The sequence below is a fragment of the Collibacillus ludicampi genome (assembly GCF_023705585.1).
Lineage (GTDB): Bacteria > Bacillota > Bacilli > Tumebacillales > BOQE01 > Collibacillus > Collibacillus ludicampi.
Genome location: NZ_BOQE01000001.1, coordinates 921,545 through 979,215 on the forward strand (window position 1 = coordinate 921,545; position 57,671 = coordinate 979,215).

The 57,671-nt window shown below is 47.6% G+C and carries 53 protein-coding genes, 2 pseudogenes and 1 riboswitch (2 of these 56 running past the window's edge); of the genes and pseudogenes, 10 read left to right on the top strand and 45 right to left on the bottom strand.

Going from position 1 to position 57,671, the window contains the following annotated elements; genetic code table 11:
• The 8 genes from DNHGIG_RS04695 to DNHGIG_RS04730 all read right to left on the bottom strand — a co-directional run.
• Window positions 1–5, bottom strand: the start of a protein-coding gene (locus DNHGIG_RS04695; protein WP_282198577.1) for an inositol monophosphatase family protein. It extends 832 nt beyond the left edge of the window; only the first 5 of its 837 coding nucleotides appear in the window; it begins with the start codon at window positions 3–5; its stop codon lies beyond the left edge, outside the window.
• Between the two features lie 13 nt (window positions 6–18).
• On the bottom strand, window positions 19–1,146 hold the full coding sequence (locus DNHGIG_RS04700) for an ABC transporter ATP-binding protein (RefSeq protein ID WP_282198578.1): 1,128 nt from the start codon (window positions 1,144–1,146) through the stop codon (window positions 19–21).
• On the bottom strand, window positions 1,143–2,048 hold the full coding sequence (locus DNHGIG_RS04705; RefSeq protein ID WP_282198579.1) for a carbohydrate ABC transporter permease: 906 nt from the start codon (window positions 2,046–2,048) through the stop codon (window positions 1,143–1,145). The genes DNHGIG_RS04700 and DNHGIG_RS04705 overlap by 4 nt, the downstream gene beginning before the upstream one ends.
• 16 nt (window positions 2,049–2,064) lie before the next feature.
• Entirely contained in the window at window positions 2,065–2,961 is an 897-nt protein-coding gene (locus DNHGIG_RS04710) for a carbohydrate ABC transporter permease (protein ID WP_282198580.1), read from the bottom strand.
• A gap of 59 nt (window positions 2,962–3,020) precedes the next feature.
• Entirely contained in the window at window positions 3,021–4,406 is a 1,386-nt protein-coding gene (locus DNHGIG_RS04715) for a sugar ABC transporter substrate-binding protein (protein ID WP_282198581.1), read from the bottom strand.
• Between the two features lie 281 nt (window positions 4,407–4,687).
• Window positions 4,688–5,122, bottom strand: a complete 435-nt coding sequence (locus tag DNHGIG_RS04720) for a DMT family transporter (RefSeq protein ID WP_282198582.1) — start codon at window positions 5,120–5,122, stop codon at window positions 4,688–4,690.
• 2 nt (window positions 5,123–5,124) lie between these two features.
• Window positions 5,125–6,138, bottom strand: coding sequence for a LacI family DNA-binding transcriptional regulator (locus tag DNHGIG_RS04725; protein ID WP_282198583.1), 1,014 nt, complete (start codon window positions 6,136–6,138; stop codon window positions 5,125–5,127).
• 265 nt (window positions 6,139–6,403) lie between these two features.
• Window positions 6,404–7,102: a YidC/Oxa1 family membrane protein insertase gene (locus DNHGIG_RS04730; RefSeq protein WP_282198584.1), complete on the bottom strand. Its 699-nt coding sequence runs from the start codon at window positions 7,100–7,102 to the stop codon at window positions 6,404–6,406.
• A gap of 686 nt (window positions 7,103–7,788) precedes the next feature.
• Between DNHGIG_RS04730 and DNHGIG_RS04735 the strand changes: the two genes are divergently transcribed.
• Window positions 7,789–8,271 (top strand): hypothetical protein, encoded by a 483-nt coding sequence (locus tag DNHGIG_RS04735; protein WP_282198585.1) that lies wholly within the window; start codon window positions 7,789–7,791, stop codon window positions 8,269–8,271.
• 316 nt (window positions 8,272–8,587) lie between these two features.
• Here DNHGIG_RS04735 and DNHGIG_RS04740 read toward each other — a convergent pair whose 3' ends face one another.
• From DNHGIG_RS04740 to DNHGIG_RS04760, 5 genes are all read right to left on the bottom strand, one after another.
• Window positions 8,588–8,938 (bottom strand): YolD-like family protein, encoded by a 351-nt coding sequence (locus tag DNHGIG_RS04740; RefSeq protein ID WP_282198586.1) that lies wholly within the window; start codon window positions 8,936–8,938, stop codon window positions 8,588–8,590.
• A 102-nt stretch (window positions 8,939–9,040) separates the two neighbouring features.
• On the bottom strand, window positions 9,041–9,493 hold the full coding sequence (locus DNHGIG_RS04745; RefSeq protein ID WP_282201355.1) for a DinB/UmuC family translesion DNA polymerase: 453 nt from the start codon (window positions 9,491–9,493) through the stop codon (window positions 9,041–9,043).
• 1 nt (window position 9,494) lies between these two features.
• Window positions 9,495–9,782, bottom strand: coding sequence for a DUF3055 domain-containing protein (locus tag DNHGIG_RS04750; RefSeq protein WP_282198587.1), 288 nt, complete (start codon window positions 9,780–9,782; stop codon window positions 9,495–9,497).
• A gap of 72 nt (window positions 9,783–9,854) precedes the next feature.
• Window positions 9,855–10,127: a hypothetical protein gene (locus tag DNHGIG_RS04755; RefSeq protein WP_282198588.1), complete on the bottom strand. Its 273-nt coding sequence runs from the start codon at window positions 10,125–10,127 to the stop codon at window positions 9,855–9,857.
• Window positions 10,128–10,134: 7 nt separating this feature from the next.
• Window positions 10,135–10,268: riboswitch (cyclic di-AMP (ydaO/yuaA leader) on the bottom strand.
• 174 nt (window positions 10,269–10,442) lie between these two features.
• Complete coding sequence (locus DNHGIG_RS04760) at window positions 10,443–11,195, bottom strand: iron-containing redox enzyme family protein (protein ID WP_282198589.1); 753 nt, start codon at window positions 11,193–11,195, stop codon at window positions 10,443–10,445.
• A 318-nt stretch (window positions 11,196–11,513) separates the two neighbouring features.
• Here DNHGIG_RS04760 and DNHGIG_RS04765 point away from each other — a divergent pair, with 318 nt between their 5' ends.
• Window positions 11,514–12,029, top strand: coding sequence for an MgtC/SapB family protein (locus tag DNHGIG_RS04765; RefSeq protein ID WP_282198590.1), 516 nt, complete (start codon window positions 11,514–11,516; stop codon window positions 12,027–12,029).
• A gap of 163 nt (window positions 12,030–12,192) precedes the next feature.
• Here the strand turns inward: DNHGIG_RS04765 and DNHGIG_RS04770 are convergent, their stop codons facing one another.
• The 4 genes from DNHGIG_RS04770 to DNHGIG_RS04785 form a co-directional block, all read right to left on the bottom strand.
• Window positions 12,193–13,821, bottom strand: coding sequence for a glycosyltransferase 87 family protein (locus tag DNHGIG_RS04770; protein WP_282198591.1), 1,629 nt, complete (start codon window positions 13,819–13,821; stop codon window positions 12,193–12,195).
• 410 nt (window positions 13,822–14,231) lie between these two features.
• Entirely contained in the window at window positions 14,232–15,200 is a 969-nt protein-coding gene (argF, locus tag DNHGIG_RS04775; protein WP_282198592.1) for an ornithine carbamoyltransferase, read from the bottom strand.
• A 32-nt stretch (window positions 15,201–15,232) separates the two neighbouring features.
• Complete coding sequence (carB, locus tag DNHGIG_RS04780) at window positions 15,233–18,421, bottom strand: carbamoyl-phosphate synthase (glutamine-hydrolyzing) large subunit (RefSeq protein ID WP_282198593.1); 3,189 nt, start codon at window positions 18,419–18,421, stop codon at window positions 15,233–15,235.
• Window positions 18,405–19,496, bottom strand: a complete 1,092-nt coding sequence (locus tag DNHGIG_RS04785) for a carbamoyl phosphate synthase small subunit (protein ID WP_282198594.1) — start codon at window positions 19,494–19,496, stop codon at window positions 18,405–18,407. Before DNHGIG_RS04785 ends, carB begins: the two co-directional genes overlap by 17 nt.
• 376 nt (window positions 19,497–19,872) lie before the next feature.
• Between DNHGIG_RS04785 and DNHGIG_RS04790 the strand changes: the two genes are divergently transcribed.
• Window positions 19,873–20,079 carry a YezD family protein gene (locus tag DNHGIG_RS04790; RefSeq protein ID WP_282198595.1) on the top strand — a complete coding sequence of 69 codons (207 nt, stop codon included), beginning with the start codon at window positions 19,873–19,875 and terminating at the stop codon, window positions 20,077–20,079.
• A 140-nt stretch (window positions 20,080–20,219) separates the two neighbouring features.
• Window positions 20,220–20,561: pseudogene (locus DNHGIG_RS04795) on the top strand (sulfate transporter subunit); the annotation flags it as partial.
• Window positions 20,562–20,648: 87 nt separating this feature from the next.
• Here the strand turns inward: DNHGIG_RS04795 and larB are convergent.
• From larB to DNHGIG_RS04850, 11 genes are all read right to left on the bottom strand, one after another.
• A complete protein-coding gene (gene larB, locus DNHGIG_RS04800) occupies window positions 20,649–21,422 on the bottom strand; it encodes a nickel pincer cofactor biosynthesis protein LarB (protein ID WP_282198596.1) in 774 nt (257 codons plus the stop codon).
• 83 nt (window positions 21,423–21,505) lie between these two features.
• The gene (locus DNHGIG_RS04805) at window positions 21,506–22,507 is read right to left on the bottom strand and encodes a HoxN/HupN/NixA family nickel/cobalt transporter (protein WP_282201356.1); all 1,002 of its coding nucleotides are present in this window, start codon (window positions 22,505–22,507) and stop codon (window positions 21,506–21,508) included.
• Between the two features lie 47 nt (window positions 22,508–22,554).
• On the bottom strand, window positions 22,555–24,357 hold the full coding sequence (locus tag DNHGIG_RS04810; protein ID WP_282198597.1) for a sigma-54 interaction domain-containing protein: 1,803 nt from the start codon (window positions 24,355–24,357) through the stop codon (window positions 22,555–22,557).
• 125 nt (window positions 24,358–24,482) lie between these two features.
• Window positions 24,483–25,313, bottom strand: a complete 831-nt coding sequence (larE, locus tag DNHGIG_RS04815) for an ATP-dependent sacrificial sulfur transferase LarE (protein ID WP_282198598.1) — start codon at window positions 25,311–25,313, stop codon at window positions 24,483–24,485.
• A 99-nt stretch (window positions 25,314–25,412) separates the two neighbouring features.
• Window positions 25,413–26,435, bottom strand: a complete 1,023-nt coding sequence (gene dmpG / locus DNHGIG_RS04820; protein WP_282198599.1) for a 4-hydroxy-2-oxovalerate aldolase — start codon at window positions 26,433–26,435, stop codon at window positions 25,413–25,415.
• Window positions 26,432–27,316, bottom strand: a complete 885-nt coding sequence (locus DNHGIG_RS04825) for an acetaldehyde dehydrogenase (acetylating) (RefSeq protein ID WP_282198600.1) — start codon at window positions 27,314–27,316, stop codon at window positions 26,432–26,434. The genes dmpG and DNHGIG_RS04825 overlap by 4 nt, the downstream gene beginning before the upstream one ends.
• 27 nt (window positions 27,317–27,343) lie before the next feature.
• Window positions 27,344–28,162, bottom strand: coding sequence for a 2-keto-4-pentenoate hydratase (locus DNHGIG_RS04830; protein WP_369414669.1), 819 nt, complete (start codon window positions 28,160–28,162; stop codon window positions 27,344–27,346).
• Between the two features lie 19 nt (window positions 28,163–28,181).
• Complete coding sequence (locus tag DNHGIG_RS04835) at window positions 28,182–29,090, bottom strand: molybdopterin-binding protein (RefSeq protein ID WP_282198601.1); 909 nt, start codon at window positions 29,088–29,090, stop codon at window positions 28,182–28,184.
• 29 nt (window positions 29,091–29,119) lie between these two features.
• On the bottom strand, window positions 29,120–29,965 hold the full coding sequence (locus tag DNHGIG_RS04840; RefSeq protein WP_282198602.1) for a beta/alpha barrel domain-containing protein: 846 nt from the start codon (window positions 29,963–29,965) through the stop codon (window positions 29,120–29,122).
• Between the two features lie 15 nt (window positions 29,966–29,980).
• Window positions 29,981–31,423: a hypothetical protein gene (locus tag DNHGIG_RS04845; RefSeq protein ID WP_282198603.1), complete on the bottom strand. Its 1,443-nt coding sequence runs from the start codon at window positions 31,421–31,423 to the stop codon at window positions 29,981–29,983.
• On the bottom strand, window positions 31,423–32,076 hold the full coding sequence (locus DNHGIG_RS04850; protein WP_282198604.1) for a 4Fe-4S binding protein: 654 nt from the start codon (window positions 32,074–32,076) through the stop codon (window positions 31,423–31,425). The genes DNHGIG_RS04845 and DNHGIG_RS04850 overlap by 1 nt, the downstream gene beginning before the upstream one ends.
• A 335-nt stretch (window positions 32,077–32,411) precedes the next feature.
• Here DNHGIG_RS04850 and larC2 point away from each other — a divergent pair, with 335 nt between their 5' ends.
• On the top strand, window positions 32,412–33,632 hold the full coding sequence (larC2, locus tag DNHGIG_RS04855) for a nickel pincer cofactor biosynthesis protein LarC2 (RefSeq protein WP_282198605.1): 1,221 nt from the start codon (window positions 32,412–32,414) through the stop codon (window positions 33,630–33,632).
• A gap of 247 nt (window positions 33,633–33,879) precedes the next feature.
• On the opposite strand, the pseudogene DNHGIG_RS04860 reads toward larC2, so the two are convergent.
• Window positions 33,880–34,925, bottom strand: a pseudogene (locus DNHGIG_RS04860) (zinc-dependent alcohol dehydrogenase family protein).
• A gap of 273 nt (window positions 34,926–35,198) precedes the next feature.
• Here DNHGIG_RS04860 and DNHGIG_RS04865 point away from each other — a divergent pair.
• Window positions 35,199–35,879 carry a Crp/Fnr family transcriptional regulator gene (locus DNHGIG_RS04865; protein ID WP_282198607.1) on the top strand — a complete coding sequence of 227 codons (681 nt, stop codon included), beginning with the start codon at window positions 35,199–35,201 and terminating at the stop codon, window positions 35,877–35,879.
• Here DNHGIG_RS04865 and DNHGIG_RS04870 read toward each other — a convergent pair.
• From DNHGIG_RS04870 to DNHGIG_RS04905, 8 genes are all read right to left on the bottom strand, one after another.
• Window positions 35,869–37,269, bottom strand: a complete 1,401-nt coding sequence (locus DNHGIG_RS04870; protein WP_282198608.1) for a UbiD family decarboxylase — start codon at window positions 37,267–37,269, stop codon at window positions 35,869–35,871. The two genes, DNHGIG_RS04865 and DNHGIG_RS04870, sit on opposite strands and share 11 nt — an antisense overlap.
• A gap of 16 nt (window positions 37,270–37,285) precedes the next feature.
• A complete protein-coding gene (locus tag DNHGIG_RS04875; protein WP_282198609.1) occupies window positions 37,286–38,692 on the bottom strand; it encodes a sodium:solute symporter family protein in 1,407 nt (468 codons plus the stop codon).
• 246 nt (window positions 38,693–38,938) lie between these two features.
• Window positions 38,939–39,805, bottom strand: a complete 867-nt coding sequence (locus DNHGIG_RS04880) for a R2-like ligand-binding oxidase (RefSeq protein WP_282198610.1) — start codon at window positions 39,803–39,805, stop codon at window positions 38,939–38,941.
• 53 nt (window positions 39,806–39,858) lie between these two features.
• On the bottom strand, window positions 39,859–41,037 hold the full coding sequence (locus tag DNHGIG_RS04885) for an iron-containing alcohol dehydrogenase (protein WP_282198611.1): 1,179 nt from the start codon (window positions 41,035–41,037) through the stop codon (window positions 39,859–39,861).
• A 21-nt stretch (window positions 41,038–41,058) separates the two neighbouring features.
• Complete coding sequence (locus tag DNHGIG_RS04890) at window positions 41,059–42,531, bottom strand: aldehyde dehydrogenase family protein (RefSeq protein WP_282198612.1); 1,473 nt, start codon at window positions 42,529–42,531, stop codon at window positions 41,059–41,061.
• 50 nt (window positions 42,532–42,581) lie between these two features.
• Complete coding sequence (locus DNHGIG_RS04895; RefSeq protein WP_282198613.1) at window positions 42,582–43,910, bottom strand: MFS transporter; 1,329 nt, start codon at window positions 43,908–43,910, stop codon at window positions 42,582–42,584.
• A 266-nt stretch (window positions 43,911–44,176) separates the two neighbouring features.
• Window positions 44,177–45,742, bottom strand: a complete 1,566-nt coding sequence (locus tag DNHGIG_RS04900; RefSeq protein ID WP_282198614.1) for an L-lactate permease — start codon at window positions 45,740–45,742, stop codon at window positions 44,177–44,179.
• Between the two features lie 285 nt (window positions 45,743–46,027).
• Window positions 46,028–46,165, bottom strand: a complete 138-nt coding sequence (locus DNHGIG_RS04905) for a hypothetical protein (RefSeq protein WP_282198615.1) — start codon at window positions 46,163–46,165, stop codon at window positions 46,028–46,030.
• A gap of 235 nt (window positions 46,166–46,400) precedes the next feature.
• Here DNHGIG_RS04905 and DNHGIG_RS04910 point away from each other — a divergent pair, with 235 nt between their 5' ends.
• Window positions 46,401–46,874 (top strand): N-acetyltransferase, encoded by a 474-nt coding sequence (locus DNHGIG_RS04910; RefSeq protein WP_282198616.1) that lies wholly within the window; start codon window positions 46,401–46,403, stop codon window positions 46,872–46,874.
• 150 nt (window positions 46,875–47,024) lie between these two features.
• On the opposite strand, the gene DNHGIG_RS04915 is transcribed toward DNHGIG_RS04910, so the two are convergent.
• From DNHGIG_RS04915 to DNHGIG_RS04945, 7 genes are all read right to left on the bottom strand, one after another.
• Window positions 47,025–48,671 (bottom strand): thiamine pyrophosphate-binding protein, encoded by a 1,647-nt coding sequence (locus DNHGIG_RS04915; protein ID WP_282198617.1) that lies wholly within the window; start codon window positions 48,669–48,671, stop codon window positions 47,025–47,027.
• Window positions 48,672–48,814: 143 nt separating this feature from the next.
• Complete coding sequence (locus DNHGIG_RS04920; RefSeq protein WP_282198618.1) at window positions 48,815–48,964, bottom strand: YrzI family small protein; 150 nt, start codon at window positions 48,962–48,964, stop codon at window positions 48,815–48,817.
• A 370-nt stretch (window positions 48,965–49,334) separates the two neighbouring features.
• Window positions 49,335–50,516 (bottom strand): aspartate aminotransferase family protein, encoded by a 1,182-nt coding sequence (locus DNHGIG_RS04925; RefSeq protein ID WP_282198619.1) that lies wholly within the window; start codon window positions 50,514–50,516, stop codon window positions 49,335–49,337.
• Window positions 50,509–51,378 carry an acetylglutamate kinase gene (gene argB, locus DNHGIG_RS04930; protein WP_282198620.1) on the bottom strand — a complete coding sequence of 290 codons (870 nt, stop codon included), beginning with the start codon at window positions 51,376–51,378 and terminating at the stop codon, window positions 50,509–50,511. Before argB ends, DNHGIG_RS04925 begins: the two co-directional genes overlap by 8 nt.
• A gap of 17 nt (window positions 51,379–51,395) precedes the next feature.
• Entirely contained in the window at window positions 51,396–52,619 is a 1,224-nt protein-coding gene (gene argJ / locus DNHGIG_RS04935; protein ID WP_282198621.1) for a bifunctional glutamate N-acetyltransferase/amino-acid acetyltransferase ArgJ, read from the bottom strand.
• Window positions 52,620–52,641: 22 nt separating this feature from the next.
• Window positions 52,642–53,676, bottom strand: a complete 1,035-nt coding sequence (gene argC / locus DNHGIG_RS04940) for an N-acetyl-gamma-glutamyl-phosphate reductase (protein WP_282198622.1) — start codon at window positions 53,674–53,676, stop codon at window positions 52,642–52,644.
• A gap of 186 nt (window positions 53,677–53,862) precedes the next feature.
• The gene (locus DNHGIG_RS04945) at window positions 53,863–55,557 is read right to left on the bottom strand and encodes a multicopper oxidase family protein (protein ID WP_282198623.1); all 1,695 of its coding nucleotides are present in this window, start codon (window positions 55,555–55,557) and stop codon (window positions 53,863–53,865) included.
• Here DNHGIG_RS04945 and DNHGIG_RS20945 point away from each other — a divergent pair.
• Window positions 55,523–55,756, top strand: coding sequence for an aldo/keto reductase (locus tag DNHGIG_RS20945; RefSeq protein ID WP_369414670.1), 234 nt, complete (start codon window positions 55,523–55,525; stop codon window positions 55,754–55,756). The two genes, DNHGIG_RS04945 and DNHGIG_RS20945, sit on opposite strands and share 35 nt — an antisense overlap.
• A 10-nt stretch (window positions 55,757–55,766) precedes the next feature.
• Here the strand turns inward: DNHGIG_RS20945 and DNHGIG_RS04950 are convergent, their stop codons facing one another.
• Window positions 55,767–56,114, bottom strand: a complete 348-nt coding sequence (locus tag DNHGIG_RS04950; protein ID WP_282198624.1) for a winged helix-turn-helix transcriptional regulator — start codon at window positions 56,112–56,114, stop codon at window positions 55,767–55,769.
• A gap of 186 nt (window positions 56,115–56,300) precedes the next feature.
• Between DNHGIG_RS04950 and DNHGIG_RS04955 the strand changes: the two genes are divergently transcribed.
• The gene (locus DNHGIG_RS04955; protein WP_282198625.1) at window positions 56,301–57,281 is read left to right on the top strand and encodes a zinc-binding dehydrogenase; all 981 of its coding nucleotides are present in this window, start codon (window positions 56,301–56,303) and stop codon (window positions 57,279–57,281) included.
• A 124-nt stretch (window positions 57,282–57,405) separates the two neighbouring features.
• Window positions 57,406–57,671: the beginning of an NAD(P)H-dependent oxidoreductase gene (locus DNHGIG_RS04960; protein ID WP_282198626.1), read on the top strand. 448 nt of this gene lie beyond the right edge of the window; only the first 266 of its 714 coding nucleotides appear in the window; it begins with the start codon at window positions 57,406–57,408; the stop codon falls past the right edge of the window.

The following is a 57,671-nucleotide window of genomic DNA, read 5'->3' on the forward strand; positions in this document are numbered from 1 at the left end:
TCCATCCTTTTTTCCTTCTTATGATCTGCGGGCAAGCTCCAAATCCTGTCCCTGGAATCTTTCTTTCCTTAAACTTTCACCCGTTACTCGATCAAATAAATGAATGGATTCGATGGCGGCGGATAATTGGACTTTGCTTCCGCGTTTCATCTTGCTGTTTGGCTCGGAAAAAAATCGAACCTGTGTACTGCCGACCTTCACATTCACCAATTGTGAATGGCCAATAGGTTCAACCAGACTCACAACGCCCTCGATGCGAATATCTCCATGGTGTCCTAACTTCAAATCATGAGGGCGAATCCCAACGCTCACATCCAGAGTATTACGGTCACTCTCATGAAGAAATTCGCCATCCCATTCAATCGTGGTGTCATTTAATTGAAGTTGATATTTCCCCATACTTTTGGACAGTCTTCCCTCAAGGAAGTTCATAGGGGGCGTTCCGATGAACTGTGCAACAAAATAGTTCTTAGGCTGGCTGTATAAATCCATAGGGGTGCTGTATTGGATCAACTGGCCTTCTTTCATCACCGCAATGCGATCCGCCATGGTCATCGCCTCTTCTTGATCGTGGGTAACCATTATCGTCGTAATCCCCAGCTCCTTCTGAATTCGGGAAATTTCCTCCCTCATCTCGATTTTTAATCGGGCGTCCAGATTCGAGAGCGGTTCATCAAGCAGAAGCACCGCGGGCTTTTTGACGATTGCCCGCGCTAAGGCGACACGTTGCTGCTGACCGCCGGATAATTCGCTCGGCTTTCGATCCAATAAGTGTCCCAGTTGTACCATTTCCGCCGCTTGTTTGGCCCGTTCCATCCGCTCTTCCTTTGCAACCCTCTGCTGTTTTAGCGGAAATGCGATATTATCCAAAACCGTCATATGCGGGTATAAAGCATAGCTTTGAAAAACCATCCCGATATTTCGGTCTTTCGGTTCTAAATCATTAACCGGCTGATTGTCAAAATAAATTTCACCGCTGTTCGGCTTGTAAATCCCTGCAATCATGAGCATCGTCGTAGACTTTCCGCATCCGCTGGGGCCAAGCAAGGCAACAAACTCACCATCTTCAATCGTCAGGTTTAGATTGTTAATCGTATTGGATTTTTTATCGAATGATTTGCAAATATTTTTTAGCTCGATTTTCATACTCGCTTTCCACCTCCAACACTTACCTGCATGAGCGATTTCTGTGAAAAAATAAAGAGGATCATAACCGGGAGCATATAAAAGAGTGACACGGCACTTAACAGACCATAATGAATGAGATTAGGATTACTAATTAAATTTTGCAGATAAGTGGCTAGAGTAACGTGCTCGTCGCTTAATATAAAGGAATATAAAAGCAAAAATTCGGACCAGCCGGATAAAAAGGAAAAAATACTTACGGCTGCGATCCCGGGTTTAATTAAAGGGATGACAATCGTATACCATACCTTAAACCTACTGCATCCGTCGATCAGTCCGGCCCATTCTACATCCCATTGCACATCGTCAAAAAAACCTTTGATAATCCAAGCTGTCATCGGTATCTGTAGGGCTGTTTTTACCAGCACAACCCCCCATAGCGAGTCAAACAAACCCAGGAAATTCAAAATATAGAACACAGCGATTAAGAGGGCTACACTTGGGAAGGCATGAAGCAGCAGAGTGATCTTCATCAGCCCTTTTCGGCCCGGAAAATCCAACCGTGAAAGGGCGTATCCTGCCATACCCCCAATGATCACTTCCAAGATCGTCAACGAACCGGAAAATACAAAAGAATTCCAGGTTGCTAACCAAATATTAGGGTATGTCGTCCCTGCCTGCTCTACATTGGACCATAAGAATTTCCAATTCTCAAACGTAAATTGGACAGGTATAAATCCATACTTCATCTGCTTTGCAAATGAACTCACCAATAGCCAGAGATACATGAGGATAATCGGCAGTGTGGTAATTCCAAGGACGCCATAGGCGATGATATAGGGAAGCCTTTTCTTCCATCTTGGTGACGTTTTTCTCGTCTCTGTCGCCCTCGTCCTTATTGCTACTTTTTTCGTCACTTCCATTCCTTCAACTCCTTTTCTACTCGATCCGTGAAGAACCCATGAGTTTATTCATTCCGAAGATCTTCAATAGAATAGCGGACATAATTAAAGCAACAACAACAAGCACCAGGGCCAAGGCCGATCCATATCCATATTCAAAGTTTTGGAATGCTTTATGATAGGAATACAAGGCTAAAACTTCACTACTATACAAAGGTCCACCTTTTGTTAAAAGTAAGATGTATTCATAGGAAGTCAGCAAGGATAAAAGCTGCCATAAAGTAACAAACATAAGCGGCCAGCGAACTGCCGGAATGATGATATCCTTAATGATGGCCCATTGGGAGGCTCCATCTACCCGTGCCGCTTGAAACAAGTCACCAGGGATAGATTTAATCGCGGAAGAAAATATGATCATCCCATAAGAAGCCCCTATCAGCCCGTTAGCCAAAATGATTGCGGTCATCGGATTGCTTGCCAGCCATTTAACAGGGGATAAATGCATAAGTGCCCGTATGCTGTTTAACACACCATATTGGCTGGGATCAAAAAACCACAGCCATAGAAGGACATAAACAACAGGTGGTGTAATACGAGGTAGCATCCACAACGTCCGAAACAATAGACCGACCGACTCTTTTTGAATGAAATAAGTCGTCAAGATTCCAAGTACCAAGCCGAAGAATACATTGATGAGCAGAGTAAAAAAGACGTAGGTAAAGGTATTTCTTAGAATATGCCAAATATTCGGATCGTTAATGAAATGCTTGAAATTGGACAAACCATTGAAAGCCCACTGCATGGACGAATCCATTCCGGTAAAAGCCAAAACAGTAATCAAAACAACAGGAAGAAAAAAGAATAGGGAAATGAGAATTATAAATGGTCCGAGCATCAAGAATGGTAACTGCCATTTTCGTAAAAGTGTAGACACCAACGTACCTCCTTTAATCTTTTGCACCTGGCTTTTTGGGCCAGGTGCAATGGATTTTATTATTCTACGATTTCCAGCTGATCACCGAGATCATTTTTCAATTGGACTTCTAAGTCCTTCAAAGCTGCATCAGGATTCTGCTTGCCAAGTTCTACAGCCTGTATGGCATTGAAGACATCCTTCGAATATTTCGGGAATTTCTCCAGATTTGGCAGGAAAGTGGTATAATCCAACATGTAGGAAGCATGTCCTAAAGTCACATTTCCCTTAAATTCTGGATCTTCAGCCGCAGATTTAGTGACAGGCAGATGGTAAGTCTTCACATCATGATCAACCTGCAATTTAGGATCAGCGACCAATTCTAACAATCTCTTCACTAAATCAGGATGCTTCGTTTGGGATGATACGGTATAGACGAATGGGTGTGAAAGTGTAACAGGTTTTCCACCCTTATCAGCCGCTGGAATTAACATCATTCCCAGATGCTGATTCACCCAGTTGGCATCAACTTTTCCTAGCTGATCATGGTAGTTATCCTGGCTCCAGTTAAACACATTCCAAATTCCACCGTAATAAAAGAGTGTCTTGCCGTTAACAACTAACTTGTGTACGTTCTTCCATTCCATAGAGGTTAATTGGTCTGGAATTAATTTCTTTTGAGCGATATCATAGTAATAGTTTAACTGTTTAGCCACGGCTTTCTTATCAAATACAATCTTATTTTCCGCTGAATCATAAAGCTTGTCGCCAAAATCATAAGCTAATGCCTGGAAGTCAGGACCGTCTACTGGGCGGTGAACAATTCCGTATTGTACGAATCCCTTTGCTTTGGCTTCCTCCGCCAATTTCGTCATATCATCAAGTGTAAATTCACCCTTCTTAACTTTCTCTGGAAGATCGTTGATCTGCTGATCCGTCCAACCCATTTTCTTTAAAATATCCTTATTGTAGAATACAGGTCGGACTTCAGTATCCTGTAAAACTCCCCAAGTCTTGCCCTTATAAGTTACGGAATTCCATAAAGTAGGGAAAACGTCAGAATAAGCTTTGGAATTTTTCATCTCATCCAGCGGTTGGATATAATGACCATCGGCCAACCATCCGATGTTCTCATGTCCAGTTGCATAAATATCCGGCTCTTTCTTCGCTTTAAATGCAAGCATAAATTGCTTCGCATAATCATCCCAACTACCTTCAAAATCCTTTGTTTCCACTTTAACTTGGACATTTTTCCCTTCTGCTTTTAATTCTTCGTTAAGCTTTTCGGACGCTTTCACGAGATTATCCACACGGGTTTTTTCCGCTCCAGCTGTTTGGGCTACGATCGTTATAACGTTAGATCCATCCTTTTGGGAGTCTCCTGAGATAGCATTCTGTGAGCAACCGGTCAGAACGCTCATCCCCAGTATCAATGTGGAAAAGAGACATACTGTTGTTTTCTTCATTTCTTTCACCTCGATCATTTATTGAGTCTAGGGTTATGGGAACGCTCCCACACATTCTTCCTAAAATAATTAAGTAAATACAATGATTGCAGATTGTGGGAACGTTCCCAGTTCTGTGGTTAATAATAAGGGAGCTCCTCATTCCCTTTTATGTAACCGATATTTCATTCCCTCCTCACTTATAAACATACAAATCTAATATTTAGTTTCTGTAATGATATCTCTAAGTTGATGTAAAGAAATTTTAATGGTGATTTAACAATAGTATTCATCCAAACGATTTAAGAGGATTTTACTAACCAAAAGACCCCCATTATGATCACGAATATACTTCCGACCTTTTGTGGTGTGATGGGATGTGTCGTACCGAATAATCCGTAATGATCAATGAGGGCCGAAGCGATGATCTGCCCTGAAATGACCAGTACATAAACAGACAACGTGCCAATGGAACTGATGGAGTAAGACACACTGAACATCATGACAACCCCTAATATGCCAGCCACAATCATCCATGGGAAGGAATCAAATATGAAAGCACTCCATCCTCTTTTCATAAGAATCACACTGGCGACGATTGCTTGTATGAGGGACACACCAATAATCATGGCATATTGCCCGGCCGCTTTTCCAATTTGAGCATTGATGGAACCTTGGAAAGCACCGAGCAGTCCGGAAGAAAAGGCTAATAATATACTGATCAAATGTCCATTCATGGTTAAACTCCTTTAGTAGATTCACGAATGATAAGTACCGGATCATATTCGATGCGCAGCGGATCGAGATTTTCTTTTTTGATTAAGCGATCCAGCAGGACTACCGCATCCTCTCCCATTTTCATCTTCTCAACATGCAGCGTGGTTAAGGGGGGATAAGACATTTTGGAATAGTCGATGTTGTCGAATCCCATGACCGCCATATCGTCAGGTATTTTCCAACCATTTTGTAATAGTACCTGCATGGCGCCTAAGGCTAACATATCATTTGTGGCAAAAATAGCCGTTGGCTTTTCGCTGGTGAAGTGATCCCAAATGATTGATAATCCTTTATACCCGTCATCGAATGTTGATGTAGGAGAAAAATAAATATCTTTGGCCGAGATATTTCCTCCAAGCTCATGGATACGCTCGCAAAAACCTTGAAGCCGCAAGTGGTGACTGCGGTGTTCCTGAGGGCCGGCAATAACCAAGAACCGGCGATGGCCTAATTGATACAAATGATCAGCAGCTATTCGTCCCCCTTTCCGATCATTATTGACTATCTGTATCACATCATCCTTCTCGGCTGTGCCATTTACCATCAAATAAGGTACGTTAAAATGATCGATATAGCCGATCACTTCTTGGCTAAGACGGCTAATGAGGATGAGCCCATCGACTCGCTTTTCCAGCATAAAATCGGCAGACCTTATTGACATTTCCTTATCTGTTGTCACAAACACGGAATAGTTAAGGCTTTCCGATTTCATGAGAATGGCATCCAATATTTTTCCGTAAAAAGGATGTGAAGCAATCGGATGATGCTGCCGGTATATAATGACGCCGATATTGTTCGTTCGCTGTGAAACCATGGCTCTTGCCACACCATTTGGTTTATATTGCAGCTCTTTAACCGCATTCAGTACCTTTTCGCGTGCTTCCTTGCTTGTATAACCATTCCCCGAGATCACCCGTGAAACCGTGGACTTGGAAACACCTGCTAATCGAGCAATGTCTTTTATCGTGTAACTCAACGAATCATCTCCCTTCAATGATTTGCTAAGACATTGAGTCCATTTATTTCGAAATATATCTTGTCTTCATTATGGTGATGTTAATATTTTATTTAGAAATTATTAACCTATGATTTACGTATTAAGCCCCCCGCTTGACAGAATTATTTCAGAAAATTACTTTCAGTCTCACTCTTCTTTCATTCCATCAAAGTCTTTGAAGCGATGAAAAAGCTCCCTAGAATCGTTCGATTCCAAAGGAGCTTTTTTCAGCAGTTAACGTTTTTTACATATGACTTTTTGAAGCGATGAGTCGCTTTCCCTCAGTGCCATTCAACAGGCCTTTCCCCTTTCGCGTGCGATAGAACCCGCGTTCCATGAGGGCCCAAAAAGAACCTGTCACCCAGTAAAGGCATAGGGCGACCGGAGCTTTCCACATGAAGAACAAAAACACGGGAACGATCATAAGCGACATCGTTATGCGCTTGTTCATCGGCGTTGCTACGAAAAAATCACTCGTTAACGGGATCAGATTCGTCACGAATGTAATAGCTCCCGAAAGAACAGGAAGGATATGCCATGCATCGTTCTGTGAAAATGAAATCACCCAAGGAATCAGAACAGATGACATCGCCGCCCCGTGTGTCAAAAACAGTGAATACATCCCCATGAAAATCGGTGTCTGGATCAAGAACGTAGTAAACATGGAGAACGGCTTCAAGCCTCTTCCCTGATAGAGTTTCATCGTTTCCTGCATCAGTTTGTTTGGGTCTTGTGCATACCGTTCACGAAGTTGCTTGATTTCTTCTTGGATCTTCGCTTGTTTAACTTGTTGTCTCGCCACACGCAAACTGAGAGGGAAGAGAAGACAACGAACAGAAAGGGTCAAGAGAATAATCGCGATTCCCCAATCTTTCACGATATGGTAAAAGAAGGTGAGCAAGAGTGACAATACGGACACGATCGGTTGAATCCACACATGCATACTTCTTCCTCCTTGTATGATCCGGTTCTATTGAAAAATACAAGGAAGAATGGTCGTCTTCATCGGTGGATACCCGTTCCTGAGGTTGTTTGCGTCTTACATACATTCTCCTCTTTCTCTGGATCGGAAAAACGTGTAACACGACCTGTTTGCCGTCCCGAACCGTTTCGGAGCAAAGGTAAGTGGAATGTGTATTCTTCCAGACGGAACCTACGAGATAACGGATCAGGAAAGTAGATACGACAAAAGTCAGCCACAACAAGGTCATATCCAGCGGCAGTTCCACCTGCTCACCCCCCTTTCTATTTCCCAACGAAAGTTTCTATTTGGAAGTACGAAGATCATTCAGAATTTTATCTTGCACGTTGATCTGTTGTTGCTTTGTGCCTTTTTTAGACGTTTCTTTTTCAATGGTTTTGTTCGCCATGATATTCCCTCCAGTATCTCCAATATAAGCGAAATGGTTGGGGAAAGGAAGTCGAGCTTGCACCGATAGAGCTTAACAGCTGATCTTATGCGCTAGGTAAAAGAAGTTTGGGCCATCCTCTATGAGGAATATTTTGTCATTCTTAATGTATAGACATTACATTAATTATATAAAATCGAATATTTACAAAATTTTAACAGGATATTTAATACTAATGATGAAATATATTGGTATAAAGTAATTATAAGGAGGATATGGAATGAAAAAACGATTCTTAATTGGTTCTCTCATAACTGCTATTGCGATTACAAGTGCGACTCCCTCTTTCGCCGCTACAAACTCTAAGGTCAAATTAAATCAAGGAAATGTTCAAGTAAAACCAAATTCTGTTGATGGTGGTACTCAAAATTGGGATGGGAGCTTTTCAACTACCTATGTGATTCCAAAATATATTATTACTTCGGCAATCTCCACTGGTGTCGGTGTAGCCACCAACTTTTTACAAAGTAAATATGGTCTTCCTAAAAGTGCTGCTTCATTCATAGCTGCTGCAGTTACTGGATATTTTTCAGATAAAGTAATAAAAGGTGATATTACGATTCAATCATATGTTGACTATCGTTGGGTGACTAGATATACATCTTGTTATTATAGTTGTTTGGATATGTATTATATGGGAGATTCATTTATAGGCTCTAAGTTTTATTCCTATACTGCAGAAGTTTTACCTTATGTTGATTGAATATTCACTATTGAATTAAATAGATATATGGCGAGGCTGACTTAAAGTCATGCTCGCCATATATTTCGATAAGTTATATAAATGGAGGAGCATATGAAAACAATAATAAATAACTTGTTAAATTTTGTTATTTTTGCATTTACTTTTATACTGGTTTCTTATTTTGTAAATAAAAACCTAAATTATCTTGAAATAATGAAAAACCTATTTATCAGTTATGGGGGATATATACTTTATTTCCTTATAAAGAAGTTATTTGAAAATATTAGTAAATGAATCGCATGGATTGTATCTACAACGCTGATCGAGTCATTCTTTAGTGTTCAATATCAATGATGTCATCTAGCTTGATCCGAATAGTCCGTTCTCCCAACGTACTGAGTCCGACAAGTATCCGCGTCGAAATATCAATTTTCTTCGGAAGTACATGTACCCGTTCAATTCCTTCTGGATGAAAGACGTGAATGGTGATTCGTTTCTCATCCTGCAAGGCTTCCGACAACTTTCGGCTCATCTCTTCTAATTTATCGCTATCGAGGGTTGGCTTTGTCAATAAACGTTGTTTATATTCATACTCTGCAATTGCCGCCCGATGCTCCGGCAAGATCATGCGAGAACCTTCCCAAAGTTTATTTCCACGTTCCGTAAGCATTGCACGGCGAGTCACAAAGATCACCTCTTGTTTGTGTTAATGAAGATTGGTACCATATTTTTGCTGATATTTAACCTCTTAAGAAAAGACATGACGCGTGATTGCGTTCATGTCTTTTTATGCATAGTGCCCACCAATTTTCGAAGCTCTTTCCGGAAGAATGCCGGCTTTCGTTAAAGAGGCACAACGCATAAGAGAAGTAGCACCATACTTGGCACGGATTTTGTCCATTGTATAGCCTAGCTCCCGTTTTCTTACCTTGTCCGAAAAGAGATCCAATTGCATCACACTGTCATCAACTAAGTTGGTTACCCCCATTCCTACAGCGCGAACGGGCGAACCATACCAAAACTTTCGAAACACATGGAGTACCCCATTAAAAATCTCCATCGTGATGTTCGTATGGGTTGGTAATGAAAAGGAGCGGGCGAATCCGTGGGTCATGTCCGAGTCTCGGACATATACGTTTACTGTCTTTCCCGCCTTTCTCTGCTCAACAAGGAAATGGCTGAATCGCGAGACAGGAAAAAAAGAAACCCGGAATCTTCCGGGTTCAACATCGAAAGAGATTTCAGTACTGTGTGTGTATCATCCGATCGCTTAAAGGTGTTTCCAAGAAACCTGCCAAATGGCGCGCTTCTTCATCATTCAAACCGAACTTGGATGAAAGGATATCCGGAATATGGATATCATGTATGTCCAATAACGCGCTTCGTCCCGTCTGAAGGCAAGTCACAATCGTCTTGCCGAGAAAATGTTGCGAATACGTCAAGGTGAAATCAAATCGTCTTCCGCCTTTAATGAACCCTACATGGCGGGTACGGGTCGTTTCTTCATGATCAAACAAGATCTGTTCCATGAGTCTCCGCCTCCTTTTCGTTAATTTTCTACACAAGTCCTTATACATATAATATTTTGATTATTGAACAGATCATGAAGTCATGTTTTCACCGGATGTTTCATCCATACGTTTGCAAGTAGACCGGTTATTTCTGGTTAACTGGGAAAGCCTGTGTTGGATTTGTTGATTTTTCAAATAATCGTGAAGTTCAACTTCCTTCTTGTTCCATTCGTATTCGTCAGGCGAATGTTGTAAATCATCCGGTTCGTCAAACCCGTACCAGCCATCTTCAATCAGATCCGGTAAATAAAACCCCCGAAGGGGATACCTACGGGGGGTACGGTACAAGAATTTACGAATCATCGCTCATCACTCCTCTCTTAAACGCTTACGAAGTTAGCTGCCGGGTTCGGACTTAAGAGATTGTCCTACCAATCAGACGACTGGATTCACCCCAAAAAGATGGTTCCCCCGTTTCCTTTCGGAATTCAGCGATGGAGCTATGAAATTGTACATACAATTATATGCGGATCCGCTGTTCTTGACAACTGTTGCTTGAAGCTGTTACAACAAGAATCTCGGATGAAATTCGAGTATGGATTGGATGATATATTCTCTTGTCGTATTACAGAGAATGGCTCTCGATTTTCCTCCTGTACACGCCGCGACCATCAGAGGTTAGATCCTTTGCCCTTCCGCGACAGCCATCATGCGTTCATAGATACCTTCGTAGAACTCCGCTTCCGACATGGCGATATACACGCCCGCCTGATAGATCCGCTGCAAATCCGCGGGATCTTTGTATTCCACCAAAATATCTTTACAAAGCTGATAGTGGCGAGGTTCATGTGTATCGGCATGCACCAACCAGAATGTCACATTCAACTTTCTCGTCTTGTTATAATTTGGATGTTGCAGACCTTTGCCTATAAGCCCCATGACTTCCCCCGCAAACAACTCCGAACCTAACCCAACAGCAGCCATCGCCTCTAACGGTGTCGCATTTTGCAGGAAGCGAATAAACGTATCAACCGCGCGTTTCGCTGGCGGTGCTACCGGATAATCGGGAATATGCTCATCACTGATGAACACATCAGGGGCAGCCGATTCCAAAAAGGTACGATACAGTTTCGAATGATATGCCTTCGGATTTCCACGGCCCCCTTCATCCCAGAGGTTATCGACAAGCGGCACCCACCATTTGTCAATCGGCTCTACAGCAGCGACGGCAGCCCCCAGGACGCGCGGAAAACTGCGGCTGTAATAACTGTAGATCAAGGCGAATTCCCGAATCTGCTCCTCAGAATACACCCCGTTCAGGAGTCCGGTCATAAAACGTCCCTTGATGATGCGTTCATTGACTTTATCCATGACCGCTTGTTCCACTTCTTCATATGTATGAAACACAGGTTTGTTTTTATCGCTGGTCATCCTTCCATCCTCCTATCTCATGAATCTTTACGCCCACTTATTGTAGGATACAAGGGGAGATCACGCAACAAACGGAATGTCATGCCATTCTTGTGGTTGGGTGCGCCACATCAAAAGGTTGCTGACACAACGTCGTCGAGGTTGATTGTCAGACATATTTGTTCATCTCGAATTACGTACATTTTTATAGTACACTAAAACAAAATAAAGGGAACCATTTTGAAGTCGTGTGCGGATATTCCTATGAGGTTTATTCGTTCAATTTCAAGTCATTGCACACAAAGAGGTGTTTATAAGATTCTAACTGGGGTGAATGATTTGGATTGGCTTTTCCACACATACTATGACGATTTCGTGATCTTATTTCGATTGCTGTTTGCTTTTGTTGTGGGAGCAATTATGGGGCTTGAAAGAGAGCGATACTATCAATTTGATCATAAAATTAAAACAGCCGGTTTTCGTACGTATTCACTTGTCTGCTTGGGTTCCTGCATATTCGGATTAGCTTCCATTTACGGGTTTCCGACCATAGGATCGACACACGACCCTGGCAGAATAGCGGCGCAAGTGGTTACTGGAATAGGTTTCATTGGAGCCGGAACGATCATGAAATCAAACGAAGGCATTAGAGGTCTCACTACGGCTGCAGGAATGTGGGTAGCATCGTCCATTGGCTTGATGATTTCTTCCGGTTTATATGTACCCTCCATTATTGCCGCATTATTAGCCTATGTGATACTGGACTTCCATCGACTGTTCCCAACGGTTTTTAACTTCCGCTCAAAAGATGAAAAGAACCTGCAAGATTTGGATACCGATGATCATACGAAGTAACCTCACATGCCGCTTGGACGGAGGCCGAACTATAAAAAAAGACTGCTGGTACATCCAACAGTCTCAGCATGTGGACAAAGTCCCCAAGGTTCAAGGTCTGCATGTTGCTTGTTTACTATGAAAACAAAAATCTCTCACGCCTTTTGTTTGTATCTCATGATTCCTAATCAACAGCACAATCTTGCACCCCGCCATGTCTGACTTTCAGGAAGCAATGATCCCATACAACTTTAGCAAGAAACACACACAGAAGGACATTTAAGAGTGAAGTCATAAACAGCGTAAAATTGTAGGGTGCTCCGCCATTAACGGAATTGTAGAAAATGGAGTACGTGTTTATAAATATCGTTAAACTGAATCCGGCCGATAACCATAGCAGCCTCTTGTCTTGCAGGTAGGTATACGCCAATAAAGCGAGAGCAGCCGCTGGAAACAAGTACCTTTCGTGCATGCTGGAAGAAAAGGTAAATACACCTGCAATCTGCACAAGCGCTGCAACCGAAGCGAACTTTCCGTTGCGGCCTTTTCTGTACATCCACCACGAAAAAAGGGTCACGATTACAATAAATAACATTCCCCAAGTATGATAACTGAATAGTAACAACTTCGATGTATCCTGTTTGTAGTTCGCCCCAAGAAGACTGAAGAAGTTGAAAGCATTGACTGAAGCATACGGATACTCATTCAATGTGCGTGAATAGAGCTTGAATAGCCACATAGGATCCTGACCAAAAGAGAAGGGCGCAACGATGAGCAACGCGGTGACCCATCCGGAAACTGCCACAATAAACCATGATTTCAAACGCTTTACCCTGAACAACTCGAACATGAGCACAGGGAGATAGATAATTCCCTGAGGCTTCATCAGCACAGCTGCCGCCAAGAGAACCGTCGACCAGCCCATCCTGTTTTGCGAAAGGAGATGTATCGCAGCTACGACGATCAAAGTGAAAAAGGAATCGACCTGTCCCCAAAATGTAGAGTTGATAAAAATTGCCGGGTTAAATGTATAGAAGGCTGCAATCATTAAGCTCATCTCAAAGGAAACGTACTTACGTGCCACCTTGTAAAGCAGATAGGCGGTCGCCACATCCGCGAGAATTGAAGGAAGTTTGATAAGCAGTGTAAAGTAATGACTCATCGTGGAGACTGACGCAAGTTTTCCGACCATGTACAGGATATATATGTAAAAGGGTGGGTAATCACTGGAGCTGATCGAATAAAATCCTGTAAGATTGTTGGCTGCAGAAATGGCCCAGCTTTTGAACAAATTGATGTCAAAAGGATGCCCAGGTATCCACGGAGCAGCGGCGATCCGCAAAAATAGGCCTGCTCCAAGCAGCATCCATATCAGCGTCGACTTTTTCTTCTCTTGGATCCGCGCGTTTTTGCAGATAACCATAGAATACGCGGCGGCCGATACGCCGAAAAACAGTACGGTGTACACGGCAAGAGGCACCGCATACGGGGAAGATGATGCAGATCTGTCGAACCGGTTTCCACCAAAAGAATGCATACCGCCCTTGTTATTATCAACGTTGTTTCTCCAAGGGGAACCTGCTTTTGCGTCAAGGGTAAGATCATGTTTGGGGGACATTTCTCTTCCCGGAGAATGGTTGCCTCCATGCTGCGCAAATCTTTCTCCCGGCTTGAAAGTTTGTTGCGGTCTACTCGTGCTTATGGAGGAAGATTCGCCCCGGTAGTTCCATAGGGAATAGAAGCTTATTCCAACTGATAGGAGTAAAACGATAATCAGGGCTATTTTAAGCTTACGACCTTTTAGGATGGACATGTTCTGGACTCCCCTCTTTATACATTGGTCTCATTCAAACCAATAATAATCCGACGACCTGAATGGCTGCTTAATAATAACTGAAAGAACGCTTAATATGAGTCGATCTCCAGATGAAGTTGGTTACTCCATCGCGGAAGCATAGTATGTACAAGCGGCTTGTCTAGTCGTTGAATCTTCAAGGAGAGCCATCCGTAAGAATACAGATTTCTTCGAACTACAGACAAACTCCCTCGTTGTTGAAGCAGCCGAGGGAGTTCGCAGGTATATTTTCGGAATACAGCGAGATTACAATGGGCTTGCCAAAACATCACCATTATTTTAAATAAACCGGCACTTCTGCGCGCCGGTATCAGCGTGTAGGCAAAAGTACCGAAGATACATGGGTCTGCACGCTGGATTGTTAACGATCATGCCATCGTCGCAACGAGAATCGCTTTTTGAACATGCAAGCGGTTTTCCGCTTCGTCAAAAACAACCGAATGTGGGCCATCGATGATTTCCGCCGCGACTTCTTCGCCACGGTGCGCGGGCAGACAATGCATAAACAGGTAATCAGGTTTGGCGTGTTTGCAAAGTTCCTCATTCACTTGGTAACCCTGAAACGCTCGCAGGCGTTCCTGTTGCTCCGCTTCTTGCCCCATCGAAGCCCATACATCGGTATAAATGACGTCCGCTTGTTGTACAGCCTCGACAGGGTCTTCCGTGATGATCATTTCCGTCCCCAATTGTTTCGCCCACTCTTTGGCTTCGGCTACGATACCCGCATCACAAGTGTAACCTTTCGGACTCGCTACGCGAATGTTCAGTCCGAATTTCGGCGCAGCCATCAGCCAAGAGTGCGCCATATTGTTTCCGTCGCCGACATAAGCGACCGTTAAACCTCTTAACGTTTGCTTATGTTCATGCAATGTCAGGATATCGGCGAGCACCTGGCAAGGATGATGCAGATCGGTCAATGCGTTGATGACGGGAACCGAAGCATATTTCGCCAATTCCAAGACATCTTCGTGAGCAAACGTGCGAATCATGATGCCATCGACATAGCGGGAAAGCACTTGGGCGGTATCGGCGATCGGCTCGCCGCGGCCGATCTGCGTATCGCTTCCCGAAAGGAAAAGCGCATGACCTCCCAGTTGGTACATGCCGACTTCAAACGAAACACGTGTACGCGTGGACGCTTTCGTGAAGATCATCCCTAATGTTTTTCCTCGCAGCGGTTGATAGAGTTCTCCGGCTTTAAACTTTTTCTTTACGGTCATCGATAAAGATAAGAGATATTCAAGTTCCTCCACCGAAAAATCTTTGAAATCGATAAAATCCCGGCCCTTTAAGCGTTGAATCTGCCAATCATTGATCACAGGCATCGCTTTCGGCATATGTCTCCCTCCGTCATCCAATTTGGAAATCTTTAACCGACAAACGCGTGCGGGGTTGCCTCCCGTTTCGCTTCCCATGCCAGGAGAAACGCCCCCGCCGTATCCAACGATGTTAAACAAGGAATGCGCATTTCCACCGAGAAACGGCGAATCATGAAACCGATACGGTCAGGATCTTGACCGCGAGTCGGAATATTCAATACGAAGCGGATCGCACCCGATTTCAGCAAACTTTCTATCTTATCCCGATCCTTTTCGATCGGTACCACGTTCATGACATTTGCGTTCCGCAACGCTTCGGCTGTATTGGGGGTCGCGTACAACGTAATACCGAGATCGGCAAACCGCTTGAGCAGCGGTAACGCTTCTTCTTTCTCGCGATCGGCGATCGCACAGAGGATTCCGCCGTTTGCAAGTGTTATACCTGCTCCCTCGAATGCGTTCCGCAAAGCCGCAGGATAATCGTCTCCAATCCCCAGCACTTCCCCTGTCGACTTCATTTCCGGTCCGAGATGAATATCGAAACCGGTGATTTTGGCGAAGGAAAAGACGGGCGCTTTTACGACGACGAAGGGGCGATTCGCCGCCAGTCCTGTTCCGTATGGCAGATCAGCCAACGATTTGCCGCACTGCACCTGGATGGACAAGTCCACCATAGGAATCCCCGTTACTTTCGAAATGATCGGTACGGTCCGCGAAGCACGCGGGTTCACTTCCAATACGTAAATATTCCCCTGATAAATCACAAACTGGATATTGACCAAGCCGATGACCGGCAGATGTTTGGCGATACGTTCCGTATAGTCGACCAAAGTGGCGATCTCTTCTTCGCTTAAGCTTTGCGGCGGATAGACAGCCATCGAATCTCCCGAATGCACCCCCGCCCGTTCGATATGCTCGAAAATTCCGGGAATCAAGACGTGTTTTCCGTCGCTGACCGCATCAACTTCCACTTCTTTGCCGCAAAGGTACTGGTCGATCAACACCGGTTGATCCGGGTTGACATTCGCAGCCAGGCTCATGTATTCGACCAGTTCCCGCTCATTGTGCACGACCGCCATCGCGCGGCCTCCGATCACATAGGAAGGACGGACAATCACAGGATAGCCCAGCTGTTCCGCGACACGAACCGCACCCGGGACATCAAACGCAGTACCGCCTTCCGATTGCGGGATCCCCTGTTTCAACAGGAAATCGCGGAACGCTTCCCTATTCTCCGCGCGGTCGATCGCTGCAAGCGATGTCCCCGCTATGGGAACTCCATATTCGGCCAAAGGTCCTGCCAGATTGATTGCCGTCTGGCCGCCAAATTGCACGAATACTTGTTCAACACCCTCTTTTTCAATGACGTCGAGAACGTTTTCTACTGTTAAAGGTTCGAAATATAAGCGATCGGCTGTGTCAAAATCGGTAGAAACCGTTTCCGGGTTGTTATTCATGATAATCGTTTCGTATCCTTGTTTCTTCAATGCCCAGATCGCATGAACCGAACAGTAATCGAACTCGATCCCCTGGCCGATGCGGATCGGACCGGAACCTAACACCATTGCTTTCTTACCGTTAGTGGCAGGCACTTCGTCGGAACCGCTGTATGTGGAATAATAGTAGGGCGTTGCGGATTCAAACTCGGCGGCGCATGTATCGACGAGCAAGTATGCAGGACGGATCCCGTTTCTTTCGCGCCACTCCCGAATCGTCCGCTCATCTGAACCAACCAGCTTGGCAATGCGCGAATCAGAGAAACCGAGCTGTTTTGCGCGCAACATCATTTCCGGTGTGAGAGCGGACAGTCCGATTTTTGACAGTTCCTGTTCCGTGTGAATGAGATCGGCAATTTTTCGAAGGAAGAAGCGATCGATCCCCGTCCGTTCTGACGCTTCTTCCACTGTCATTCCGCGACGGAACGCTTCAGCCAGATAGAACATCCGTCTGTCATCCGGTTCGCCTGCAAGATAGTTGTAAATCTCATCGGTGGACAGTTGTTTCAACGCTTTCCACTCCAAACCGTCCGCACCGATCTCCAGCGAACGCAACGCTTTTTGTAATGCAGCTTCAAACGTGCGTTCCAAAGCCATGACTTCACCCGTCGCTTTCATCTGCGTTCCCAATGTGCGATCGGCGGTGGAAAACTTGTCAAACGGCCAACGCGGCACTTTTACCACCACATAATCGAGCGCCGGTTCAAAAGACGCATACGTTTTTCCTGTTACAGGGTTGATGATTTGATCAAGATGATGCCCCACGGCGATCTTGGCGGCGATTTTGGCGATCGGATAGCCGGTCGCCTTCGAAGCGAGGGCGGAGGAACGGGATACGCGCGGATTGACTTCGATCACGTAATATTGTTTGGATGTTGGATGCAAAGCGAATTGCACGTTGCACCCGCCTTCGATCTTCAGTTCACGAATGATATCACATGCGGCGGTCCGCAGCATTTGATATTCTTGGTCCGTCAATGTTTGAGAAGGTGCCACCACGATGCTGTCGCCCGTGTGCACGCCTACAGGGTCGATATTCTCCATATTACAGATGGTAATGCATGTATCATTGGCATCACGCATCACCTCATATTCGATCTCTTTCCAACCGCGGATGCTCTTTTCCACAAGAATCTGCCCGATGGGCGATTGTTTCAATCCTCTCGTGGCAATCGCGAGAAATTGCTCCATCGTTTCCGCAATGCCGCCGCCCGTTCCGCCAAGCGTATATGCGGGACGGATGATGACCGGTAGGCCGATTTGTTTTACAAACTCCAATCCTTCTTCCAGCGTCTCGACGACGAGACTCTCCGGAATCGGCTGTCCGATCGACTGCATCATTTCCTTAAAAAGCTGGCGATCTTCCGCACGTTTAATCGATTCGAGCGGGGTTCCCAGAATCGAAACCCCGAATTTTTCAAGCACACCGCTTTCCGACAGTTGTACCGCCAGGTTGAGTGCAGTCTGCCCGCCTAAGGTTGCCAACAGTCCTTGTGGACGTTCCTTCTCGATGATGCGGCTGATCACATCGACGGTGAGGGGTTCCATATAGACGACATCCGCAATATCCTGATCGGTCATGATCGTCGCCGGGTTGGAATTGACCAGGATGACGCGGTATCCTTCTTCCCTCAAGGCTTTGCACGCTTGCGTCCCCGCGTAATCGAACTCGGCCGCTTGCCCGATAATGATGGGACCTGAACCGATCACAAGAATGGTGCTGAGATTAGGTTGCGTAGACAAGGCTTTGTTCCCTCCGTTCCGACATGAGCTGCATAAAGGATTTGAACAGGTATTCCGAATCTTTGGGTCCCGGGCACGCTTCCGGATGATACTGTACCGAAAATGCGGGCAATGTCTTATGGCGAATCCCTTCGATCGTCCCATCGTTCACATTGACATGTGTAACGGAGAGAACGTCCGGCAAATCTTCCGTTAAAACGGCGTACCCGTGATTTTGCGATGTGATCCACACTTTTCCGGTGGTGAGGTCTTTCACCGGGTGATTCGATCCACGATGACCGAAGCGCATCTTTCCTGTTTTCGCGCCGAATGCGAGCGACAACAACTGGTGTCCTAAACAAATTCCGAAGACAGGATAATGCTCAGCCAGTTTGCGAATGGTCGGCAAAACATCAACACATGACATCGGATCCCCAGGTCCGTTGGTCAACATGATTCCGTCAGGCTGCAAGGATTGAATCGTTTCAAAAGAGGTGCGCGCCGGTACGACAGTCACTTTGCAACCCAAGCGCACCAGGGAGTTTTTGATATTTTCCTTTCCGCCAAAATCGACAACGACCACATGGTACATTCCTGCTGAAGAGGCTGCATACATATTCGGCGTTGTCACCCGCGCCACTTGATCGGTTGGCAAGTCAGGAAATTCCAACGAATCAAACGATTCTATCTCTGTGACACCAGGAAGAATCCATCCTTTCATCGTACCCTGTGCGCGAATTTCACGCACGAGCGCGCGTGTATCGACACCGCAGAGCCCGATGATCCGATTCGCTTTCAAATAGGCGTCGAGCGTCTGTTTCGATTGGTAATGATTCGGTGAATGGCACGCTTCTGCCGTGATAAATCCCGTGAGCCATGGACGGTGTGACTCAAAATCGTCCGGGTTGATTCCATAATTCCCGATCAGCGGATACGTCATCACGACGATCTGTCCCATATATGAGGGGTCTGTCAGGATTTCCTGATACCCGGTCATTCCTGTGTGAAAGACCACCTCTCCGTACCCGCGGTCACAATGACCGATCATGTCTCCCGTAAATATGCGTTTGTTCTCGAGGATCAAGCATCCTTTCACCAGAACCCCTCCTCTATAAAATGAAGTTCCCGAAGAACCTTTTGATCGTATTCGTTGTGAATTATTATACGTTCGAGTGAATATTTTTTCAACCCTTGATTTTGCACCATCTTCCTGCAAGAGGAATAAGATATAGCAACTTCACGATTCCGTCCTTCATCACCCGTATGGAGGTGTATAGACAATGATGAAGGGCGATCATATAGATCGTGGTCTTTAAAGGCCTTTCCCCATTAGCCCCCGCGGGGCTTTTATTTTTGTAGTCATCCAAATAAGAAAAGATAAAAACTTACTTGACAAGTAGGCTTACTCGGAAATATACTGAGTTAAAAATTCCTCCAAAAAGTCAGAACATTGTCCGATAGGGGTGACAATCATGTCGCAAACAAATGTTCATTGGATCAACGATCCCCGCATCGAAACCATTTTGAAAGCTTTAGAAGGACTGGAATACGGATCGTTGCAAATCACTGTTCATGAATCCCAAATTACGCAAATTGATCGCACCGAAAAGAAACGCTTTCCTCTTGAACGCATGCAACCATCGAAGCAAACATCTTTATCGCGCCGTAATCATAAGTAAAACTGATGAACTCGATAATAAATACTTATTATGAATGAGAATGGTTCCGATCGGACAACCGAAGGACCCCGTTACTTGCCGGTATGGCGAGTATTGGGGTTTTTTTTGTTTAAAAATCGTTTATAAGGGAGAGAGAAAGAATGAAGCATGGATTGGGGTCAAAACATCTTAAAGAAGGCGTGAAACGCTGGAGCTTATTCTTTTTGGCAGGAAGTCTCTTGATAGGCACTGCCGGTTGCGCAAATAGCGGTGCAACATCAAAGGAAACTTCCGCCCCATCGAGCGGGACTGTCACGTTACTGAATGTTTCGTACGATCCCAATCGGGAACTGTATGAAGACTATAATAAGGCATTTGCGGATGATTGGAAACAAAAGACTGGACAATCGGTTTCCATAAAACAATCCCATGATGGCTCAGGGAAACAATCCCGGTCGGTCATCGACGGACTGGAAGCGGACATCGTTACTTTGGCTCTTGCTGTGGTGTAATCATAAGAAAGACGATCCCTTGGCGGGATCGTCAGGTTGTTGACAATGTTGGGTCAGCAACCTTTTTATTTGCTAAAATCATATTTCGGAAAAAGTATACAGTGGTTCGCGCGCGGTTTCCAAAATTGCCTGTTGGATCATTGAAGCAGAAACCGCAGCACCAAAACCGTTATCAATGTTGACCACCGTGACACCAGACGCACAGGATGTCAGCATGGAGAGTAAAGGGGTCAGTCCGGAAAAATGCGCACCGTAACCAATACTGGTTGGAACGGCGATCACTGGCCGGCGGACGAACCCACCTACGACACTCGCCAACGCACCTTCCATACCGGCGACTACAATAATCACAGTGGCTGATTGTATGCGCTCGCGTTGTGCGAGAAGACGGTCGATACCTGCTACCCCGACATCGTAGATTCGATCCACAGGATTTCCCATCCATTCCGCGGATTTTGCTGCTTCCTCAGCAACCGGAAGATCGGCAGTCCCGGCAGAAACAACTGCTACTGTTCCTGCAAACCGCCGTTCCCAGCCCCCTGCTGTTAACAAACGTGACAGGGGATCATATATCGCTTCGGGAACTTCCTGTTGTACAAGCTCGACCATTTTTTCATTGGCTCGGGTTACCATCACCTTGCCATGCTTTGCATAAAGGCGGGAAAAAAGAATTTGCACCTGCTCAGGTGTCTTTCCCATTCCGAAAATCACTTCCGGATAACCCGTTCTGGCCTCGCGTGCATAATCCACTTTCCCGAATCCCAAGTCTTCAAAACCACGTATCTCCTGTTCTGCTTGCTCGACGGATAATTGTCCATTCCGGACGCGGGATAGTATTTCCTTAAGATTCATAAGAGGTCTCCTCCTCATGGTAGAACAAATTCTAGCTATTCCAAAGCGTAACAATTTCTTGTTTCCAGTTTCAACCGCACCAATCAAGAGCCTCCGCGTTCCTCGAGTCGTAACAGCTTCCACATTCCATAAGAACAGACCCACGAGACAACAAAAAGCAGGACTAAATAATATCCGAGCCCCCCAACGTCAAAGTTCTCTAACCAGGACAGAGAGACGTTTTTCAACCCCAGGTGAGGAATGAGTGCTTGTGTTAATTCGACAAGACCAATAAGTAACGCAGATACCACAGAAAGAGCGGTTACAACGAGATTGAAATACATTTTGCGCAAAGGATTTTGAAAAGCCCATCCATAAGCTTTGGTCATAAACACCTCGTCGGCAGTATCCATCAGACTCATACCTGCTGCAAATAAGATCGGCAGAGACAGGATACCCAATAGAGGTACACCTTTCTCGACTGCACCTGCCGATATAGCCAATAGAGCAATCTCGCTGGCGGTATCAAAACCCAAACCAAATAAAAAGCCTAACGGATACACATGCCAACTCTGGCTAATGATATGAAAGAACCGCCCGATATAACGGGACAAAAAACCGCGGGATAACAGCAATCGTTCTATTTCTTTCGCTTCATAGATTCCTCGATACATTCTCGAAAATGCCTTGCAAATATTAACCAAAATAAGCAGGTTGATTATTCCTATAAAAAGTAAAAACGATCCGGAAACCGTTGTGCCAATCAGTTCACCATATTCTTTCAAATAGGGCATTTGGGTCTGTACCCACCCCACCGTAATCGTTGTTAATAAGGTAAGTAAAAACACCACCGTGGAATGTCCTAAGGAAAAGAAGAGTCCTACTCCCGATGGTTCCTTTCTGTCTTGGATCAGCTTCCGAACCGTATTATCGATCGCTGCAATATGATCGGCATCAAATGCGTGACGAAGCCCAAGTGTATAGGCCAAAAAACCGATTCCAAACAATGCAGGGTAGTTTCTGGCGACAAGAAACAGGCTAAGTAAACCAAAGATGTGTAAACCAATAATAATCATTCCATAACCGAACAACGGATGACTTTTCATTCGAGAAAGCACGAGATCCCACCTCACCTTCCTGCTTCTTTCTATCATCAGACTTTTCGTATCCGCTCAATGCCATACTTCTTCATTTTCTTAATGACAGTAGTATGAGACACCCCAAGCGCTTGCCCTACTTTCCGAATGGAACCGTAGCGCAAAAGGGATTGAATGATGAGATCGCGTTCCATCTCATCAAAGGCATTTAAGCTCCCCCTCGAATTTGCACAGTTCGTGAAATCATCCGCTTTGTGCATTTCGTTTTGTATTTGTTTTAAGGTATTCGCGGAGGGGATTGCCGATTGGTTTTGCAAGTCGAGAAAATCATGCGGCAGATGGTTCTGAGTAATCAGTGAATCAGGTATGGTTACAACCATTCGTTCGATTAAATTGGATAATTGCCGCACATTCCCGGGCCACGGGGAGTTCTGCAGGATCTGTATAACGACAGGATGAATGATCTTTTGGGTGCCATATTTTTGATTGTATTTATTGAGAAAATACTGAATTAATGCGGGAATGTCTTCCCGTCTTTCACGCAAGGGCGGAATGTGGATCGGAACCACATACAGCCGATAATACAGATCCTCACGAAATAACCCCATCTGAATCCGCTCTTGCAAATTCCGATGTGTGGCGGCAATGATCCTGCAATTGACTTGGATCGGGTCGATACCACCAACGCGGGTAAACTCTTGTTCTTGCAAAACACGAAGGACTTTCACCTGAAGCGCAGGAGACATTTCACCAATTTCATCAAGAAAAATCACCCCTCCTTCTGCCGCTTCAAATAGTCCGATTTTTCCGGTTTTCTTCGCTCCCGTGAATGCGCCCGATTCATATCCGAATAATTCCGATTCAAGCAATTCCTCCGGGAGAGCCCCACAATTGATTTTGATAAAAGGTCCTTCTGAACGGGCACTAGACTTATGAATAAAAGAAGCGACGACCTCTTTCCCAACCCCCGATTCTCCCAAAATCAAAACTGTAGAATCAAAATTCGCTACTCGTCCCGCTAACTCCATCACTTTCCTCATCTGCGGAGAAATCGCAATAATTTCATCGGTGAGAACGCGTTTGCGCAGGGTTGAGAGCTCCGATTGGAAACGTTGGCTTTGGTACTGCACCATACTGAGCTCTTCACGCAACTTTGACAACTCCGTCATGTCCCGAATCGTTGAAACCACGCCTTGAACTTTCCCCGTTTCATTTATAATAGGGACAGCGCTTACAAGATGTTCTTGTCCTGTAGGATATCGCTGAACCCCTATGACTTCTCGGCGCTCCTGCAACGCTTTCCATGTGATCGACGGCTCCTTAAACGTTCCATTCCTCACCAGCTCAGTCAAATGAACACCGACAAAAGATTCTTCGGGAACTCCTGCCAAACGGCAAAAGGACGGATTCACTCTTGTCACATATCCCAGAGCATCTGCGATAAAAATACCGTCATATGCGTGATCGATGATCGCATCCAATTGTCGGCTTCGTTCCAACGCTTCCCGATACATTTGGTGAATCATGTTTTGCAAATCAGCCGCGTGAACCACTCCAACAAACTGATTCTGTTGATTCACGACACCAATCACGTGATATCCGACAGGGATATGTATATCACTTATCTCCGTCTGATCGCACAAACAGGGAGCGTCAGGAATCCAAATCCCTTTATCGTTGCATGACGAAGAGCACTGAGGGAGCATGCGAAACACCCCCGCCCAGTATCCCTCGTTCAACACAGGTATTTCTATGACAGAAAGCTCTTGCATCCTTTCGATGACCCGCTCCGATTCGTTTTGCAAAACGCTTAGATCGACGGTGTACATAGGAGTTTGTACGACCTCTGAAAGAAGCATTCCGAATCCTCCTCCTTGTTGAGATCTAAGCTGCCGTTCCTATAGAAAAAAGACGATTGTGTCGGGATGCTGCCGTTTGGTTCTCGTGCTTCTGTTTCTATCCGCAAACACAACCGTCAAGTCAACTACTGATTCGAAACCATATCTAATGATTGTAAGGTTTCATTTAAGCTTCCGGATCGATACCCCTGCAGATCGATGCACACGTAGGTGTATCCGATGCTCTTCAGCTTTTCTACGACCAATTCGGAAAAACCGACCAGCTTTTGTATATCTTCCGGGGACACCTCGATACGGGCTAATTTGTCATGCTGACGTACACGCACCTGGCGGAACCCCAAGTCCATTAAGAATTGTTCCGCTTGATCGATCATGGTCAATTTTCCGAGAGTGATGACCTCGCCATAAGGAATGCGGGAGGAAAGACATGCAAACGATGGTTTATCCCAAGTTCTTAGCCCCATCTCGCGGGATAACTGCCGAATTTCTGCCTTGGTTAATCCCGCTTCCTGGAGTGGAGCGCGAACCCCATTCTCAATGGCGGCTTGCAATCCAGGTCGATGTTCTCCCAAATCATCGGCAATAGCGCCAAACACGACATGATCGTAGCCGCGCTCCTTGGCGATCGGTATCAGATGGCTGAAAAGCTCCTGCTTGCAATAATAACAGCGGTTGGTCGGGTTTTCTGCATATCCCGGAATATTCAGCTCACTGGTTTCGATGACAAGATGCAGGCTGCCTAATTCTCCTGCCAATGCGATCGCTTCCTGGAGTTCCCTTTCCGGATAGGTTTCTGAATTCGCCGTAACCGCTAGCACACATTCGCTGCCTAACGCTTCAATCGCCGCTTTCAGCAAAAAAGTGCTGTCCACACCGCCTGAAAATGCCACCACGATACGCTTAAGTTGACGAAGATTTTGAAGCAATTGTTCATATTTACGTCTTGCTTCTAGCACGTCGTATCGCTCCTTAGTAAAAACTAAACTGGACAGGAATCATTACTAACTCAAAATTATAGTACTGTGAAATTCTTTTCAATAGTCATTCAATGGCGGCTAGACGACCGTTTTCTCTTTGCGTGCGAGGCTTAATTCGTAAGCCACATCGATAATCTGATCTTCCTGGCCGCCAACGACACGGCGTTTGCCCAATTCCACGAGGATGGCAAGAGGATCGACGCCAAATTTCTCAGCGGCGCGTTTTGCATGTAAGAAAAAGCTGCTGTAAACTCCTGCATATCCAAGGATTAATGCTACGCTATCAATGATCTGTGGACGCGACATCTTAGGTGCCACAATGTGTTCTGCCGCATGGATCAGTTGGTTTAAATCACACCCCGTCTGATATCCCGCTTTATGAAGAGCGGCAACCATGACCTCCGTCTGTGCATTGCCCGCGCCTGCCCCCATTCCGCGCAGACTGCCGTCGACATAGGTGGCTCCTTCAGCAAGAGCGGCAAGCGTGTTTCCAACCGCTACACCGAGATTGTTGTGAGCATGGAACCCGATTGGAATATTGAGTGCTTCGCGTAAGGCCGCCACGCGTGCACGCACGCCATCCGGCAACAGTGCCCCGGCAGAATCTGTTACGTATACCACGTCAGCACCGTAACTTTCCATCTTCTTCGCTTCCTCAACGATTCGTTCCGGACCCTCCATATGGGCCATCATCAAAAATCCAACAGTCAACAGACCTAATTGTTTCGAGGATTTGATATGCTGCTCGGAAATATCGGCTTCTGTAACATGAGTAGCTACGCGAGCCACTTTTGCCCCCAGTTCGGCAGCCGCGTGCAAATCCTTTAGGGTACCAATCCCCGGTAAGAGCAAGACTGCCACTTTGGCCTGTTTTACGACATGACAGACCGCTTTTAGATATTCTTCGTCCGATGCAAAACTGAATCCGTATTGGTAAGAAGAACCTGCCAAGCCATCCCCATGGCCGATTTCAATAATATCCACACCGGATTGATCAAGAGCGCTTGCAATCTCAGCCATTTCGGAAGGAGTAAACTGATGTCTCACCGTGTGCATTCCATCGCGCAGAGTCGAATCTGTAATTGTTATTTTCTGTGTCATCTTTTAATTGCCTCCCTTTGGGATTCTTCATGTATGGCGATCCGTTTTGCAACGCCTACTGCGGCTGCCGTAATGATGTCCAGATTTCCTGAGTACTTGGGTAAATAAGCCCCCGCGCCCTCCACCTCGACCATCGCCGTGACTTTGTCTCCTTCCAAAATCGGAGGAACTTTCAAACGGTAACCGGGGACATACGTCTGTACTTCTTTGACAATTTCTTCAACCGCACGTTCGATCGATTTTTGATCCGGGTTTTTGACTTTGGTATAGATCGTATTGCGCATCATGATTGGCGGTTCCGCCGGGTTCAGGATGATGAGCGCCTTCGCCCGGTCCGCTCCCCCGATTTGCGAGATCGCCCGTGCTGTCGTTTGTGTAAATTCATCGATATTTTGACGTGTGCCAGGTCCTGCCGATTTGCTGGCAATGGTAGCGACAATTTCTGCATATTCTACATCCGCCACTTGATTGATGGCTGCTACGATCGGTATGGTCGCCTGTCCTCCACAAGTGACGAGGTTGATATTCGGGCTTTCCAGATGAGCATCCATATTGACTGACGGAACCACGTAGGGTCCAACTGCGGCTGGCGTTAAGTCAATGGCCCGTATTCCCGCCTCCCGCAAGAGAGGTGCGTGCTGTAGGTGCGGTTTTGCACCCGTGCAATCAAAGACCAGATCGATATCCGACCGCTTCAGAATGGCTTGAATTCCTTCGGCAGAAGTTTCGATGCCGCGTTCTCTTGCCATTCGAAGCCCGTCAGATTCAGCAATGATCCCGACCATCATGCAAAGTTCCAGTTCCTCACACTCTAACACTTTCAACATTAAATCAGTACCGATGTTACCCGGCCCTATAATTGCAGTTTTCAGTCGTTTCATGTTCGCTTTCCTCCCGGAAACAAATGATTATTTTGATCCAAAACCAACCTGAACGGTTCCAACTCCGGCAAAATGGGCACTGTACACATCCCCGGGCTTTACTTCATATGCCCGCGTGAAAGAACCGGACAACACGATATCACCGGCCTTCATCCCTTCGCCAAAAGTCGCCAATTTGTTACATAGCCATGCAACCGCTGTTGCAGGATGTCCAAGTACTGCCGCTCCGGCAGCTGTATCAATCACCTCTCCATTGCGCTCCAATACGAGACCAATCAAGCGCAGGTTTACGTCATGAACGGACACACCTCGGCTCCCTAAAATCAAAGCGCCGCTTGATGCATTATCCGCTACCGTATCTTGAATTTTAATTTTCCAATCTCGCACCCGGCTGTCGATGATTTCAAAAGCAGGTACGACATAAGCCGTGGCTTGGATGACATCCTGGAAATGCACGGCTGGCCCTTGCAAATCATGTTTCATTATAAACGCGAGTTCCGCCTCGACCTTGGGTTGCAGAAATCGCTCGTAAGGTACGAGACTTCCTTCAGGCAAAAGCATGTCATCAAACAGTGAACCAAAATCGGGTTCATGAACTCCGAGTGCGTTTTGCATCGCCTGCGATGTTAAACCGATCTTGCGCCCAATGATCCGTCTGCCCGAATCGAGCTTCCAGGCTTTCACTTGTTGTTGAATGGCATAAGAATCCTCAACCGTAATGCTTTCGTAAGTTTGGGTCAACGGTTCGATCGGCTGCCTGTTGAGTTCTGCCTCCCATAACGCTTTCGCCGCTTTTTCCACAAATGGATTCATCGAATCTCCCTTTCCTTTTACCGTCTGTTTCAAATAAACCTCAACGGTACCATCAAGAGGTCGAATGATGGCCGTGTTGATGAGCTACCGTTTTCATCCAACGTTGTCTAAGCAAACCGGCCAACCGTTCCGCAAGAACTTCAGGTTCCGGTTGTAAGTCTATGCTTTCAACCAGAACGTCCGTACAGAGCCGGACTTCATCATGCGGACCGGGGAGTGTCACAAGGTAGGTCAAACCTTCCTTTGCCACTCCGATGCGAATCCCATCTTTCACGTGTCTTCCGTGTCCGCGGGTAAATTTCACAATATAGGGAGTCACCGCTTCAGGGCAGACCTTCAGTAAAGCCTCTACGGTACAATCCTTGTCCTCCGCACCCACTCCACCTGTTGTCACAATCAAACCAAACCCTTGATCGAGGGCTTGGCGCAATGCGCCTGCGATCTCGTCAACATCGTCTGCCAACGGGCGGTGGGTCTGCACCTTGCAACCCGCTTCGGTAAACCGCTCGACTAAGTACGGAGTGTTTGCATCCTCGATCATCCCTTTGGCAACCTCAAATCCGGTAGGAAACACTTTTACCCGGCGGCGAACGCGATTTTGAATCTCTTCACCGATGAGGGTGCTTTTTTCCACAACCTGCTTAGCTTCGATCGGAGAGAGCGCGATCATACCCAGTACTCCTTCAGAATGGATGTCCGCATCCGGGCCAAGCGTCACACCGGGAAGAGAACGTATCGCATCGAGCAATTCCTGTTTTTTCCCTATAAACTGGTCGTCTTTCATGGAGTGGACAAGCAAATCCAGTGCGATGTGATCTTCACGGACATCGATGACAAACACACGATCTCTGGGCAATTGCAAAACAGAAGCGACAGTTTGCGCCAATTGCGTCAAGTCACAGTCATGTAAGTAGATATCTGTGAAACGAATTTCCGTTTTATTCAAAAGACTGTACTCCATATCTGCGCCTCTCTTTATAGATGATAGGTTCATTGGATTTCGACTACATCCACTCGCATATCAAGCAGAGGCGCATTTAAAATCGCCGCCCCCACATCAACCAGATCGACCGGAAGATCCCGAAGCAGAAGTAATGTTTCCTCTTTCACTCCTCCTGCAAAAGCAACCTTCGTATGTTGACGTGCGCCAAGATCGTTCAGAACTTGCAAGACCACATCAAGATCTTTGAGAGATCCTGTGTCAATCATGACCACGTCTGCATGGCCGCAAACCGCTTCCCGCGCTTCTTGAACGATCGGTTGTATTTCACCGCGAACCTGAATCACCTTTTTGTGATCCGGAAATTGATCGGCCGCTGCGAGCGCCTTCGCTACGCTTCCAAACATGCGAACATAATTTTTATCGATATAGACAAAAGGGCCTTCCACCATGCGCATCCCAACATGGGCGGCCGCCAGTGCGGCATGCAGTCCGGGTTTCGATTCCTGGGGCAACTTTTTCCATCCCCCGCAAACGATCCGTACATCGGGTCCCGCCAAAAGTTGAAGTTGGCGTGCACGCGTGGCATATCCGGATGGAAGCATCATGGCACCTAAGACTCGATCCTCAGCGATGGCAACCTGTTTCGCCCTGCCGCGAAACGACAGGACAACATCACCCGGTTGCAGCAACGTTCCGTCTTCTTGACTGTGCAAGAGTTCGCATCCGAGTTCTTCTATGAAAGCGACCGCACGTCGAGAATTCGCGAGGACGCCGCAGTCCGTAACAACAACTTGAGCTGTGAACGTGCGATCGCCCAACGAGGAGAATAACGTGTCGCGAAGATCCACGTTGTCAGATTTTTTCAGTTGGTTCACGAGTTGTAGAGTTTCCATGGATCTATACACCACCTATGCGTTCACCAGCACGCCGTTTCGCCCGATGCCTCTTTGCTTTAACCACTTCGGCATCAGGATTTCATCCACTTCGACGCTCACTTTGGGAGCAACCGACAACAGATGTTCCGCTAATGATTCGCTCACATTGATGCCCCCAACTGCCCCGTCAAACACGATCACTTTGTCCGTACCCGTGGTCTTGTACGCAAATTTCATCGCATCATCGAGATTGTCGGCGATCATCGCGTATTTCATATATTCCAGATTTTGCGGGTCGTGTTCAAACAGATCCGCCTGCTCTTTACCGACGACGATTGTGGGAAGTTGTTGCGCAAAGAACGCGCTTGGGTACCCGATCCACGCGTAGTTTTGCACGACCATGCGGATCGCCGGGTTGACCGGTTTCACTTCCGGAATCAGCGGTTTCCCGTCTTTTCCGTACAACGCTTCCGCATACCAGGTGTAGGGGGGCAATTTCACATCCAAATCGAACAAATCGGTATTCACACCGACGAAGTTACAGTAAATCACCCCTGCAGAAAACACATACGGTACAGGACAAGGAAAATCCAATCCGACAATACATTCGTCGATTTTCCCCAACAATTGAAACACTTTTCCGTAATAACGGAGACCGTCGACTGTAATCGTATCGTTGATCCGATAAAGATCATTGTCTGCTTCCACACTGAGCACGCCGCTCGGGGACATGTTCAAAAATACGGCACCCACAAATTTGCTTTGCACAAACGGCGATTCGAAGATCGCTCTTGCCGTAAAGTTGGCGCCCCGCGGTCCCAGATTCTGATGATACGTGGAGCGTGTTTCGATTCGCGCATACGACATCCCAAATGGTTTTACAGCGCGATCCACCTGGCGATGGAAATGAACTTCCCGCACATCGCTGTTATGCACGTGGATAATCCAGTCTGCATCGTAAGTCCGTTTGAGACCGTAAAGCGTTCCAATTTCGGTTTCAATGGGTATCCCTTCATCAATTGGGGCCATTCCCATGGCGCGGTCAAAATGCTGTTTCAAGTGAAAACGTTTGATATATTCTTCCGTCTCACGGAATCGAAGCCCCACGCCTGCACGCAAACGAACCTCTTTGGCTCCCGTACGCCGTTTAACCACATCATAGACCGTTCGCAGCAATTCGGCATAAGGTTCCCCGCCAAGCAGCGTAAATCCGTGGTGAGAAGCCAACACGTTTACAGTATGATGCGGTTGAATCATCGACAGATCCACTTTTTCCAAAGCGGCTTCGGCCGCACGACGGATGGCGCTTATGCCTTCCGCGCTCGGGTAGATCACTTCCGGGGTGTCGGGAAACAATTCTTGCAGCATGAGCGAAGTCATTCCCGGCAGATCCGCAAAACGTTTTTTGACAAGGCTCGGGTCAATTCCATACCGTGAGGCGCGCGGCGGAAGCGGTTGAATCGGTGCACGATGCATTATTCTTCCTCCTCCTTTACAGCGCAAGATAGATGGGATTGCGGCGCGTTTCGAATGGTTTCCAAAAACTCGATGTCTGCGTCAAAATAAAATCCGCGTTGCGCATATTTCTCTTTCACGTGATCCGGAATATCCCAGATTGTGGGGGTTGCACCGTACCACTGATAGCGCCCGTTCGGAGATTCCGGTTCAATCCCTGCCGAGCGCAGCAGGCGCATCGCCGGTTGCAGGCATTCCACCGTACAACCTGTGCGCAATCCGGTCGCCATGGAGATTTTATCGGGCGTATCCGCTCCCTGCAGAATGGCGGCAGCCACCTCTTCCGCACGAGTGCTTGTGCAGTAGCAAACAATTTGTTCCGGATGCAAATGAGCGTCATAACACAATTTCCGGATCTGTTCCGATTGGTGAATGTCCACGCCGATGACGCGCGGTTCATCCAATTTCGCCATCTGAATCGCGTCGAAAGGACAACGTTGTTCGCACGCTGTACATCCCGTACAGGACTCTTCATGAACAACCGCTAATTTTTTTGCTTTGGTTCCCGGAACCGGCTCCATCGTAATGGCCAAGGTGGGGCATACTTGTGCACAAATCTTGCATCCGGTGCATTTGTCATTGAGAATGACCGCCATCGTGTTAATGAGACGCATCCTTTCACTCCCCTCCAGTAAGAACATTCAGTATAGGCAGAAACGTTTATTACTCTTTCCGCCACCATTTACGAATGCAAATCCTGTGCCACTCGGAGATTTCAGAGAAATCAAATCAAATGGAACTACATCGTTTCCATAAACAACGATAAGTTTCCAAAATATTTGGAAACTATGCGATTCCATCATCGAGGCTTGGTTACCAGTAGAAGCTTGCTATGCATGGAAATGGAACCATTGACGGCCTCGTGGCATCTGATTTGCAAATCAATAAGGAAAATAGGTTTTCATACTTACACTGCGACCATTTTTTCAGCGTGAAAGGAAAGAGTACAATGAACACGGCGTACATCGAATGTTTTTCCGGCGCAGACTGTGAGATTTTTCTGGGGGCGTGGTTTGATCTTGGGTTATCTCTAGACGTTTGGAAACGGTACATGGCCAAGCTGGATATCAAAGGGGATGACATTACGGTTGAACGAGTGAAGCTGAAGGGAATTGCAGCCACAAAAGTGACCATAAACACGCGTCATATACCGAGGTCCTTGCATCTTTCGGATATTGAACAAATCATTGATCACTGCGAATTTCCAATAATTGTAAAAGAAAAGAGTAAGCAGATCTTTCATCACTGGGCCATTGCAGAGGCGACCGTTAGTGAAACTCTCCCGGAGAATATCTGTTTCCATCTAACAGACACATCCGACTCTCTCGAAAAAATCGTCGGAAACGTGCTAGCTTGGCATTTGCTCGGGGAACCGGCTTGCTTTATTACAAACATTCAGGTAGGCGGCGGGTTCGTACCGTGCGCAGACGGTTTTAAGCCAGTACCGACACCGGCAACAACACATTTATTGTTAGGCTATCCTATCTTTTCTTCCGGGGTTTGGGGCGAAACAATCTCCCCAGCCGCCGCCGCTCTCATTCGCACCTTGGCACTTCCCGCCCCGCAGGAGACATTTATTGGACAAAAAATAGGATATGGGGCGGGACACCGGGATCTTCCAATCGCTAACCTCCTGCGCATCCAACTCGGGAGATGGTACTCTGAATCCCCTACCGGAGAATCTGTTGATCGGGAAGAGGATGCAGCAAAACGGACAGTCGTGATTGAAACCAATATCGACGACATGAATCCGGAATGGGCAGGGCATCTGGTTGAACGTCTTTTGTCAATGGGCGCAATGGATGCCTACTGGATTCCTGTGGTCATGAAAAAAGGACGCCCGGGTCTCCAGTTGCGAGTCGCGTGCTCCGCGGAACGGCAGATGGCCTTGCAAGAAGAGATTGTCAGGCAAACAACGACGATCGGGATGCGTTATTATGAGGTGGGAAAATGGTCCGTACCGCATAAAATCGTCTACGTCTCGACAGTGTACGGAGAAATGCCGGTGAAACTGGCGTATTTGGGAAGTGAAGTTGTCAACGTGGCCCCGGAATACGAATTCTGCCGCCAGTCGGCGGAACGACTCGGCATTCCGGTCAAACTGGTTTATCAGACGGTTTTAGCTGAGGCGATCAAAGAGTATCGTCTGCCATTGAAGTCAAATCGCTGACTCGCATGTATCACCCTTAGTCTGTGGCACCTGCGATCTTGAGTGCTTGGGTGGATATATCGCTTTGCGCTTGGGTTCGATGAAGGTCGTCTTTGAGGCATATGCTTTGGAACTTTTCATTCTTTGATGTTGCCACTTGCGGCATGGAGGACAACTTTCGCCCTTCGAGACTTTCACCTATAGATAACGTTCATGCCGGCGCATACGGCAAAGGAACGGTTTGAACCGTTCCTTTGCCCACTACAGGTCAATCATTGTATAAAATCACTTTCATCGCTTTTTCTTTGGCAGCATGGCGAAACACTTCATAAGCCTGCATGATCTGGTTCAGCGGAAAGCGGTGGGTGATCAATTGTTCCGGTTGGATCTTCCCAGATTGCACTGTCTTTAACAGCATCGGTGTCGTACTCGTGCTAACCAGCCCGGTCGTGATCGTGACATTGCGAAGCCACAATTGTTCCAAGCGCAGATCGACAGGCTTGCCGTGAACGCCAACGTTCGCCAGCCGTCCGCCGGGCTTTAGGATTTGCTGACAGATGTCGAAGGTCACCGGGAAACCAACGGCCTCAATCGCTACATCGACGCCTTTTCCATCCGTTAATTCCATCACTTGCTCAACCGCATTTCCCTCGGCACTGTTCACGGTTTTGGTAGCTCCGAACTTTTTGGACTGCTCCAGGCGGTTATCGTCGAGGTCGACCATAATGATCTCTGCCGGCGAATAAAGTTGCGCTGTCAAGAGTGCCGACATCCCGACCGGCCCGGCTCCGACGATAGCGACCACATCCCCCGGCTGAACGCCGCCGTTGATCACCCCGATTTCCAAACTTGTCGGCAAAATGTCGCTCAACATGACAAGCGCTTCCTCATCGCATCCCGGAGGAATGTGATACAGGCTCGTATCGGCATAAGGGATACGAACGTATTCCGCCTGGGTACCGTCAATCAGGTGTCCCAAAATCCAACCGCCGTCTTCACAGTGGGCGTACATGGCTTTTTTGCAATAATCGCATCTTCCACAAGAAGTGATACAAGAAATCAGCACTCTGTCGCCGGGCTTGAAATTATTCACACCCGGGCCGACTTCCTCCACAATTCCGACTCCTTCGTGTCCCAGGGTTCGGCCGTCGGTTACCGCCGGCACATCACCGCCTAAGATATGCAAATCTGTGCCGCAAATCGTCGTTTTGGTGATTCTTACGATTGCATCCGTCGGTTTCTGAATCGTCGGCTTGTCCTTCTCTTCTCTACCCATTCGATCTTTCCCGGTCCTCGGAAAACGAGCGCTTTCATAAAAATACCTCCCGTTTTAGAATGGCTGCTGATCTCGGCACCGTCGCGTCTTTTTTACCTATTTCCTCCTAGGTTTCACACTCCCACAGGTAAACTGAAATTTTATCTGTGTATATGAGTGTAAGATTGTATGGGCAAAGAAATTGTGATGGATTTCACAAAAAAGGGGATGTTCACAAAAAATCAACATTACGGTTATAGTTTTGTCACTTGATAAGTCGTAGCAGATTTGTTTTTTTATAAACAGTAGAAGCATCCTTGGAGGAAGATACGATGCCATCTGCACGAAAGAATTCCCTACGCAAGTTTCCCGTCTTTCACACACTCTCTGAGCAGCGCATGATGGAGATCATGAAATACGCTTTTTTCCGGAAGTATCATAAGGGCCAGATCTTGTTCATGGAGGGAGATCCGCGGGATCGGATCTATCTTTTGCTTAACGGCTATATCAAGCTGGTCAGGATGAACGATGATTGTACCAGCCCATTTTTCTTGTATCTTAAGCCGTATAGCATTTTCCCCTGTATCGGACTGTTCCAGGACAGACATTACCGTTTTTCCGGAGAAGCCGTAACCGATGTTGAACTCATCTATTTCCCGACGGCCAAATTTGAATGGTTGATCCAGAAAGACCCCACTGTCCTGATTAATTGGATACGTATCATGGACGACAAGATGCATGAACTTGAAATACGGATCCAAAAGTTGACTCAAGTCCACGCCACCGATCGGGTGCGTCAACTGATCAGTCTCCTCATCAAGGACATCGGAGAGAAAACGGATGCCTCCACCATCCGCATTCCCTGTCCGCTCACTACCACCGACCTGGCCAGAATGGCCGGCACCAGCCGGGAGACAGTCAGTCACGTCCTACAGAAATACAAAGCTTCCGGCAAACTGATGATCGAATCAAAAATCATCACAATCACCGATCCCGCGTTTTTTATGAGATGACATGGACTCCTTCAAGGTGAACCGATCGGAGAGAAGTTTCAGGACTGATATAATCCTCCAAATGGATCTCATCATAACCGGGAATTCGTATTCGCAAATACCGCATAGGTTCACTGTTTAAAGGAACTGTGCAATCCAATCCCATCTTCGACCCGACCCCGTTATCGGTTGACGGATCCAGTTTTGATCCCTGAGCACCATGGATCACGACTAAATCCCTTTCCGCCTGAAAGCGGGTCGCGATTGCCCACTCCACCTCTTCCATATTAAATATGTCTACTTCTTCATCTACGACAACTACGTGTTTTATATCAAAACTGTTGGCAAGTGCGGCAAAAATCGCATTCTTCCCTTCACCCTCGTTACGTTTTTTTATCGAAACGATTGCATGATAGCGACAGGTTCCCCCTGGGCTCATGTGTACCGCTTTCACCGTCGGCACAGTCTGTCGAATGCTCTGGAACAGGCTTGCTTCGCGCGGAATGCCCCCAAGAAGAAGATGCTCATAGCCCGCCGGTACAATCGTATAAAAAATCGGGTGGTTTCGATGAGTGACCGCTGTGATCTGTACGACTTCCTTATCGCTCCGGGGACCGTAGTATTTCGGAAATTCCCCGAAAGGACCTTCCGGCTCGCGGACATGCGGAAGGATTTTGCCCTCCAGCACAATTTCCGCATACGCAGGCACATCGATGTCAACCGTCTCGCAACGAACGACTTCAAGCGGTTCTCCACGCAGGGCGCTCGCAATTTCAAGTTCATCCACACCGAATGGAGTGCTCGCTTGGGAAGCGAGCAACGTCACCGGATCGACCCCGATCACAATCGCGCATTCAAGCGGCCTGCCCTCCTCTTCAGCCTGTTTGTATAAATGAAACGTGTGGCGGGGAAGGAGCAAAGCCCCCAGTTTGTCTTTCCCTGAAACTTGCAAACGGTGAATCGAAACGTTTTGCTTGCGGGTGACCGGATCCCGGACAATAAACAATCCGGCTGTGATGTAGTTGCCCGAATCCTTCTCATGGTGAACCGGAATCGGAAACAGCTTCATCAAATCGATGTTTTCCCGAATGATATTTTCTTTGACCGGCGCTTGCTCCCTCTCCACATGCCGGCATGGGACAGGGGAATCAACTGCCTTGGTAAACTTCGGAATAATCCCGTACGGATCCGTGTCCAACGCTTCCGCAAAATCTTCCCGGGTTGAGCAAATTCCTGACACAACAGGCACCGTATACTCTTCCACCTGGGTGAAATAGACCGCCTTTTTACCGTCCAATTTTTTTGCCACCGCGGCAAGTTCAAATTCTAAACCGACCTTTTTCCCGATGACAGCCAAACGGCCCACCGATTCCAGATATTCAAGCCAGGTTCGAAATGTCTTTGCTTTCATTGAATGAGCTCCTTCCTTAACGCACTTCTTCCGTTTTTTCTACTAGCACCATTTGCGGGGTTGATTGTTTGAATAGATGGTCGATTGTCATCACGATTAAAGGAGTGAGCGACGCAATATAGATATTGTCGATCCCGAACGGATTGTTGTACAGGTACCATGCTGTGGTCAAAACAACGGCAAGAATCATTCCCCACACGGCTCCGCGCCCACTGCTGAACTTCGGAAAATAAAACATCAGAATCACAATCACGGCGAGTGTGGTTCGCAATGCCCGGGCAAAAAAGATTGTGCTTAAAATTTTCGGTGCAAATATCGCAAACGGAATCGGAAGCAACCCCATGACCACAGTAGCAATCCTGGAAAATCGTAAAGTCTGGTAGTCGGTCGCGCTTCTATTAAAAAAAGGAATATAGAAATCCTTTAACAGAAGCGCCGCGGAACCGATTGTTCCGGCGGCAACCGTTCCAAAAACTGCTGCAATCAAACCGGCTATAACGAATCCCCCAAAAACCGGGTGCATGAGTGTTGTCATCATGGGGAAAGCCTGTGCAGACGGAATTTTGGGAAAGAGGTCTGCGGCAACCATACCGATCAGAGCCGCCATGATGCCCACAGGAATCACCAGTAATCCGGCGTAAATGCTTGATTTTTTGGCTTTTCTGTCATCTCCTGTCGAACATATGGCCTGAATGATGTACTGCGTTGAGAAAACCGAACCTATATTGGCAATTGTCCAGGCAATGATCAGAGACCAGCCAATTCCCATCCAATCAAACATTTCAGGCTTTAGATGCGAAGACATACCGGAAAGTCCGCCCGCTGCTGCCATACCAAACGTTAAGGCAAGAATCAACCCTAAATACTTGAAAAAAGCATGAATTAAGTTGGTATACGCAACCGCATACATTCCTCCGGAAGTGACATACACGACGGTCACCAGTCCCACAATTATAGCGGCAGTGGCATGCGGAATTTGAAGAATAGCCGATAGTGTAGCCGCTCCACCTGCGTACATTGAAATATTAACCACAGCCAACGCATAGATCATGATCAGTGACGTTACAACTCGTGCACCATTACCATATGATTTAGAAATCGCACCAGAAATCGTGTACTCTCCACGCTTATGGAACTTTTTCGCCAGAGTGTATGCGAACAGCACGAACGCAAGTGTTAGGGTGATCAAGTTCCAGGATGCAGATATGCCTTTGCCAAAGGCGGTTTGAGCTGTCCCAAGGGTAGAACCCGTTCCGATAAATTCCGACATCATTAAAACACCAATGATGAAGGGACCGAATGCCTTTCCTCCCGTCATGTATTTATCGGAGCTCTTCGAGAATTTTTTTGTATAGAGTCCTAACAAAGTTGTAAGTAACACATAGAGCAAAGCGATCCCTAAAATAATCATACTCCCTGTCATTTTTTGGCCCCCTTTCGTATAAAAAATGGCCGCTGTTGTGCCGAATCTATTCTCATCCGCCGATCCAACATGATCATCAATCGGTACGTTTTTGGCGACAATAGTGCGGCCAATTCTTTAAGAGATCCCCATGCACCCCTACAACTTAGAAATATTTGCTTATTTGTCAGGACATGCGGATGTATTGATTTCGACAGTATCCCGTAATCATCAGGTTTCCGTTCGTCATACGATTCCCTCGTTTGATCAGACAGACACCGGGGTGCCGAATATGTCCTTGAGCCTGCGTTCGAACATTTTGATCAACCGCTCGCGTCCCTTCACTTCGGGAGGAGTCGGGTATTCCCGGCCGTCGACGATGACCGGCTGGTCATAACGAACCAGGATGTGCGGAAGATACTCATCGTACAACGCCCGAATCCGTTTTGCATGCTCCGGATTCCGGGCAAACAGCTTCAGCATGCGAAGACCGAAACCAACATGCCTTCCTTCATCTTCCTTTATACGTGAAAACCCTTCTTTCAGTCCGGGAAACAACCCTTTGCTTCCAAATACAGCTTCAAACACGTCATATCCTGACATGGCCTGAACGCCCTCAATGATGCCCTGATAATGGGTCAAACCTTCCACCAAAACCGCTTCACGTTCCTCTTCACTTTGTTCAAGAGCCGCGAGCATCTTCTTGACACGCTCATCGAGCTTTTGCTGTACAATGTTTTTCACGCCCGGGATACGCTCCCGCCCCAATACTTCCTTGAAATAGCGCAGAAAGAACTCCGTATGCTTAAACTCATCGAGCAATTGGGTGCTTAGAAACGCTTGTTGTTCGGTTGACGAACCCAGCATGATCCAGGGGCAGAACTTTAAAGCGACATTTTCTTCCGCATCGAGAAAACCTGTACAAAAATGAATCAAATATCCTTTAAGATCTTCATCCAGTGATTCAAAATCCACCTTATCCTGAGTGAGGTCGATCGCTGCAGGATCCCAGGTCCCAAACCGGATCGCTTTCCGGTACAAATCCCAGGCGACTTCATCGGTCGACTTGTCAAGGCTAGGAATCAATTCCTCTGTCACATTTTCATTCATGTTTTGATGCCAATTTTGAGTCATACCCTGATACCTCCTTAAAATTTTTGTTTATAGATAAATTTTGATTATTGAAATCAAAGCAACCGTTTCAGCAGTTCCAGTACTTCCGATTCGGTCGGCGTACGCGGATTAAACTTCATCATGCCGCTTTTAAACGAATCTTTAGCGATGTCCGAGAGTTTCTCTTCGGATACGCCGACGTCACGCAACCGGGTTGGAAGACCGATATCCTTGACCAGTTGCAGAACGGCCGGCGCAGCTTGTGCGGCCAATTCTTCCAATTGATCCCCCTGTACTCCCAACAACTTGGCGATTTTTGCCGCTTTGTCTGGACGTGCGGGTGTATTGAATTCGACCACTTGAGGAAGCAGCAGACCGATGGCAATCCCGTGCGGAACATGACAATGTCCGGATAAAGCGCTTCCAATCGCATGGGCAAGCCCCAGGAATCCATTGTTAAAAGCCATCCCTGCCAACAAACTGCCATGGGACATCCCGATTCGCGCAGCGACGTCTGAACCGTCACGAACCGCAAGACGTAAGTTCGCATTCATCGTAGCAATCGCTTCCATGGCCAAGGCGTCAGATGCCGGACGGGATCGCACCGAAAAAAATGTTTCGATCCCATGCGCGAAAGCATCAATTCCGGAAGCGGCCGTCATTTTTTGAGGAAGGCTCATTGTCAATTCCGGGTCGACCAAGGCAATTGTTGGCGCCATATATGGGCTGGTCACCGTTACTTTCACGTTGTTGTGCCAATCCGAGTAAACACCAAAGATTGTCACTTCACTTCCTGTTCCGGAAGTGGTCGGAATGGCAATCAGAGGAACCGCAGGGGCGACGGGGATCCGATTCACACCGGCATAATCGCCGATGCTTCCCCCGTTAAACGCAACGACACGAATGCCTTTCGCCGTGTCAATCGGACTTCCGCCGCCGACCGCAACTATGCAATCATACATCTCTCTTTTAAAAACCTCAGCCCCACGATCGATCGTCTCCAGACTTGGATCGGGCTCCACATCCGTATACATATCGAATTGAATCCCCGACGCCAGTAATGATTCCGTCAATCCGGCAAGCAATCCCGCCGATTCCACTCCTTTGTCACTCACTACAAACACTCTTTTTCCTCCCAATTGCAAAAGCATTTCTCCAATCCGGGAGGCCTTGCCATATCCAAATTCGATCCGCGTGGGGAGGTGAAATGAAAATTCGAAATCAATGGCCTTCATCGCTTGACCCACACTCATTCTTTTCCTCCTCCTTTCGATTCACGATTCATCGATCTCAAAGTGGACATGTTTCGTCTCGCAGTATTCCATCAACCCGTCAACCCCCCGGGTGCGCCCCAAGCCACTCTGTTTGTAGCCTCCGAATTCAGCTTCGGGAAAGTTTTTATTGTACGTATTGATCCATACCGTTCCTGCTTTGATGCCCTTGGACATCCGCATCGCACGGTTCAAATCGGTCGTCCAGACGCCCGCAGACAGTCCGAAGTCAGTATCGTTCGCCAATGCAAGGGCTTCCTCGTCACTGGAAAAAGACTGAACCGCAAGAACTGGCCCAAAAATTTCTTCCCGTACCACACGACTGTTGGAAGGCAGATCATCAATGATTGTCGGTGCAAAGAAATACCCTTTATCGTAATCACCGCCCCTTATCCGATAACCTCCGGTAATGATTTTTCCTTCGCGGCGTCCGATTTCACAGTATTCCTCTACCAAATTCAATTGGTTTTGGGAAATCACCGGTCCCATGTCGGTAGACTCATACATTCCATTGCCAACCTTAAGTTTTTCGGTAAAGTCTTTGAGGCGGGAGAGCACTTCTCCCTTGATCGATTCATGAACCAACAACCGCGAACCCGCCATGCAAATCTGACCGGCTGAAATAAAAATGGAACGTCCGATCAGCGGTATCGCTTTGTCCAAATGAGCATCTTCAAACACCACGTTAGGAGACTTTCCACCTAATTCAAGAGCAAGCTTTTTGATGTTGCTCGCGGCCATCTCCATCATCGCCTTGCCGGTGGATGTATCACCGGTGAAACTAATCATGTCTATTTTTTTGCTCATTCCCATGGCTGCACCGATCGAACGACCCGGTCCCGTGACAATGCTGACGATTCCTTTGGTGAAGTGCGGCACTTGATCAATGAGCTTAAAGATTTCCACGGAAATGGCCGGAGTCAGACTTGCCGGCTTGACAATCACACCGTTCCCTGCCGCCAAAGCAGGGGCCAATTCGCGGATCATCAGAAGTGCAGGCCAATTCCAGGGCGAAATAATCCCGACTACGCCGATCGGCTCTTTCACGATGACTCCGAAATTATTGGGTTCCAGTTGAATCGAACGGCCAAATACGGTACGGGCGGCACCCGCAAAATATTTCAGAGTATCGATACATCCGGCCAATTCAATCCGCGATTCGCGGATGGTCTTGCCTTGTTCCATGGTTAAAACCCGTGCCAGATGTTCCAGATTTTCCTCCATTTTTTGAGCCAACCCCAGCAGTGCTTCATAGCGGCGCTTCGGATTATATCCCCAATCACTTCGGAGAAACGCCTGGTAAACGGAATCGATCGCTTCTTCCACGTCCTGAACGGTCGAATTTTGCGCGTAACCGATCAATTCTCCCGTGGCCGGATTTCGCGACTCCAGCAGTTCCTTGGAAGAAGACTCCGTCCATTCGCCGCCTACGTAATTGTAATAGACTGTAAGCTTCTGCTCCGTTAGAATAGTCATTTTTCTCCCCCTCTGTGAAATTATTGCATGACCTGCCACCGTACATGATTCTAGAAATTTCCCTTCGTTTCCGGAATCACGAGACTGCCAATCAGATATAAGAGAAAGATCCCGATTGAAAAGTAGGTAAGCGCAAGCGGAATACTGTGCGTCAATCCGCTGGCCAAAGAGACAAACGTCGGCATCATGCCACCGATGGCAAATCCGATATTCCAAGATAATCCAGTTCCACTTGAGCGAATGGCGGTTGGGAAACGTTCATTAAGAAAGATTAAGACAGGGGCATATCCGGCATTCCCCAGAAATGAAAGTCCCATCGCATAGATCGTAATCGAGGTCACATCCGTTGCACTTCCCAACGCCAAGAAGAGTAACGGAAGTACGATCACGTTAAGGGCGCCAACCAGAAGGAACGTTTTCTTCCGCCCGATCCTATCGCTGAGATAACCAAACATCACCGCGGAGATGATAGATGCCACACTTGCACCCATCAAAATGAAAGACGTTGTGCCCGCAGGAAGTTTGTTGATCATTTTAAGAAACGTTGGAAGGTATCCGGATGTAAGATAGTAACCCGCCCCTCCGCCAATCACGATCATAAGATTGACAAGCAATACACCAAAGTATTGTGTAAAGACGATACGGACAGGTGACTGTTGTTGCTTCGAGGCATCTTTTTTCGCTTCTTCGGCTTGTTTGAGTTTCTCCCACAGCGGAGACTCCTCGAGCGAGTTAAAAATAAAGAAACCGAGGAAAGAACTAAGGATACCGGAGAAGAACATGCATCGCCATCCCCACTCGTTAAACGCGGATCCTGGAAAAACAGACGAAACCACGAAATATACGATGGAAGCTAACAATGCTCCGATCCCAGCTCCTCCGCCGCCAATCAGCCCAGACATGAGTCCTCTCCATTGAGGTGTAACAGACTCGGTTCCAATCGTGTGTGTAGACGCTACCACACCTCCAACAAATACACCCTGCACCAAGCGAAGAGCAAGGAACAGAATCGAGGCAGCAATTCCCATCTGATGAACGGTAGGAAGCAAGCCAAATACAGCCGTCGTTACCCCGACGCCTATGAACGCGATCACCATAGCTCCTTTTCTTCCCCGTCTGTCCGCGTATGAACCAAAAATGGCAGATCCAACCGGACGCATTATCAGTGTAACGGCAAAAGACGCGTACACAGCAGCCAATGAGAGGGCCGGGATATCGGTCGGAAAGAACAATTGACCGATGACAGGCGCCACATATAACAGAACAAACAGGTCAAAAAGATCCAATGACCAGCCTAAAACCGATGCAATAGAAGCAATCCAAATTTGGCGGTCGTTTAGAACCAAGCTTTGTGTATTCGTATTGGCAGCGATCGACACATTTTATCCCCCCGTAATGAATTGAAATTTGAGATTCAGTATTATTAAATAACTAAAATCGCCCAGTGAAGCTCCTCCGATTTCACCTCCCTAAAAATGATGCGCACGGTGGAGTCGTTTGAATGGGCGGGACAACAGCAGTTTTCCTCTGTCCGCCTCGATCTTTTATCATCGCAAATATTATGCCAAGTATATCTAGTAGTAATTATTCGATTATATAGAATAGTGGATTCCTAAAGTGGTTCTAAATTGCATCGTTTTGGAACCTAAGTCATTCCAGCCAGTTTCCACACGCTTGCCACAACTGATGACAAAAGCGGAACGAATAGACTGAAACCTGCGAGCCTCTTTAGAAGTTTCGATTCGGAACCTGAAGATAGGCCGGCCGATTGAACAGCCACTTCAAGAGCCTGCGGAGCGATCATCTTCCCCCCTACCGCAGCGACAGCAAAACAAGCGGCGATTCCCGATGGCGGTAAGCGTACCATTTGCGCGGCGAATGTCTGCAAACCTCCAAACAGCGCAATCGACGCCGCATTGCTGCCCGTTAAAAAAGTTCCCAACCATCCCATCAGAGGGGCAATCAGCAGATATCCCGCAGCCATGTGCTGAAATGGATAAGCGAGTGTCCCTGCGATTCCGCTATATACCAATAAAAATCCTACGGAACAGATCATAGACAAATTAAAGGCAACCCATCGCATGGAATATAATGATGAGATGAATATTTGAAACCAGGCTCGCCATCCCATTCCTGAAGTGAGAGCGGTAAGGAGCGAAGCTGCTATCATGGCTGTACCTGCCGATGCTGCCACCTGTCCCTTCCAAACTGCTGACAGAGCGCCATGACCAAATGGAGCTTGCGTTATGACCAATTTGTCTAACATCGGGATCGGCCAATCCCGCCCTATACGCAAAAGAGCCGTTTGTACAATAGGGAGATTCCAGATCATCACACACAGGGTCAGTAAGACAAACGGCCACCAGCTTTTTAAGAATTGCTTGGCTAACCATTTTTCCGTGAAGATTCTACGGTTCTTCGCCAACAGTACAATCACGGCGATGTACACCCCGGCACCAATCATCCCACCTAAAAAAGGAGATATATAAAGCACACTGATCAGAGTGGCGGCCGCATAACAAAAACCCCCAATCAAACAAGGACTCAAAAATTGTTTCGCCGATTTCCAACCGCAAGTGGCCAAACAGGTGAGAAAAGGGGCAGCCATCGCCGGTACGAAATCATAACATGCACTTTGCCGTAAAATTTCTGTCAGCGGATGCCCTGTTACCTGGGACAACAACAAGATGGGGACACCCACCGCACCATATACGGCAGGTATTGCACAAGACGTTAACGTTGCCACCGCACTTTTCTCCCTGTCGACTCCCAGTTGTGACAATAATGCTGTCACAATTGTTATGGGAGCCAAAAAACCTGCCGTACTATCGATAAAAGCAGTCAAACCGAATCCGACCAAAAGCACTTTCCATTCGATTCCATTTTCTGCAGATTTCAAAGTATTTTGAATCGAATCGATATATCTGCATTTTTCAGCAACCCGAAACAGTAACAAGGAGCTCCAAATCATGTAGAACAGCGGAAAAAGAGCAAACAGCACACCATATAACACCGTGCTCGTGATCATACCCATCGGCATGTTCCACACGCCACCTGCCAATGCGATCGTTAGCAACAATGTGACACCGTATACACCAGGCGGCTTCATCCACGCGGTTGCGAGCAGCAAACATAACAGCACGAGCGGTAAGACAGCGAGCAGTACCGACCACACGACGGGAGAGAGCGGGACATACGTTTGTAAAAACATTCAGTCTTCCACCTCGAAAAATTATTCCGTTATCGTAACGATTTCTATACACACTGCGCTTCATACGCTGACTTAAAAAGCAAAATATATGCCATTCTGAAAAAATGTATAGATTCCATACGTTTTGAGAACATTCACTTCCCCAAACGGAAATTATGCGTTTCCATAATAGGTTTCACATAACACCACTTCTGGTTACTTTTCATAAATGTTTTCTATGATTCTCTAAAAAGATAAGAGCCCCAGAGCCAATGGCTCGTAGGGCTCAAACATCATTATGAATATTCAATACCGTGGAAGGTACGCCGAATAGACTGCGGCGATGAAAAACACGACAATGAAACCGATCAGAAACGCGACTGCCCATCCGGACAATCCCCACCATCCGGTGCCGGGGCCACCCGCCCAAATCCCTGGAACCATCATTTTCACCTTCTTATTGTGTGCTTTTATCATTACTGTACGAACAAAGCACGCTTCCCGTATGGACGGGTGCACAAAATCGATGAAAACGGGCGAACGTGTATACCGCTGTACGAATAAAAAATCACTCCGGTAGGTGAAGTATTGATTTTCAAGACAGGGTAGACTTTTTTTGAACACAAATCGTATAATAATTCATATACTTGCATTTAAATACAGAAGGACGGGATCGATTATGATCTTACGGAAAGCAGTCATGCCCGATGTCGAGGCCATCTATACATTGATTCAACAGTATGCGGAAGAAGGACTTCTTCTCTCGCGTTCACGCTTGTCCCTTTATGAAAACCTTCAATCATTGACGGTTGCGGAAGAGAACGGTCGGGTGATCGGAGTGGCCGGATTGCACATCCTCTGGTCTGATCTGGCAGAAATCCGTTCGCTTGCCATCGCTCCTGATTCCAAAGGGAAAGGCATCGGTAAACAATTGGTTTTACAATTGATTCAAGAAGCGGAATCGCTGGGAATCGCCCGCGTATTCGCGCTCACCTATCAAGTCGCTTTTTTCGAAAAATGCGGTTTCCAACTCATTCAGAAAGAATCATTGCCGCAGAAAGTGTGGAAAGATTGCATGAATTGCAAAAAATTCCCCACCTGTGACGAGATCGCCATGATCTTTTATATTCCTTCACTCGTACCCGTTCCTTGAGCCATCCGCGGTATGTTCGAGCATGCTCAAGTAGAAAACCATAATATACGCAAGAGCTTTGTTTCCTCACTTGCTGAACAACCTCTTTTCAATAAAAGCTCCGCTGGGTGGCTCAATGGTTTCCACGATCATTAGAGCCGCTCCAGGAATCTATCCTTGAAGCGGCTTTTTCGCGGTTAAAGGCGGAATGGTATCCTGAACATGTACATCCAGTAACGTCGGACGTTCGCTCATCAGCGCCTGTTCTAGCGCCCCCTCCAGTTCCGTATCTCTCCCCACTTTCATTGCATTCCAACCGCACGCCTGTGCAAGCGCGACGAAATCCGGATTGTTCAAATTCACTCCCTCTTGCATATACCCTTGTACGATCATTTTGCTCTTTTCCATTTGCAGTGTTCCATTGTTCATCACGACGAGCGTGATCGGCAAGAGATAACGGACGGCTGTCGACAATTCCATAAGCGACATCGCGAGCCCACCATCACCTACGAGCGCCAATACCTGCCGTTCCGGACAGCAGAGTTTCGCAGCGATCGCCGCCGGCAATGCGAATCCCATCGTGCGCCAATCGCCCGAGAAAAGAAGACGCTGCCCTTTGGAACGAAAAATACGGCTAAACCAGACGGTATGATCACCCGTATCCACCGTGAGGATCGAATCAGGCCTGACGGTCCGCTCGATGGCACGGATGACCCGCTGGGGAGGGATCGGCGTACCGCTCCTGTTTCCTTCCTCTTCGATCGTTTTGTCCCATTTTTCCTTCACTTCTCGAACTCTGCGAAGCCAACTCTGGTTGCACATGTGTGCCCGGAGCGCGTCGACGAATACAGGTATGACGGCCCCCGCATCACCCACGATACCGATCTCCACAGTCATTTTGTGTCCGATATTGCGCGGGGCTGTATCCACTTGCACGATCCGTGCCTCTTTCGGGACAAACCCTTCCGGCCACCATGTATCACCGACGAGCAAAATAATATCCGCATCATTCATCAGTTGCGAAACATCCGGATTTCCCCCTTCGCCGATTCCGCCCGCCAACAACGGAAACGACTCGTCCACGCTTCCTTTCGCACCTAGACTTAAAACCAACCCGGCGCCCCACACTTCTGCGAGAGTCTTTATGCTATCGATCGCTTTGCGCGCACCCACACCCGCGACGATCATGGGGCGTTGGGCGAACTTTAAAGTCTCGATGGCCGGGACCAAATCTTCTTCTTGAAAATGATGTTTTGCATACAGCATGTGAACGGGAGGACGCGCCTGTTCAGATTGTTTTTGTGTAAATAGATCTTTCGGGATGGAAAGATGGGTGACTGCCCCTTCCGTTTGAGCGATATGCAACGCTTTCGCCAGAAGATCCACCGTAGCGTCAGGACTTGCGAGCAACGTGCTAAAGCGTGCGAGAGGTTGGATCATCACCTGTTGATCGATCACTTGTTTATCATCCGCTCCCACTTTGTTCAAAGGGGCCTGCCCGGTAATGGCGAGTACCGGGGCTTGATCGAGATGTGCATCGGCCAATCCGTTGAGCAGGTTCACCATACCAGGCCCCATGGTGGCCACACACACTCCCAACCGTCCCGTTAATTTCGCTTCAGCCGATGCCATCATCGCGGCCATCGATTCATGCCTGACAGCGATAAAACGAATTCGATCCTGTTTGGCCAGTGCATCCATCAGCCCCAGAATGGCGTCACCGACCACTCCATAGATGCGCTCCACCCCCCAGAGCGCCAATTGTTCCAAAATCGTTTCTGCGACTGTACGCACTTGCTGTACTTGTTGTTTTGGCATAAAGACATCCTTTCCTCGTGTTCTCGATGCTTGTAGGATGCGCCGATACAGGGAAGATATGTAATTTCACGGAAAAACGAACGGATGCGCACCTCTAATAAGAATACGCATCCGCTTGTTTGGAATCGGGAATATGATCGATCCTAAAACTTGCGAAAGATGTTTAAACGATTGTCCACAATCTCCTCCATGATTTGTGAAACTTGCAGCATCCCTTCAATCTCTTGAGGCGATTGTTTCCTTTTTTCCATGGAAATCGTAATTGAGAATCCGAACACTTGAATGGCTAACAAACGAAGCCCTCCTATCTCGGTTATGTGGAACCGTCACCTTTAACAAACAAACATTTCATCCTATTCATGTAAACTCTCACCATGCATTCCTCCTTTCGTTTGTTTTTTGAATATAAAAAGCCACTGACTTATCAAACTGTGGATTTCCCGAGGGGAAACACACAGCCAGAACGGCCAGTGGCTTTTTATCGCTATCTAGGGGTGATCAAAGTTATAACTGAACCTGATGATCCCACGGAGGCCGAACGATTGAATATGCAATTGGGTTGATGATCATCAGTTTGCGCTTCATCGCTAGACCTCCTTTTGGGAACGATTTGATATGGAAATGATTATATATCGACTGGAGAAGTTTGTAAACCATATTTTTTTATTTTTCAAATTCCATAGATTTTTCTCCTAACACTTGATCGACAATCGAGACGGCTTGATCGATATCCGCTTCCGTGATTACAAAAGGCGGGACGAAACGGACTGTGTTTCCCCCTGCCACTGTGAGCAGAAGGCCTTTTTCAAATGCGGCGGAGACGACAGCCCCCGCTCCTTCCTTCAGCAAGACCCCTCTCATTAAACCCATGCCGCGCACTTCGACAGCGATTTCGTATTTCTTCACCAATTCCGCCAGACGATCCGCCAGGTAGTTACCAAGCGTACGCACGCGTTCGAGATATCCTTTCCCGAGAAGAATATCAAGTGTCGCCAGAGCAGCGGTTGTCGCCAGCGGATTCCCGCCGAAAGTCGAAGCGTGTGTTCCCGGCGTGAAGACCTTGGATACGTGTTTCTTCGCAAGCATGGCCCCGATCGGTACCCCGTTCGCCAATCCTTTCGCCAGTGTAAGAATATCCGGTTCGATCGAAAACTGCTCATACGCAAAAAGTGTGCCTGTCCGGCCGATACCCGTTTGAATCTCATCGAAAATGAGCAGAATCCCTTTCTCGTCACAAAGCTTTCGCAGTGCGGTCAAAAAATCGGGATTCATCGGCAGCACGCCGCCTTCCCCTTGTACCGGTTCAATCATGATGGCACATGTCTTTTCATTGATCAGCCCCAAGACCGAATGTAAGTCTCCCGCTTCCGCATAATGAAACCCGGGGACGAGCGGCCCGAACCCTTTTTGATATTTGGTTTGACCGGTCGCGGTGATAGCACCCATCGTTCTGCCATGAAACGAATCTTTAAACGTGATGATCTCATATTTTTCGGGGCCGTAATGATCAAAGGCATACTTGCGCGCAAGCTTGATCGCCGCTTCATTCGCTTCCGCGCCCGAATTGCAAAAAAAGACTTGATCCATGCAGGAATGTTCGACCAATGTTTCGGCCAGCTTGATCTGTGAGGGGTTATAGTAGAGATTCGAACAGTGGATCAGTTGTGCCGCTTGCTTGCTGATCGCTTCCGTGATGGCAGGATGGCTGTGCCCCAGGTTCGTTACGGCGATCCCCGCCGTGAAATCAAGGTATTCCTTGCCGTTTTCGTCATACAGGCGCGCGCCTTCACCACGCACCATCGTTACGGGCATGCGCCCGTAAGTCTGCATGATCGCATCATGCATGTGAATCCCCTCCCAATACCATCGTACCGATTCCTTTGTCGGTGAACACCTCAAGCAGAAGAGCATGCGGTTCTTCGCCATTCACGATGTGCACATGTTTGGCCCCCGATTCAAGCGCCCCCAGACATGCTTCGACCTTTGGCACCATCCCGCCATAAATCGTGCCGTCCGCAATAAGTTCCCGAATCTCATCCGCCGTGATCCGGGAGATCACTTCTTTCCCGCTTGCCGTTTCTCGCATGATACCGGGAACATCCGTAAGCAACACCAGTTTTTCGGCACCGAGCGCACCGGCGATGGCTCCTGCCGCCGAATCGGCATTCACATTGTAACGCTCGCCCTTTTCATCCACTCCGATAGGAGCGACCACAGGTACAAATCCTGATTCAACCAAGCTTGTCAATAAACCCGTGTCCACGGTCGTGATTTCCCCAACCTGTCCGAGATCGCCATGTTGGTACTCTTTCTTCTTGACTTGCAGCGTACCTGCATCCACTCCCGAGATACCGACCGCTTTCACACCATGCTTGCCAAACATCCCGACGATCCGTTTGTTGATCTTGCCTGCAAGCACCATTTCCACCACATCCATCGTCTGGGCGTCAGTGATGCGAAGGCCGTCCACAAATCGGGCTTCGATGCCCAAGCGGCTCAGGGTGGATGAGATCTCTTTGCCGCCCCCGTGTACAATCACAGGTTTGATCCCTACATGACAAAGCCATACGATGTCGAGAATCACCTGTTCGAATGGCCCTCCCATGGCTGAACCTCCGTACTTGATGACGACCGTCTTTCCGGCAAACCGTCGGATATAGGGCAACGCTTCGATCAGGGTGTTCGCTTTTTCCCTCAATTCCGTCATTGACTTTCAACTCCGTTCTAGGTACGATAGCTGGCGTTGATTTTTACGTAATCATATGTCAGGTCACAGCCGTATGCGGTGGCGTTCGCATCTCCTTGATGCAAGTCGACCGTAATCGATACGGTTTCATTCTCCAGATACGATTTCGCCTGATCTTCATCGAATGCAAGGCCCATCCCCTCTTGGCAAACAAGGATCGAACCTAATTTCACATCGATCTTGCCAGGGTCGATACTCACGCCAGCCCGCCCCGCAGCCGCGATGATCCGGCCCCAGTTTGCATCCGTCCCATATATGGCCGTTTTCACAAGGCTTGAACCAACGATCGTTTTCGCGATCTGCACCGCTTCGCTTTCCGTGCGAGTACCCGTCACGGTGACCTCGATCAATTTGGTCGCCCCTTCTCCATCGCGTGCAATCGCTTTTGCCAGATGCAAACACACCGTGTGAAGCGCGCCGACAAAACGATCCCACTCCGGATCCTCTTCGACCAGCAACACATGAGCTGCCAGACCGTTGGCCATAACAAGCACCATATCGTTCGTGCTCGTATCCCCGTCGACGGTGATGCGATTGAACGTCTTGTCCGTAATCTGCGATAATGCACGCTGCAGGGCATCCGCACGAACTGCCGCATCGGTGGTGATGAATGCGAGCATCGTTGCCATATTGGGATGAATCATGCCCGAACCTTTGGCCACACCGCCGACCGTTACCGTTTTCCCGTGAATCTCCACTTGTACGGCAATTTCCTTCTTGCACGTATCGGTCGTCAAGATCGCCTCGGCAAAATCGTCTCCGCCTGTAACGTGTAACATCGAGGCTGCGTGACGAATGCCTTCGCTTACTTTATCCATAGGAAGAGGGACTCCGATTACACCTGTAGAAGCCACTCCCACAAGTGTGGAATCAATTCCGATCGCCTCGGCCGTCCATTGTTGCATCTGCAATGTGTCCAATTCACCCTGTTTTCCGGTACAAGCGTTTGCATTTCCCGCATTCGCGACGACAGCTTGCAGAACACCGCTATGTTTGACAACCGACTCCGTAACGGTGACACAAGAAGCGCGTACGACATTTGTCGTGAACACACCGGCTGCCGCTGCCGGCACATCCGAAACGATCAATCCGAGATCTTTACGCCCGGCCTTGATTCCCGCCTTGATCCCCGCGGCACGAAATCCTTTGGCTGCTGTCACTCCGCCATTCACACGGATCAGATTTTGCAGTGTCTTCTCCATATCGGTACTCCCTTTCGTCGATTTACGGATACACGGGGACAAATCCAAGGCCTGTCGCCTCGTCCCAGCCGTTCATCAAATTCAGATTTTGCACCGCTTGACCAGATGCCCCTTTTACCAGATTATCGATCACCGAGATGACAGTGACCCTTCTGGTCCGCTCATCTACATAAAGTCCGATGTCGCAGTAATTCGATGTGGCTACTTCTTTCGTTGCGGGGAATTCTCCTTCCGGACGTATGCGTACAAAAGTTGCCCCTTCATACACTTGTTGATACAGATCCAGTAAATCCCTCGTCGTCCAACGATCTTTCAAACGCGCATAGGAAGTCGTTAAAATGCCGCGTACCATCGGTACGAGATGTGTAGTGAATGAAATCGTGACATCTTCGCCAGCGACACGGGCAAGCTGCGTTTCAATCTCGGGGATGTGTTGATGTACACCTAATTTGTATGCTTTTAAATTCTCGTTAATTTCTGGATAGTGAGTGTTTAATGAAAGGGCTTTACCCGCACCGGATACGCCTGATTTCGCATCGACGACGATCGAATCGAGTTCGATCAGTCCATTTTTCACGAGAGGCAGCAATCCTAGCAGAGTAGCCGTCGGGTAACAGCCCGGGTTAGTGATCAGATTCGCTTGTGCGATTTCTTCCGCGTACCACTCGGACAAGCCGTAGACAGCCTGTTGCTGCAATTCAACAGGAGGGGCTTGCTTCTTATACCATGTTTCATAAAGAGGAGCCGGCAAGCGGAAGTCTCCTCCAAGGTCAATGACTTTAAGCCCGGCTTCGATCAGCCCGGGAACAATCCCGCTGGAAAGACCGCCGGGAAGGGCGACAAATGCCAGATCCGCCTGTTTGGCTATTTCCGCCGGATCTGCTTGTTGCAATGTGTGTTTATAAATATCACGTACATGTGGATATAACTGAGCGATAGACTTTCCCGCAGAGGAGTCGGAAGTAAGAACAGATACCTCTACACGTGGATGCATAGATAAAATGCGAAGCAGTTCAGCACCGGTGTATCCGGTCGCACCAATCACCGCGATCTTCATGATCCCGTCACCTCATCATTATTGGAACGTATGAATTATTATACATTGTAATGTATATTTTTTCAATAAGAAAAAACGCACAGACAGGGGTACGGCCGTATGCACATCGAGTTAAGGTTATCCGCAAATAATTCTACGAAATACTTTAGATTTCGTCGCGATGCAGGGAGTGTCGATGAGGTCAGACTATCTTCCGCGTTTTGCGATGATTTTTCTGATTAATATCTTCCAGATCATAGTTCGCGTCCATTTAGCTAGTCCTACCCTATCATGATCCTTCTGACAATCAAAGCAATCACGAAAACGATCGTCAGGGCAGAGAATATCTCTGTCTGTACATGGGTTAAACAATGGAGATTCGACAACCCCATATGGACGCATCATCTCATAGTCTTCATGTTCAAGGATATGACAGTGCCAAACATATAGTCCAGAGAAGGGGATGAAGCGAGTGATGATTCGGGTTATCTCTCCCGGATTGGCTCGAACGGTGTCTTTCCATCCTTTTTCATTGGGATCCGGTGGCATCACTGAACCGATAGGTATGATTTCGCCTGTAGAAGTTTCGGTGAACTTCTGTCGATCCAGGATTTGAAAGTGTACGAGATGTAAATGGATTGGATGCGTATCACGCGTTTTGTTTATAAGTCTCCAGATTTCGGTTCTTCCCTGGAGGGGTGCTTCAGTAATCGGATCGTTCCATTCTCTACTCGTTAGTAGCAGCTTAGGTCGTCCAAATGAGTCTCTTGATTCGGTGAGTGTAAGGTCTCTCGTACCGCTGGCATCCGTTTCTGAAAGACGTTCGATGCAACTGAGATGAGCCGGAATTGAACTTTTATCCTTCTGTGCAAGGTTCTGTTTGACACGAAATTGCATGATCTGTCCGGTTGTATCAGGATCGGGAGGATTTCCGTTGGGAAAGGGTGTCGGAGCGTCATTGGTGAGAAGGATCTTTTCCCCGTTATGACCTGAAAAATCGATAATAACGTCTGCGCGTTCCGCAGGGCTAAGCAGGAGTTCGTTCACTGTCACCGGAGTTTCCAGGAATCCACCGTCTGTACCAATTTGAACAAACGGTTGTCCCGAAGAAAGTCTCAGTCTGTAGAAACGGGAATTTGCCCCATTTGCAATTCGGAACCGATATTTTCTCGGTTCTACTTCTAAATAAGGCCAAACCTTTCCATTTACCAGATTGGTATCGCCGAAGAACTCCGGCACGATGGACGGGTCCGCTCCTTGAACCGGGGGATTCGGTTGTCTCGGGTAAAAAAGGGAACCGTCCGGGTTGAATGACTTGTCCTGAATTAACAATGGAATTTCATATTTCCCGTTTGGTAAGTGGAGTTTTTTTTCACGCTCATCACGAATCAGGTAAAAACCAATCAGTCCTGCGTAAACGTTCAGACGAGTGATACCCAACGCATGATCGTGGTACATCAGTGTGGTAGCCCGTTGACAGTTCGGGTATTCATAGACTTTATGAACGAAGAAAGGCCCCGTTTGTTTGAATCCTTCAGTAAACCAGGCTTCAGGATACCCATCATTTTCCGGGCGTACGTGCCCGCCATGGAGATGAACAACTGTACGAACTTCCGGGGTCGGAGGTTGTGCCCCATGTACTGTTTTATCCACTGGGAGCAGATGATCGGGCGGAAGATCATTCACCCATTTTACTTGAATTCGTTCGCCGCGTTTTACTTCGATTGTGGGCCCCGGGTAGATACCCTCATATCCCCAAACCGTTGTCTCTGGAAGTTCACTATGGAGTTTTTGTTTTACCTGTTTCATTCTGACTTCGTACAAAGGCACTCCGCGTTCCTTCTTTTTCGGTTGTAAAACATGAGGAATGGGTAGTTTATCGATATATTTCGTGAGCGGCACAGTTGGTTCACTCCCTCAAATAAAATACAGTTCATATAAAAAATACGAAGGGGAATGTATTTTACACATATGTATTTATAAGGTAAAAAATGAGTCTACGGCTCAGGTTGCCCTGAACTGGGTTCGCCAACATCCCGTAGTGCATATCCCAATCATCGGTGCTCGCACCCTCTTTCAGCTTCAAGACAACCTGAGGTGACTAGAATCTCTCAATTGTTTTCCGGCGCCACCGTCTTTCTTTCTTCCACCTGATTGATGTGTTCCGCTCCCCACTGGCACATCATCTCCAGGATCGGGTTGAGGGTTTTTCCATATTCGGTCAGGGAGTATTCCACTTTGGGAGGGACTTCCGCATACACTCGACGATGGATCAATCCCTCAGCCTCCAGTTCCCGCAACTGTTGTGTTAACATTTTTTGAGTGATGTTGGGAATTAGCCGCTTCAGCTCACTGAACCGACGAACCTTCCCTTTCAGATGCCAAAGGATAAGCACTTTCCATTTCCCACCGATCACATCCAGTGTGGCTTCCACCGGGCATTGATAAGCCTTGTCCACGATGTCCACCCCTTTTGGTTACTTTTAGGAAACTATATGACTTATAAGTGCATACTTCATTAAAATATACTCCAATTATACAATGTTTACAGTCACCAAAATCATAGGAACTCCCCCTTTGCTTCCTTACATTTGCTCAACGACACATGGTAACCAGGGAAAAAGTTCTGTGAGGTGAGTGGATCAATGAAAGCGATGGTATTGGACCGACCGGGGAGTCCGGAGACATTACGCATGGCGGATCTGCCCAAACCGGAACCCGGCCCCGGAGAAATCCGCGTCCGCGTGCTGGCAGTAGGATTAAACCCGGTGGATTATAAACTGGCTGCTGACGGATATCTTGGTTGGAACTACCCCTTCGTGCTCGGTTTGGATGTTGCCGGCATCGTGGACGCGTTGGGTGAAGGAGTAACCGAGTGGTCGGTCGGTGATCGTGTGTTTTACCACGGTGACCTGTCCAAACCGGGTGGCTATGCGGAATACGCCATCACCACCGCCCACACGGCGGCCCGAATTCCTAATGGGGTCTCTTTTACGGAAGCGGCCGCCCTCCCTTGCGCGGGAATGACCGCTTATCAGGCTCTGCACCGCAAGGCACATATCCATGCCGGAGAAACAGTTCTCATTCAGGCGGGGGCCGGTGGTGTGGGCGGTTTCGCCGTTCAACTGGCGAATCGGTCCGGGGCACGTGTCATCACTACATGCTCGGCGCGAAACCGTGATTACGTGCTTCGCCTCGGAGCTGAGGAAGCCATCGATTACAATGCGGAAAACATGACGGAACGTGTGATGGAACTGACGGAGGGCCGCGGCGTCGACGTGGTAGTGGACACCGTCAGCGGACAGAGTGCCACGGCAGGGTTGGAGATGCTGGCTTTCAATGGACGACTCGTCTGTATTGCGGGATTTCCCGATTTTTCAAAAATCCGCCCCTTCTCTAAAGCTGTCTCCATCCAGGAGGTTGCATTGGGGGCTGCGCATCTGTCGGGTGATCGAGTGGCCCAAGAGGATCTTCGGACAATGAACCAAGAACTGGCCGAACTTGTCCGGACTAAGCAAATTTCCCCCATGCTGGAGCAGGTCATCCCCTTTGAGAAAATCCCGGACGGACTGGCTCAATTGGCTCAAAGGCATGTCCGCGGCAAGATCGTCGCCGAAATCCGATAACACGTATAGATCGGCCGGGTTCCAAACCGGTTGAAAAAGTGAAGAGACAGCCCGCATACAGCAGGCTTCAAGCCGGCATGCCCGAATGGCAGTTCATAAAGGATCACAAGGAGGTATTCTAAGGATGAACGCATTGATTGTCTATGCTCATCCGGAACCTAAATCCTTCAATGGAGCATTGAAGGATTTGGCGGTTCGGTTTTTGACAGAACAGGGTCACCAAGTGCAGGTTTCGGATTTGTACGCCATGAACTTCAAAGCCGTTGCAGATCGGGAGGATTTTGTGGAACTGTCCAATCCCGAATTTTTCAAATACCAACTGGAGCAGATCCATGCGTCTCAAAACGGATTGTTTTCCCCGGATATCGCCGCTGAGATGGAGAAACTCCG

Excerpts from the sequence above, each read along its gene's own strand:
- DNHGIG_RS04700 (WP_282198578.1), bottom strand. The coding sequence starts at position 1,146 with ATGAAAATCGAGCTAAAAAATATTTGCAAATCATTCGATAAAAAATCC.
- DNHGIG_RS04705 (WP_282198579.1), bottom strand. The coding sequence starts at position 2,048 with ATGGAAGTGACGAAAAAAGTAGCAATAAGGACGAGGGCGACAGAGACG.
- DNHGIG_RS04715 (WP_282198581.1), bottom strand. The coding sequence starts at position 4,406 with ATGAAGAAAACAACAGTATGTCTCTTTTCCACATTGATACTGGGGATG.
- DNHGIG_RS04720 (WP_282198582.1), bottom strand. The coding sequence starts at position 5,122 with ATGAATGGACATTTGATCAGTATATTATTAGCCTTTTCTTCCGGACTG.
- DNHGIG_RS04730 (WP_282198584.1), bottom strand. The coding sequence starts at position 7,102 with ATGCATGTGTGGATTCAACCGATCGTGTCCGTATTGTCACTCTTGCTC.
- DNHGIG_RS04735 (WP_282198585.1), top strand. The coding sequence starts at position 7,789 with ATGAAAAAACGATTCTTAATTGGTTCTCTCATAACTGCTATTGCGATT.
- DNHGIG_RS04750 (WP_282198587.1), bottom strand. The coding sequence starts at position 9,782 with ATGGAACAGATCTTGTTTGATCATGAAGAAACGACCCGTACCCGCCAT.
- DNHGIG_RS04755 (WP_282198588.1), bottom strand. The coding sequence starts at position 10,127 with ATGATTCGTAAATTCTTGTACCGTACCCCCCGTAGGTATCCCCTTCGG.
- DNHGIG_RS04760 (WP_282198589.1), bottom strand. The coding sequence starts at position 11,195 with ATGACCAGCGATAAAAACAAACCTGTGTTTCATACATATGAAGAAGTG.
- DNHGIG_RS04770 (WP_282198591.1), bottom strand. The coding sequence starts at position 13,821 with ATGTCCATCCTAAAAGGTCGTAAGCTTAAAATAGCCCTGATTATCGTT.
- argF (WP_282198592.1), bottom strand. The coding sequence starts at position 15,200 with ATGCCGAAAGCGATGCCTGTGATCAATGATTGGCAGATTCAACGCTTA.
- DNHGIG_RS04790 (WP_282198595.1), top strand. The coding sequence starts at position 19,873 with ATGTCGCAAACAAATGTTCATTGGATCAACGATCCCCGCATCGAAACC.
- larB (WP_282198596.1), bottom strand. The coding sequence starts at position 21,422 with ATGAATCTTAAGGAAATACTATCCCGCGTCCGGAATGGACAATTATCC.
- DNHGIG_RS04805 (WP_282201356.1), bottom strand. The coding sequence starts at position 22,507 with ATGAAAAGTCATCCGTTGTTCGGTTATGGAATGATTATTATTGGTTTA.
- DNHGIG_RS04810 (WP_282198597.1), bottom strand. The coding sequence starts at position 24,357 with ATGCTTCTTTCAGAGGTCGTACAAACTCCTATGTACACCGTCGATCTA.
- dmpG (WP_282198599.1), bottom strand. The coding sequence starts at position 26,435 with ATGACACAGAAAATAACAATTACAGATTCGACTCTGCGCGATGGAATG.
- DNHGIG_RS04825 (WP_282198600.1), bottom strand. The coding sequence starts at position 27,316 with ATGAAACGACTGAAAACTGCAATTATAGGGCCGGGTAACATCGGTACT.
- DNHGIG_RS04835 (WP_282198601.1), bottom strand. The coding sequence starts at position 29,090 with ATGGAGTACAGTCTTTTGAATAAAACGGAAATTCGTTTCACAGATATC.
- DNHGIG_RS04840 (WP_282198602.1), bottom strand. The coding sequence starts at position 29,965 with ATGGAAACTCTACAACTCGTGAACCAACTGAAAAAATCTGACAACGTG.
- DNHGIG_RS04845 (WP_282198603.1), bottom strand. The coding sequence starts at position 31,423 with ATGCATCGTGCACCGATTCAACCGCTTCCGCCGCGCGCCTCACGGTAT.
- DNHGIG_RS04850 (WP_282198604.1), bottom strand. The coding sequence starts at position 32,076 with ATGCGTCTCATTAACACGATGGCGGTCATTCTCAATGACAAATGCACC.
- larC2 (WP_282198605.1), top strand. The coding sequence starts at position 32,412 with ATGAACACGGCGTACATCGAATGTTTTTCCGGCGCAGACTGTGAGATT.
- DNHGIG_RS04865 (WP_282198607.1), top strand. The coding sequence starts at position 35,199 with ATGCCATCTGCACGAAAGAATTCCCTACGCAAGTTTCCCGTCTTTCAC.
- DNHGIG_RS04870 (WP_282198608.1), bottom strand. The coding sequence starts at position 37,269 with ATGAAAGCAAAGACATTTCGAACCTGGCTTGAATATCTGGAATCGGTG.
- DNHGIG_RS04875 (WP_282198609.1), bottom strand. The coding sequence starts at position 38,692 with ATGACAGGGAGTATGATTATTTTAGGGATCGCTTTGCTCTATGTGTTA.
- DNHGIG_RS04880 (WP_282198610.1), bottom strand. The coding sequence starts at position 39,805 with ATGACTCAAAATTGGCATCAAAACATGAATGAAAATGTGACAGAGGAA.
- DNHGIG_RS04885 (WP_282198611.1), bottom strand. The coding sequence starts at position 41,037 with ATGAGTGTGGGTCAAGCGATGAAGGCCATTGATTTCGAATTTTCATTT.
- DNHGIG_RS04890 (WP_282198612.1), bottom strand. The coding sequence starts at position 42,531 with ATGACTATTCTAACGGAGCAGAAGCTTACAGTCTATTACAATTACGTA.
- DNHGIG_RS04900 (WP_282198614.1), bottom strand. The coding sequence starts at position 45,742 with ATGTTTTTACAAACGTATGTCCCGCTCTCTCCCGTCGTGTGGTCGGTA.
- DNHGIG_RS04905 (WP_282198615.1), bottom strand. The coding sequence starts at position 46,165 with ATGGTTCCAGGGATTTGGGCGGGTGGCCCCGGCACCGGATGGTGGGGA.
- DNHGIG_RS04910 (WP_282198616.1), top strand. The coding sequence starts at position 46,401 with ATGATCTTACGGAAAGCAGTCATGCCCGATGTCGAGGCCATCTATACA.
- DNHGIG_RS04915 (WP_282198617.1), bottom strand. The coding sequence starts at position 48,671 with ATGCCAAAACAACAAGTACAGCAAGTGCGTACAGTCGCAGAAACGATT.
- DNHGIG_RS04925 (WP_282198619.1), bottom strand. The coding sequence starts at position 50,516 with ATGCATGATGCGATCATGCAGACTTACGGGCGCATGCCCGTAACGATG.
- argB (WP_282198620.1), bottom strand. The coding sequence starts at position 51,378 with ATGACGGAATTGAGGGAAAAAGCGAACACCCTGATCGAAGCGTTGCCC.
- argJ (WP_282198621.1), bottom strand. The coding sequence starts at position 52,619 with ATGGAGAAGACACTGCAAAATCTGATCCGTGTGAATGGCGGAGTGACA.
- argC (WP_282198622.1), bottom strand. The coding sequence starts at position 53,676 with ATGAAGATCGCGGTGATTGGTGCGACCGGATACACCGGTGCTGAACTG.
- DNHGIG_RS20945 (WP_369414670.1), top strand. The coding sequence starts at position 55,523 with ATGGGTAGTTTATCGATATATTTCGTGAGCGGCACAGTTGGTTCACTC.
- DNHGIG_RS04955 (WP_282198625.1), top strand. The coding sequence starts at position 56,301 with ATGAAAGCGATGGTATTGGACCGACCGGGGAGTCCGGAGACATTACGC.